At 71.6% G+C, this 56,888-nt stretch carries 52 protein-coding genes (1 of these 52 running past the window's edge); 5 read left to right on the top strand and 47 right to left on the bottom strand.

Going from position 1 to position 56,888, the window contains the following annotated elements; all coding sequences use genetic code 11:
• The 5 genes from ACFWWU_RS31025 to fmt all read right to left on the bottom strand — a co-directional run.
• Positions 1 to 134, bottom strand: partial view of a ribonuclease domain-containing protein gene (locus tag ACFWWU_RS31025; RefSeq protein ID WP_384150351.1) — the beginning only. The gene continues 283 nt to the left of window position 1, outside the view; the window shows 134 of its 417 coding nt (coding positions 1–134); its start codon is at positions 132 to 134; its stop codon lies beyond the left edge, outside the window.
• Between the two features lie 56 nt (positions 135 to 190).
• Positions 191 to 1,240 carry a sugar-binding transcriptional regulator gene (locus ACFWWU_RS31020; RefSeq protein ID WP_384150348.1) on the bottom strand — a complete coding sequence of 350 codons (1,050 nt, stop codon included), beginning with the start codon at positions 1,238 to 1,240 and terminating at the stop codon, positions 191 to 193.
• A gap of 121 nt (positions 1,241 to 1,361) precedes the next feature.
• Positions 1,362 to 2,045, bottom strand: a complete 684-nt coding sequence (gene rpe / locus ACFWWU_RS31015; protein WP_384150345.1) for a ribulose-phosphate 3-epimerase — start codon at positions 2,043 to 2,045, stop codon at positions 1,362 to 1,364.
• Positions 2,046 to 2,205: 160 nt separating this feature from the next.
• The gene (locus ACFWWU_RS31010) at positions 2,206 to 3,618 is read right to left on the bottom strand and encodes an RsmB/NOP family class I SAM-dependent RNA methyltransferase (protein ID WP_384150343.1); all 1,413 of its coding nucleotides are present in this window, start codon (positions 3,616 to 3,618) and stop codon (positions 2,206 to 2,208) included.
• Between the two features lie 260 nt (positions 3,619 to 3,878).
• Positions 3,879 to 4,811: a methionyl-tRNA formyltransferase gene (gene fmt / locus ACFWWU_RS31005; RefSeq protein WP_384150340.1), complete on the bottom strand. Its 933-nt coding sequence runs from the start codon at positions 4,809 to 4,811 to the stop codon at positions 3,879 to 3,881.
• Between the two features lie 309 nt (positions 4,812 to 5,120).
• On the opposite strand from fmt, the gene ACFWWU_RS31000 reads away from it, so the two are divergent.
• Positions 5,121 to 5,642, top strand: coding sequence for a hypothetical protein (locus tag ACFWWU_RS31000; protein ID WP_384150337.1), 522 nt, complete (start codon positions 5,121 to 5,123; stop codon positions 5,640 to 5,642).
• 107 nt (positions 5,643 to 5,749) lie between these two features.
• Here the strand turns inward: ACFWWU_RS31000 and ACFWWU_RS30995 are convergent, their stop codons facing one another.
• The 14 genes from ACFWWU_RS30995 to pyrR all read right to left on the bottom strand — a co-directional run bounded on the left by ACFWWU_RS30995 (position 5,750) and on the right by pyrR (position 22,477).
• Positions 5,750 to 7,879, bottom strand: a complete 2,130-nt coding sequence (locus tag ACFWWU_RS30995; protein ID WP_384150334.1) for a primosomal protein N' — start codon at positions 7,877 to 7,879, stop codon at positions 5,750 to 5,752.
• Between the two features lie 127 nt (positions 7,880 to 8,006).
• Positions 8,007 to 9,230 (bottom strand): methionine adenosyltransferase, encoded by a 1,224-nt coding sequence (gene metK / locus ACFWWU_RS30990; protein ID WP_384150331.1) that lies wholly within the window; start codon positions 9,228 to 9,230, stop codon positions 8,007 to 8,009.
• 307 nt (positions 9,231 to 9,537) lie between these two features.
• Positions 9,538 to 10,749 (bottom strand): bifunctional phosphopantothenoylcysteine decarboxylase/phosphopantothenate--cysteine ligase CoaBC, encoded by a 1,212-nt coding sequence (gene coaBC / locus ACFWWU_RS30985; RefSeq protein WP_384150328.1) that lies wholly within the window; start codon positions 10,747 to 10,749, stop codon positions 9,538 to 9,540.
• A 111-nt stretch (positions 10,750 to 10,860) separates the two neighbouring features.
• Complete coding sequence (gene rpoZ, locus ACFWWU_RS30980; protein ID WP_017242218.1) at positions 10,861 to 11,133, bottom strand: DNA-directed RNA polymerase subunit omega; 273 nt, start codon at positions 11,131 to 11,133, stop codon at positions 10,861 to 10,863.
• Between the two features lie 64 nt (positions 11,134 to 11,197).
• Positions 11,198 to 11,785 (bottom strand): guanylate kinase, encoded by a 588-nt coding sequence (gmk, locus tag ACFWWU_RS30975; protein ID WP_317593769.1) that lies wholly within the window; start codon positions 11,783 to 11,785, stop codon positions 11,198 to 11,200.
• Between the two features lie 49 nt (positions 11,786 to 11,834).
• Positions 11,835 to 12,158, bottom strand: coding sequence for an integration host factor (locus ACFWWU_RS30970; RefSeq protein ID WP_030008746.1), 324 nt, complete (start codon positions 12,156 to 12,158; stop codon positions 11,835 to 11,837).
• Positions 12,159 to 12,511: 353 nt separating this feature from the next.
• Complete coding sequence (pyrF, locus tag ACFWWU_RS30965) at positions 12,512 to 13,348, bottom strand: orotidine-5'-phosphate decarboxylase (protein ID WP_384150323.1); 837 nt, start codon at positions 13,346 to 13,348, stop codon at positions 12,512 to 12,514.
• The gene (locus ACFWWU_RS30960; RefSeq protein WP_384150320.1) at positions 13,345 to 14,454 is read right to left on the bottom strand and encodes a quinone-dependent dihydroorotate dehydrogenase; all 1,110 of its coding nucleotides are present in this window, start codon (positions 14,452 to 14,454) and stop codon (positions 13,345 to 13,347) included. The genes pyrF and ACFWWU_RS30960 overlap by 4 nt, the downstream gene beginning before the upstream one ends.
• Before the next feature lie 75 nt (positions 14,455 to 14,529).
• Positions 14,530 to 17,838, bottom strand: a complete 3,309-nt coding sequence (gene carB, locus ACFWWU_RS30955) for a carbamoyl-phosphate synthase large subunit (protein WP_384150317.1) — start codon at positions 17,836 to 17,838, stop codon at positions 14,530 to 14,532.
• Positions 17,831 to 18,979, bottom strand: coding sequence for a glutamine-hydrolyzing carbamoyl-phosphate synthase small subunit (gene carA, locus ACFWWU_RS30950; RefSeq protein ID WP_384150315.1), 1,149 nt, complete (start codon positions 18,977 to 18,979; stop codon positions 17,831 to 17,833). The genes carB and carA overlap by 8 nt, the downstream gene beginning before the upstream one ends.
• Positions 18,976 to 19,554 carry a hypothetical protein gene (locus ACFWWU_RS30945; RefSeq protein ID WP_384150312.1) on the bottom strand — a complete coding sequence of 193 codons (579 nt, stop codon included), beginning with the start codon at positions 19,552 to 19,554 and terminating at the stop codon, positions 18,976 to 18,978. The genes carA and ACFWWU_RS30945 overlap by 4 nt, the downstream gene beginning before the upstream one ends.
• Positions 19,551 to 20,837 (bottom strand): dihydroorotase, encoded by a 1,287-nt coding sequence (locus ACFWWU_RS30940; RefSeq protein ID WP_384150309.1) that lies wholly within the window; start codon positions 20,835 to 20,837, stop codon positions 19,551 to 19,553. The genes ACFWWU_RS30945 and ACFWWU_RS30940 overlap by 4 nt, the downstream gene beginning before the upstream one ends.
• A gap of 2 nt (positions 20,838 to 20,839) precedes the next feature.
• Positions 20,840 to 21,829, bottom strand: a complete 990-nt coding sequence (locus ACFWWU_RS30935; protein WP_317593777.1) for an aspartate carbamoyltransferase catalytic subunit — start codon at positions 21,827 to 21,829, stop codon at positions 20,840 to 20,842.
• Positions 21,830 to 21,913: 84 nt separating this feature from the next.
• A complete protein-coding gene (gene pyrR, locus ACFWWU_RS30930; RefSeq protein ID WP_384150306.1) occupies positions 21,914 to 22,477 on the bottom strand; it encodes a bifunctional pyr operon transcriptional regulator/uracil phosphoribosyltransferase PyrR in 564 nt (187 codons plus the stop codon).
• A gap of 245 nt (positions 22,478 to 22,722) precedes the next feature.
• Between pyrR and bldD the strand changes: the two genes are divergently transcribed.
• Positions 22,723 to 23,223: a transcriptional regulator BldD gene (bldD, locus tag ACFWWU_RS30925; protein WP_015032294.1), complete on the top strand. Its 501-nt coding sequence runs from the start codon at positions 22,723 to 22,725 to the stop codon at positions 23,221 to 23,223.
• Positions 23,224 to 23,446: 223 nt separating this feature from the next.
• Here bldD and nusB read toward each other — a convergent pair whose 3' ends face one another.
• The 15 genes from nusB to ACFWWU_RS30850 all read right to left on the bottom strand — a co-directional run bounded on the left by nusB (position 23,447) and on the right by ACFWWU_RS30850 (position 37,282).
• Positions 23,447 to 23,884: a transcription antitermination factor NusB gene (gene nusB, locus ACFWWU_RS30920; RefSeq protein WP_384150303.1), complete on the bottom strand. Its 438-nt coding sequence runs from the start codon at positions 23,882 to 23,884 to the stop codon at positions 23,447 to 23,449.
• A gap of 2 nt (positions 23,885 to 23,886) precedes the next feature.
• Positions 23,887 to 24,453, bottom strand: coding sequence for an elongation factor P (gene efp, locus ACFWWU_RS30915; protein WP_384150300.1), 567 nt, complete (start codon positions 24,451 to 24,453; stop codon positions 23,887 to 23,889).
• A 49-nt stretch (positions 24,454 to 24,502) separates the two neighbouring features.
• Positions 24,503 to 25,615, bottom strand: a complete 1,113-nt coding sequence (locus ACFWWU_RS30910) for an aminopeptidase P family protein (RefSeq protein WP_317593781.1) — start codon at positions 25,613 to 25,615, stop codon at positions 24,503 to 24,505.
• Between the two features lie 76 nt (positions 25,616 to 25,691).
• A complete protein-coding gene (locus tag ACFWWU_RS30905) occupies positions 25,692 to 26,774 on the bottom strand; it encodes an AAA family ATPase (protein ID WP_384150296.1) in 1,083 nt (360 codons plus the stop codon).
• A gap of 136 nt (positions 26,775 to 26,910) precedes the next feature.
• Entirely contained in the window at positions 26,911 to 27,357 is a 447-nt protein-coding gene (gene aroQ / locus ACFWWU_RS30900; RefSeq protein WP_384150293.1) for a type II 3-dehydroquinate dehydratase, read from the bottom strand.
• The gene (aroB, locus tag ACFWWU_RS30895; protein ID WP_384150290.1) at positions 27,354 to 28,451 is read right to left on the bottom strand and encodes a 3-dehydroquinate synthase; all 1,098 of its coding nucleotides are present in this window, start codon (positions 28,449 to 28,451) and stop codon (positions 27,354 to 27,356) included. Before aroB ends, aroQ begins: the two co-directional genes overlap by 4 nt.
• Positions 28,448 to 28,969, bottom strand: a complete 522-nt coding sequence (locus ACFWWU_RS30890; protein WP_384150287.1) for a shikimate kinase — start codon at positions 28,967 to 28,969, stop codon at positions 28,448 to 28,450. Before ACFWWU_RS30890 ends, aroB begins: the two co-directional genes overlap by 4 nt.
• On the bottom strand, positions 28,966 to 30,150 hold the full coding sequence (aroC, locus tag ACFWWU_RS30885; RefSeq protein WP_384150284.1) for a chorismate synthase: 1,185 nt from the start codon (positions 30,148 to 30,150) through the stop codon (positions 28,966 to 28,968). Before aroC ends, ACFWWU_RS30890 begins: the two co-directional genes overlap by 4 nt.
• 114 nt (positions 30,151 to 30,264) lie before the next feature.
• Positions 30,265 to 30,537 (bottom strand): hypothetical protein, encoded by a 273-nt coding sequence (locus ACFWWU_RS30880; protein ID WP_384150281.1) that lies wholly within the window; start codon positions 30,535 to 30,537, stop codon positions 30,265 to 30,267.
• Positions 30,538 to 30,584: 47 nt separating this feature from the next.
• Complete coding sequence (locus ACFWWU_RS30875) at positions 30,585 to 31,412, bottom strand: shikimate dehydrogenase (RefSeq protein ID WP_384150278.1); 828 nt, start codon at positions 31,410 to 31,412, stop codon at positions 30,585 to 30,587.
• Positions 31,409 to 33,238: an endolytic transglycosylase MltG gene (gene mltG, locus ACFWWU_RS30870; protein ID WP_384150275.1), complete on the bottom strand. Its 1,830-nt coding sequence runs from the start codon at positions 33,236 to 33,238 to the stop codon at positions 31,409 to 31,411. Before mltG ends, ACFWWU_RS30875 begins: the two co-directional genes overlap by 4 nt.
• A gap of 101 nt (positions 33,239 to 33,339) precedes the next feature.
• The gene (gene ruvX / locus ACFWWU_RS30865) at positions 33,340 to 33,804 is read right to left on the bottom strand and encodes a Holliday junction resolvase RuvX (RefSeq protein WP_099054263.1); all 465 of its coding nucleotides are present in this window, start codon (positions 33,802 to 33,804) and stop codon (positions 33,340 to 33,342) included.
• A 2-nt stretch (positions 33,805 to 33,806) separates the two neighbouring features.
• The gene (gene alaS, locus ACFWWU_RS30860; protein ID WP_384150272.1) at positions 33,807 to 36,491 is read right to left on the bottom strand and encodes an alanine--tRNA ligase; all 2,685 of its coding nucleotides are present in this window, start codon (positions 36,489 to 36,491) and stop codon (positions 33,807 to 33,809) included.
• A complete protein-coding gene (locus ACFWWU_RS30855) occupies positions 36,491 to 36,838 on the bottom strand; it encodes a DUF6167 family protein (RefSeq protein WP_384150269.1) in 348 nt (115 codons plus the stop codon). Before ACFWWU_RS30855 ends, alaS begins: the two co-directional genes overlap by 1 nt.
• Before the next feature lie 6 nt (positions 36,839 to 36,844).
• Positions 36,845 to 37,282 carry a DUF948 domain-containing protein gene (locus ACFWWU_RS30850; protein ID WP_024758277.1) on the bottom strand — a complete coding sequence of 146 codons (438 nt, stop codon included), beginning with the start codon at positions 37,280 to 37,282 and terminating at the stop codon, positions 36,845 to 36,847.
• A 166-nt stretch (positions 37,283 to 37,448) separates the two neighbouring features.
• Between ACFWWU_RS30850 and ACFWWU_RS30845 the strand changes: the two genes are divergently transcribed.
• Entirely contained in the window at positions 37,449 to 39,707 is a 2,259-nt protein-coding gene (locus tag ACFWWU_RS30845; protein WP_384150266.1) for an ATP-binding protein, read from the top strand.
• A 49-nt stretch (positions 39,708 to 39,756) separates the two neighbouring features.
• Here the strand turns inward: ACFWWU_RS30845 and rpsD are convergent, their stop codons facing one another.
• The 5 genes from rpsD to ACFWWU_RS30820 form a co-directional block, all read right to left on the bottom strand.
• On the bottom strand, positions 39,757 to 40,371 hold the full coding sequence (gene rpsD, locus ACFWWU_RS30840; protein ID WP_024758279.1) for a 30S ribosomal protein S4: 615 nt from the start codon (positions 40,369 to 40,371) through the stop codon (positions 39,757 to 39,759).
• Between the two features lie 408 nt (positions 40,372 to 40,779).
• Positions 40,780 to 42,132, bottom strand: a complete 1,353-nt coding sequence (locus ACFWWU_RS30835; RefSeq protein WP_384150541.1) for a replication-associated recombination protein A — start codon at positions 42,130 to 42,132, stop codon at positions 40,780 to 40,782.
• Between the two features lie 42 nt (positions 42,133 to 42,174).
• Positions 42,175 to 42,801, bottom strand: coding sequence for a vitamin K epoxide reductase family protein (locus ACFWWU_RS30830; protein WP_384150263.1), 627 nt, complete (start codon positions 42,799 to 42,801; stop codon positions 42,175 to 42,177).
• Positions 42,802 to 42,966: 165 nt separating this feature from the next.
• Positions 42,967 to 44,229, bottom strand: coding sequence for a histidine--tRNA ligase (gene hisS, locus ACFWWU_RS30825; RefSeq protein WP_384150260.1), 1,263 nt, complete (start codon positions 44,227 to 44,229; stop codon positions 42,967 to 42,969).
• 11 nt (positions 44,230 to 44,240) lie between these two features.
• Positions 44,241 to 44,957 carry an MBL fold metallo-hydrolase gene (locus ACFWWU_RS30820; protein WP_384150257.1) on the bottom strand — a complete coding sequence of 239 codons (717 nt, stop codon included), beginning with the start codon at positions 44,955 to 44,957 and terminating at the stop codon, positions 44,241 to 44,243.
• 162 nt (positions 44,958 to 45,119) lie between these two features.
• Between ACFWWU_RS30820 and ACFWWU_RS30815 the strand changes: the two genes are divergently transcribed.
• Together ACFWWU_RS30815 and ACFWWU_RS30810 are read left to right on the top strand one after the other, a co-directional pair.
• Positions 45,120 to 45,914 (top strand): peptidylprolyl isomerase, encoded by a 795-nt coding sequence (locus ACFWWU_RS30815; RefSeq protein ID WP_384150254.1) that lies wholly within the window; start codon positions 45,120 to 45,122, stop codon positions 45,912 to 45,914.
• Between the two features lie 200 nt (positions 45,915 to 46,114).
• Positions 46,115 to 47,344, top strand: a complete 1,230-nt coding sequence (locus ACFWWU_RS30810; RefSeq protein ID WP_384150251.1) for a DUF349 domain-containing protein — start codon at positions 46,115 to 46,117, stop codon at positions 47,342 to 47,344.
• A gap of 69 nt (positions 47,345 to 47,413) precedes the next feature.
• Here ACFWWU_RS30810 and ACFWWU_RS30805 read toward each other — a convergent pair whose 3' ends face one another.
• The 8 genes from ACFWWU_RS30805 to ruvC all read right to left on the bottom strand — a co-directional run bounded on the left by ACFWWU_RS30805 (position 47,414) and on the right by ruvC (position 56,697).
• Positions 47,414 to 49,891 carry a RelA/SpoT family protein gene (locus tag ACFWWU_RS30805; protein WP_384150248.1) on the bottom strand — a complete coding sequence of 826 codons (2,478 nt, stop codon included), beginning with the start codon at positions 49,889 to 49,891 and terminating at the stop codon, positions 47,414 to 47,416.
• A gap of 230 nt (positions 49,892 to 50,121) precedes the next feature.
• Positions 50,122 to 50,676, bottom strand: coding sequence for an adenine phosphoribosyltransferase (locus ACFWWU_RS30800; protein WP_384150245.1), 555 nt, complete (start codon positions 50,674 to 50,676; stop codon positions 50,122 to 50,124).
• The gene (secF, locus tag ACFWWU_RS30795; RefSeq protein ID WP_384150242.1) at positions 50,673 to 51,743 is read right to left on the bottom strand and encodes a protein translocase subunit SecF; all 1,071 of its coding nucleotides are present in this window, start codon (positions 51,741 to 51,743) and stop codon (positions 50,673 to 50,675) included. The genes ACFWWU_RS30800 and secF overlap by 4 nt, the downstream gene beginning before the upstream one ends.
• Position 51,744: 1 nt before the next feature.
• Positions 51,745 to 53,520, bottom strand: coding sequence for a protein translocase subunit SecD (secD, locus tag ACFWWU_RS30790; protein ID WP_384150239.1), 1,776 nt, complete (start codon positions 53,518 to 53,520; stop codon positions 51,745 to 51,747).
• Positions 53,521 to 53,664: 144 nt separating this feature from the next.
• A complete protein-coding gene (gene yajC, locus ACFWWU_RS30785) occupies positions 53,665 to 54,153 on the bottom strand; it encodes a preprotein translocase subunit YajC (protein ID WP_384150236.1) in 489 nt (162 codons plus the stop codon).
• A 165-nt stretch (positions 54,154 to 54,318) separates the two neighbouring features.
• Positions 54,319 to 55,419 (bottom strand): Holliday junction branch migration DNA helicase RuvB, encoded by a 1,101-nt coding sequence (gene ruvB, locus ACFWWU_RS30780; protein WP_384150233.1) that lies wholly within the window; start codon positions 55,417 to 55,419, stop codon positions 54,319 to 54,321.
• 64 nt (positions 55,420 to 55,483) lie between these two features.
• On the bottom strand, positions 55,484 to 56,116 hold the full coding sequence (ruvA, locus tag ACFWWU_RS30775; RefSeq protein WP_384150229.1) for a Holliday junction branch migration protein RuvA: 633 nt from the start codon (positions 56,114 to 56,116) through the stop codon (positions 55,484 to 55,486).
• A complete protein-coding gene (gene ruvC / locus ACFWWU_RS30770) occupies positions 56,113 to 56,697 on the bottom strand; it encodes a crossover junction endodeoxyribonuclease RuvC (RefSeq protein ID WP_384150226.1) in 585 nt (194 codons plus the stop codon). Before ruvC ends, ruvA begins: the two co-directional genes overlap by 4 nt.
• Positions 56,698 to 56,888: the final 191 nt, after the last annotated feature.

The following is a 56,888-nucleotide window of genomic DNA, read 5'->3' as shown; positions in this document are numbered from 1 at the left end:
ACGCCGGCCGTCCCGGTGGCCGCGGGGGCCGACGTGCCCCTCGCCGTCGGGGCCGTGTCGCTCGCGGAGGAGCATCCGGCCAGGAAGACGCACAGGACGAGCCCGAGGAGCACACGAAGGGGCCGGAGCAACATGTCCCGAACATACCGTTACGGAATGTCGCCGGCCCCTCGGACCTCGCGGTGACGGCTCAGCTGCCGTCGGGGTCCGTCCGGTCGAGCGCCGGGTGCGTGCCCGGGCTGGACTCGGTCAGCAGGTAGTCCGCCGCGGCGCGGTCCGTCACCAGGCTGGTGACGAGTCCGGAGCGGAGGACCGCCCCGATCGCCGCCGCCTTGCGCTGCCCGCCGGCGATCGCCACGACCTCGGGGATGCGCCGCAGCCGGTCCGCCTCGACGGTGATGCACCGCTCGCCCAGGTCGCGGCCGACGCGGCGGCCCTCGGCGTCGAAGAGGTGCGCGGACATCTCGGCGGCGACGCCCAACGAGGCGTAGTGGGCGCGCTCCGCGTCGGAGAGCATGTCGTGGACGGTCGAGATGCCCGGCTCCCAGGAGCCGATGGACACGCAGGCGACCGTCACCTTGTCGAAGTACTCGAAGGCCCGCGCGATGCCGGTCTGGCCGCGCAGGGCCGCGGCGGTCGCCGGGTCCGGGAGCAGCATGGGCGCGTAGATCGGGTGCGCCTCGCCGCCGGAGACCTGGGCGGCACGCCGTACGGCCTCGACCGAGCCGCGCTCGGCGGTCCCGGCGTCGTACACGCCGGTGAGCTGCACGACCGTACAGGGCGGCAGCCGGTCGAGCGCCGCCGCCATGTGGATGGTGGAGCGGCCCCAGGCGAGGCCCAGGACGTCGCCCTCGGTGACCAGCTCGCCGAGCAGGTCGGCCGCGACCTCGCCGAGGTTCTCCGGGTCGGGCGACTCCTCCGCGGCCTCCGCCGGGGATTCGACGACGACGGCGTGGCGGAGTCCGTAGCGGGCGCGGAGCGCGTCGGAGCGCTCGGCGTCCAGCTCGGCCGGCACGCGGATCTCGATGCGCACGAGGTCGCGCTCCAGGGCGGTCTCCAGGACCCGCGCCACCTTGAAGCGGCTGACGCCGAACTCCTCGGCGATCTGGATCTTGGACTTGCCCTCGAGGTAGAAGCGGCGGGCCATGGCCGCCGCCTGCACCAGCTCCGCGGGGCCCATCCGCAGGGCTGCCCGTCCCGCCGACATACCGGCCACCGCGATCTCCTCACTGCTGTTCACGTACCGCTGTTCACATACGGCTGTCGTTCACACTCTGGACTCGCCGTTCATCCTGTCAGATCCGGCGGGCCTTGATCAGCCCTGGCGGCGGCCCGACGGGCCGCGTTCATCCGGCGGAGGCTCAGTGGCCACATGCCCACGCGGCGGAGGCCGTCGCGGTCTCGGCGCGGGCCCGCAGCGCGGCCACGGCGGCCGCCGGGTCCGCGGCGCCGTAGACCGCCGAGCCCGCGACGAACACGTCGGCGCCGGCCTCGGCGCACCGCTCGATCGTGGATTCGGCGACCCCGCCGTCGACCTGGAGCCACAGCTCCAGACCGTGCTTGGAGATCAGCTCACGGGTGCGGCGGATCTTGGGCAGCATGATGTCGAGGAAGGCCTGGCCGCCGAAGCCCGGCTCGACCGTCATGATCAGCAGCATGTCGAGCTCGGGGAGCAGGTCCTCGTACGGCTCGATCGGCGTGGCCGGCTTGAGCGCCATCGAGGCACGCGCGCCCTTGGCCCGGATCTCCCGCGCGAGCCGCACGGGGGCGGCCGCGGCCTCCACGTGGAAGGTCACCGACCCGGCGCCCGCCTCGACGTACTGGGGCGCCCAGCGGTCGGGGTCCTCGATCATGAGGTGGCAGTCGAGCGGCGTCCCCGTCGCCCGGGCGAGCGACTCGACGATCGGCACCCCCAGCGTCAGGTTGGGCACGAAGTGGTTGTCCATCACGTCGACGTGCAGCCAGTCGGCACCCTCGACGGCCTTCGCCTCCTCGGCGAGCCGGGCGAAGTCCGCGGACAGGATGCTGGGGTTGATCTGCGCCATGTGCCAAGCCTCCCACGTTCTCGGGTACTTCTTTGCCGCTGAGCCGTTTCGGATCCGGTCCAGACCAATTTCGGTACGAAGCGACGAGCCATGGATCGGGACGGACCGGGAGAATGCGGTCAGGTGATCGAAGGGGCGGTGCCCCTGAGGGTCCCGGCCGTCAGGCCGTGCGGCGCAGCAGCGCCAGGTACATGGCGTCCGTGCCGTGCAGATGCGGCCAGAGCTGGACGTCCGGGCCGTCACCGAGCGCCGGCACGCCGGGCAGCAGCGGACGGGCGTCGATCAGCTCGGCGCCGCCGACCTTCTTCAGGACGTCGTCGACGACCACGCGGGTCTCGGCCAGGTGCGGCGAGCAGGTCGCGTACCCGACGATCCCGCCGACGCGCACGGCCCGCAGGGCCTCCGTGAGCAGTCCGCGCTGGAGCGGGGCGAAACCGTCCAGGTCCTCGGGGCGACGGCGCCAGCGGGCCTCGGGGCGGCGGCGCAGGGCACCGAGACCCGAGCAGGGGACGTCCATCAGGACCCGGTCGAAGGAGCCGGGGCGCCACGGCGGGCGGGTCCCGTCGGCCGCGATGACCTGGTACGGGCCGGGGTTGCCGGCGAGGGCGCGCTCGACGAGCCGGGCGCGGTGCGGCTGCTTCTCGGAGGCGAGGAGCGCGGCGCCGCGCTCGGAGGCGAGGGCGGCGAGGAGGGCGGCCTTGCCGCCGGGTCCCGCGCAGCCGTCGAGCCAGCGGGCGTCGGCCCCTTCGAGCGGGGCGTTGGCGAGGGCGAGGGCGACGAGCTGGCTGCCCTCGTCCTGGACACCGGCGCTGCCGTCCTTGACCGCCTCGATGGCGCCGGGCTCGCCGCCCTCGGCCATCCGGAGGGCGTACGGGGACCAGCGGCCCGGCAGCGTCTCGGTGACCGCGGCGAGCTCCTCGGTGGTGGAGCGGCCGGGGCGGGCGACGAGGGTGACCTCGGGGCGCTCGTTGTCGGCCTCCAGGAGGTCCTCGATGCCTGCGCGGCCGCCGCCGAGGGCGTCCCAGAGCGCCGAGACGACCCAGCGGGGGTGCGAGTGGACGACGGCGAGATGGTCCTCGGCGTCCTTGTCGTACGGCGGGGCGACCTGCGCCACCCAGGCGTCCAGGTCCTGCTGCGAGATCTTCCGCAGCACGGCGTTCACGAATTTGGCCCGCCCGTCGCCGAGCACCACCCGGGCGAGCTCGACGCTGGCGGAGACGGCCGCGTGCGTGGGGATGCGGGTGCCGAGCAGCTGGTGGGCGCCGAGCGCGAGCACGTCGAGCACGGGCGGGTCGACCTCGCGCAGCGGCCGGTCGATGCAGGCGGAGATGATCGCGTCGTACGTGCCCTGGCGCCGCAGCGTCCCGTAGACGAGCTCGGTCGCGAGGGCCGCGTCGCGCCCGTCGAAGTCGCCCTTCTCCCGGGCCTTCTTGAGGAGCGGCGGCAGCACCAGGTTGGCGTAGGCGTCGCGCTCGTCCACCGCCCTCAGCGCCTCGAAGGCGAGCATCCGGACGGGGTCCTTCTGGGGCCTCCGGTAGGGCTTGTGGGGACGGCGACTTGCCTGCTCGCTCAAAGGTGCTCCGCGTGACGAAATGAAGAGGTCGAACCCCCCAAGACTACGTCCGCCGCGCCCCCACCCGCGCCCGGGGCGATCCTGCCGCCCGCCAGGGGCTAGGGCCTGTCGTTTGGATCATGCCGGGCTCGCGGCGCCTGGCACCGCGCCTCGCCGCGTTGTCGTCACTCGCCGACGCTCCGCGTCGACTCCCTCCTCCGCCTTGCGATGCACGCCACCAGACCCCGCTCCCTGATCCGGCCTCATCCAAACGACAGACCCTAGACGCCCAGTCGCTCGCCCGGCGCGATGCGGACGCCGCGGGCCCAGTCGGCGGCCTTCATCGGCTTCTTGCCCTGGGGCTGGACCCAGAGGAGCTCGACGGCGTACGAGCCGGTGCCCGCGTACACGTTGTTCTTGCCGACCGAGAGCTCGGCCGGGGCCAGGTCGGTGCGGTCCGGGAGCGGGGTGACCTGGATCAGCTTGAGGCGCTCGCCGCGGAAGACGGTCCAGGCGCCGGGCGCCGGGGTGCAGCCGCGGACCACGCGATCGACCCGCAGGGCGGGGGCCGCGAAGTCGACGTGCGCGTCCTCGACCTGGATCTTCGGGGCGAGGGTGATGCCCTCGACGGGCTGCGGGACGGCCTTGAGGTTGCCGTCCTCGATGCCGTCCATGGTCGCTGCGAGCAGTCCGGCACCCGCGAAGGCGAGCCGGGTCAGCAGGTCGCCGCTGGTGTCGGTCGGACGGACGTCCTCGGTGACGACCCCGTAGACCGGGCCCGAGTCGAGGCCCTCCTCGATCAGGAACGTGGACGCGCCCGTCACCTGGTCGCCCGCCATCAGGGAGTGCTGGACCGGCGCCGCGCCGCGCCACGCGGGCAGCAGCGAGAAGTGGAGGTTGACCCAGCCCCGGGCGGGGATGTCGAGGGCGACCTTGGGAAGCAGCGCGCCGTAGGCGACGACCGGGCAGCAGTCCGGGGCGATCTCCCGGAGCCGGGCGAGGAAGTCCTCGTCGCGGGGCTTGACCGGCTTGAGGACCTCGATCCCGGCCTCCTCGGCCCGCTGGGCCACCGGACTGGCGACGAGCCGCCGGCCGCGCCCCGCCGGGGCGTCCGGGCGGGTGACGACGGCGGCCACCTCGTGCCGGCCGGAGGCGAGCAGGGCGTCCAGGGCGGGTACGGCGACCTCGGGGGTGCCTGCGAAGACGAGCTTCATGGGTGGCGGCTGCCTGTCTGTCCGGGAGCGTTGCGAGCGACGCACCAGTCTAGGACGGCAGGCGCCAGGGGGTGGCGTGGGGACCGGACCGCCCGCCATCCCCGGGGAGTGTCTTGTCGCGAGCCCGGCCCGATCGGCCAGGCACCCCCAGGGGCGTACGTGAGGGCGAGCGCCCCGCGCATATGCGTGTACGCCCCCGCAGCGTGACCCAACTCCCGGTGGCGCGTTGGTCAAGAGAGATTGACCGAATCGGGTCGCCGCTCCCCCTGCGACCCGCCCCTTTTACACGCCGGTTCGAGAGGCTTTCACATGGCCGACCACGCAACCCACGACGCCCAAGCCCGGGCGAGCCTGCACCTGTTGGTGCGGGACATCGAGCGGGTCCGGCGGCAGGTGGACGCACTGCGCACGCTCACGGCCCAGCTGGGCAATGTCTACCGTCCCCGCCGCTCCGGCCCGTCGACGGGCTTCGTCGTCTACGGGCGCGCGCCCGCCCCGACCGTACGCCTCGCCCAGGAGCTGCGGGACAGCGTCGAGACCCTGGTGACCGCGGCGGTCGACTTCGACCGCTCGCTCGGATTCTCGTGGGACGCGGTGGGTTCCGCGCTCGGTGTCACCAAGCAGGCCGTCCACCGCCGTTACGGTGCCCGGCGCGCGCCCCAGCCGGGCATCGTCGCGGAGCAGCAGGACCACGGTACGGAGCCGGGCGTGGCCCGCGCCCTGCCCTCGGTGCCCGCCGCCCGCTCGATGCCGCCGCAGCCCACCTCGGGCAGCGCCACCCTCCGCGAGGACCCGCGTCCGTCGGCCTTCCCGGGCCCGCGCAACGGCTGACCCGCCGAGCCTCCGACGGCCGCCGCCCCACCGGGGCCGGCGGCCGTCGCGCGTACCGGCCGACGCGCGTACCAGCGGACGCGCGTACCAGCCGACGCCGACCGGCCTCAGCCGATGTCCGGCGGGTCCACGCGGATCCGCACGGGTTCGCCTCCGCCGCGCGCGAGCCCGGCTGCCCTGGCCTGCTTGAGGGCCGCCGCCAGGGCAGCCCCGCTGCCCGGCGGCACCCGGACCAGGGCGCGGTCCCACTGCTCGCCGGGAGGCGGGTCACCGGGCCGGCGCGGCCCGCCGGGACGGACCACCGGCAGCGGCACCGGACCGAGGACCTCCGCGTCGCCCGGCAGCCCCGCCACCGCGAGGAACCCCTCGACGGCCTCCGGCGGACCGGACACCGCAGCCATCCGGGAGACCGGCGGGAAGCCCAGCTCGGCCCGCTCGGCCAGCTCCCGCTGGGCGTGCCCCACCGGGTCCCAGCGGACGAGCGCCTGGACCGGCCGCAGCGTCGGCTCGGCGACCACGACCACGGTGCCGCCCTCGGCCTGGCCCCGCACCAGCGAGGCCGCGTCGATCCAGCGGCGCAGGGCCTCCTCGCCCGCGCGCAGGTCGGGCCGGCCGAGCATGGCCCAGCCGTCGAGCAGCAGCGCGGCCGCGTAACCGCCCTCGGCGACGGGTTCGGCGCCGGGGGTGGAGACGACGAGCGCGGGCCGCCCGGGCACGGTGTCCAGGATGTGGTCACGCCCCGAGGTCCGGACGGGCACCGCGGGGAACGCCCGGCCCAGCTCCTCCGCCGTGCGCCGCGCGCCGACCACCTGGGCCCGCAGCCGGTTCGAGCCGCACGCCACGCAGTGCCAGTCGGGAGCGCCGCTCCCGCACCATCCGCAGCGCAGCTCCTGCTGCTCGGGGGCCTCCAGGGGCCCGGCGCAGTGGCGGCAGCGGGCGGGCGTCCGGCAGCGCTCGCACGCCAGCCGGGGGACGTATCCGCGCCGGGGGACCTGGACGAGCACCGGCCCGGTCTTCAGCCCCTCCCGTACGGCCTGCCAGGCCAGCGAGGGCAGCCGGGCGGCGCGCGCGGCCTCGTCGCGGGCCAGCTCGCCGTCGCCGACGGTCCGGATCAGCGGGGCGGCCCTGCGGACCTGCTCGCGTCCGGCGGTCAGCGCCTTGGCCCAGCCGGACTCGACGAGCTGGGCCGCCTCGACGGTGCAGCTGGTGCCACCGAGGAGGAAGGCGCACCGGTCGTGGGTGGCGCGCAGGATCAGTACGTCGCGCGCGTGGGGCTGCGGGGCGTGCGGCTCGCTGTGGCTGCCGTCGCCGTCGTCCCAGATGACGACGAGGCCGAGGTCCCGTACGGGGGCGAACATCGCGGCCCGGGTGCCGACGACGGCCCGCACCGCACCGCGCCGGACGGCGAGCCACTGCCCGTACCGCTTCTCGGGGCCCGCCTCGGCGGTGAGCAGCGCGTGCCGCCCCGGCCCCAGGACCTCGGTCAGCGCCGCGTCGACCCGCCCGGCCGCCCGGCCGTCCGGTACGACGACGAGCGCGCCCCGGCCGGAGGCCAGGGTCGCGGCGACGGCCCGGGCGATCTCCTCGGCCCAGTACGGTCCCGGCAGCGCGTTCCACACGGCCCGGGGCGCGCCGCCGCGCGCGAGGGAGTCCAGGAAGGCCGCCCCCTGCTCGTACCGCGTCCAGCTCCCGGGCTCCGGGGGCTGCGGCGGCGGGAGGGGCTCCGGAGAGGTCCGGCCTTCGGCGCGGGCGCTGCGCGGCGGCACGGCGAGCTGGAGTACGTCGGCGAGGCTGCCCGCGTACCGGTCGGCGACGGCCCGGGCGAGGCCGAGCAGCTCGGGGCCGAGGACGGGCTCGGGCGAGACGACGTCGGCGAGGGCGGCGAGGGGCCCGGAGTAGTCGGAGGTGGCCCGCCGCTCGACGAGGAAGCCGTCGATCAGCCGACCGCCCTCGCGGCGCCCGTTCCGCACCTGGTGCGCGCCCGCCCCGAACCGCACGCGGACACGGACCCCGGGCCGGGCGGAGTCGTCCAGTTCCTCGGGGACCGCGTAGTCGAAGAACTGGTCGAGGTGGAGCGCCCCCTTGTTCACGACCACCCGGGCGACGGGCAGCTCCTTGGCCAGCGCGGCCCCTCGCCAGGTCCGCGGCTTGGCCTTCGGCACGTTCGCCTTCCGCACGGTCTCCCGAATGAGCGCGAGCTGCTCGGGCCCGTCGGGATTCTCCTTCTCGCTGCTCACAGCCCCATACCTACCAGACGGCACCGACAGTCGGGCAGACGGAAGCCCGGCACCCCCAAGGGGTACCGGGCTTCCGTGACGTGCAGCCGGGAGTTCCGGGAGCTCTCACACTCCGGGACTCCGGGAATTACAGGCCGGCGGCCTTCCTCAGTGCATCCACGCGGTCCGTGCGCTCCCAGGTGAAGTCCGGCAGCTCGCGGCCGAAGTGGCCGTAGGCGGCGGTCTGGGAGTAGATCGGGCGGAGGAGGTCGAGGTCGCGGATGATCGCGGCCGGGCGGAGGTCGAAAACCTCGCCGATGGCGTTCTCGATCTTCTCGGTGTCGACGGTGTTCGTGCCGAAGGTCTCGACGAAGAGGCCGACGGGCTCGGCCTTGCCGATCGCGTAGGCGACCTGGACCTCGCAGCGCGAGGCGAGGCCCGCGGCGACGACGTTCTTCGCGACCCAGCGCATCGCGTACGCGGCCGACCGGTCGACCTTCGACGGGTCCTTGCCGGAGAAGGCGCCGCCGCCGTGCCGGGCCATGCCGCCGTACGTGTCGATGATGATCTTGCGGCCGGTGAGGCCGGCGTCACCCATCGGGCCACCGATCTCGAAACGCCCGGTCGGGTTCACCAGGAGGCGGTAGCCGTCGGTGTCGAGCTTGATGCCGTCCTCGACGAGCTGCGCGAGCACGTGCTCCACGACGAACTCGCGGATGTCGGGGGCGAGCAGCGACTCGAGGTCGATGTCGGAGGCGTGCTGCGAGGAGACGACGACCGTGTCGAGGCGGATGGCCTTGTCGCCGTCGTACTCGATGGTGACCTGGGTCTTGCCGTCGGGACGCAGGTACGGGATGGTCCCGTTCTTGCGGACCTCGGTGAGGCGGCGCGAGAGGCGGTGCGCGAGGTGGATCGGCAGCGGCATCAGCTCGGGCGTCTCGTCCGAGGCGTAGCCGAACATCAGGCCCTGGTCGCCGGCGCCCTGCTTGTCGAGCTCGTCTTCCTCGTCCCTCTGGGAGGCACCCTCGACCCGCTTCTCGTACGCGGTGTCCACACCCTGCGCGATGTCCGGGGACTGCGACCCGATGGACACCGACACGCCACAGGAGGCGCCGTCGAAGCCCTTCTTCGAGGAGTCGTAACCGATCTCGAGGATCTTGTTCCGGACGAGGGTGGGGATGTCCGCCCACGCCTTGGTGGTCACCTCACCGGCGACGTGCACCAGGCCGGTGGTGATCAGCGTCTCGACGGCGACGCGCGAGGTGGGGTCCTCTCGCAGCAGTGCGTCGAGGATGGTGTCGCTGATCTGGTCAGCGATCTTGTCGGGGTGACCCTCGGTGACGGACTCCGAGGTGAACAGACGACGGGACACAACGCTCCCTGGGGTTGCAGCGGCTGCTGGCTACTCGTGACGGACCGGCAGGGGGCTGCGCCCCGCGACGTTCCACGAACAGTCTATCGGTCGTGGTCGGGCAATGGACCAGGTGTCTCGCCTGGCGAATGGTCGGCGGTGACCGGAACCGGCCTCCGGCCCGGCGGGGGCGCCCCTTCCGGTGGGGCGTAAATCACTCGGGAATCACTCGCGGGTCGGCGTTTTCCACCCCGCGGAGCGCCTCCGCAGGGTGACATCGCGCCAAGATCGCGCCCGCCTTCAGCCGGGCGAGGCGGGGCGGGATCCGTCAGGTCGTGGGGCGCAGAAGCGGCAGGACCAGGTCCCAGACCGTCTCGGCGAGCGCCTCCTTCGGCCCGTACGGGACGGGGGTCTCGGCGCCGTCCGCCGCGAGCACGACGGCTTCGTTCTCCTCGGAGCCGAAGGTCTTGCGCTCCCCCACCTCGTTGACGACGAGCAGGTCACAGCCCTTGCGGCGGAGCTTCGCACGTCCGTTGGCGAGGACGTCGTCGGTCTCGGCCGCAAAGCCGACGACGACCTGCCCCGGCAGGGCGCGGTCGGCGGAGAGCTCGGCGAGGATGTCGGGGTTGCGGACGAGTTCGACGGTCGGCGCTCCCCCGTCGTCCTTCTTCTTGATCTTCCCCGAGGCGTAGACGGCCGGGCGGAAATCGGCCACCGCCGCGGCCATCACCACGGCGTCGGCGTCCCCCGCGGCCTTGAGGACGGCCTCACGGAGCTGGAGCGCGGTGCCGACGTGGACCACGTCGACCCCGGCGGGGTCGGGGATGCCGGTATTGGCCTCGACGAGCGTGACCCGGGCCCCGCGTGCGGCGGCCGCCCTGGCGAGCGCGTACCCCTGCTTGCCGGAGGAGCGGTTGCCCAGGTAGCGGACGGGGTCGAGGGGCTCACGGGTGCCGCCCGCGCTGACCACGACGTGGCGGCCGGCGAGGTCGGGGGTGGTGACGCCGCGCGCGACGATCCGCCGGCAGACCTCGAAGATCTCGGCGGGGTCCGGCAGCCGTCCCTTGCCGGTGTCGACGCCGGTCAGGCGGCCGACGGCGGGCTCGATGACGACGGCGCCGCGGCGGCGCAGCGTGGCCACGTTCTCCTGGGTGGCCGGGTGCTCCCACATCTCGGTGTGCATCGCCGGGGCGAAGACGACCGGACAGCGAGCGGTGAGCAGTGTGTTGGTGAGGAGGTCGTCGGCGAGGCCGTGGGCGGCCTTGGCGAGCATGTCGGCGGTGGCGGGGGCGACGACGACGAGGTCGGCGCCCTGGCCGATCCGTACGTGCGGCACCTCGTGGACCGACTCCCACACCTCGGTCGATACGGGGTGCCCGGAGAGCGCGGACCAGGTCGCCGCGCCGACGAAGTGGAGGGCGGAGTCGGTGGGCACGACGCGCACGTCGTGGCCCGACTCGGTGAGCCGGCGCAGCAGCTCGCACGCCTTGTAGGCGGCGATGCCGCCGCTGACGCCCAGAACGACCTTCGGCTTCGTCACCACTGCCACTCCCCGCACTCGGACACTCCCCGCACTCGGATCTACGACTCCATGAGACACCAAAGGCCCGGCGGTTGTTCCGCCGGGCCTTCGGTGACAGACGTTACGTGCTTACTGCGCCGGGCCCTCGATGGCCTCGGACGTCAGCAGACCCGCGTTGATCTCCCGCAGGGCGATCGAGAGCGGCTTCTCGTGGACGTGGGTGTCGACGAGCGGACCCACGTACTCCAGCAGGCCCTCGCCGAGCTGGGAGTAGTACGCGTTGATCTGACGCGCGCGCTTGGCCGCGTAGATCACGAGGCTGTACTTCGAGTCGGTTGCCTCGAGCAGCTCGTCGATCGGCGGGTTGATAATGCCCTCGGGCGCAGTCATCGAAGAGGACACGCTCTACCTTCCGAAGATGGAAAAAAGATCAGACAAACACTGTGGGGCCTGGGGGCCTGTGGCGTCAGCCACTGATGTCCGGGTCCCCAGAAGACAGCAGCATCAACGTTAGCAGCTCGCGGGCGACGTCCTCGACCGAGGTGTTGACGAGCGTGGTGTCGAACTCCGATTCGGCGGCCAGTTCGACCTTCGCGGCCGCCAGCCGGCGCTCGATGACCTCGGGCGACTCGGTGCCGCGGCCGGTGAGCCGGCGGACCAGCTCCTCCCAGCTCGGCGGGGCCAGGAAGACCAGCTGGGACTCGGGCATCGAGTCCTTGACCTGACGGGCGCCCTGGAGGTCGATCTCGAGGAGTACGGGCTCCCCCGAGTCGAGGCGGTCGAGGACCGCGCCTCGCGGGGTGCCGTAGCGGTTGCCCGCGAACTCGGCCCATTCGAGGAGTTCACCGTTGGCGATCAGCTTGTCGAACTCGTCGTCCGTGACGAAGAAATAGTGGACGCCGTGCTTCTCACCGGGGCGGGGCTTTCGTGTCGTGGCCGACACCGAGAGCCAGACCTCGGGGTGGACCTTGCGCATATGAGCGACGACCGTGCTCTTACCGACCCCTGAGGGGCCGGAGAGCACGGTCAACCGCGGACGTACCTCTGCTGCCATGCAGCGATTATTCCAGCTTTACCGGTGTGCCCGGGACGCGTGTCCCGGATCAGGCGCCGGTGCTGCCGAACTCGCGCTCCAGGGAGGCGATCTGGTTGGAGCCGAGACCACGGACTCGGCGGCTCTCGGAGATGCCGAGGCGCTCCATGATCTGCTTGGCGCGGACCTTGCCCACGCCGGGCAGGGACTCGAGCAGAGCGGAGACCTTCATCTTGCCGATGACGTCGTTCTCCTGCCCGGTCTTGATGACCTCTTGGAGCGAGGCGCCGGAGTGCTTGAGTCGATTCTTGACCTCGGCCCGCTCCCGGCGAGCCGCGGCGGCCTTTTCGAGCGCGGCTGCGCGCTGTTCAGGGGTAAGGGGCGGAAGAGCCACGCCTACGTCACCTCGGATGTCGATCTGTCGGATACGGACCGGTGAGGAACCCAGCGCCCCACACCAGTGGAGCAACGCGCAACGGAGTGGCCGTTGAACGCCTGCTCTGCCCCGGAGACTAGCGGCCGAGGCCGCTCCAGTCAGCGAGAACAGCGGAAAAGTCCTGGTCAGCATCGACCGACCAGGACTTTTCCGGCATAACGACCCGGTTTTGAGCCAAGTTTTCGTCAAGTAGCGAGACGGCTGGAGAGACGGTTCCTCTCGCCGGACCGATTCACGGCCGGTTCACGGCCGATCCTCCGGGCCGATCCGCTCCGACCTGCGGATTGACCGCGAGCCCGGCGGAAACGCCCTCACGCGCCGACGGCCGCGCGGATCTCGTCCGCGTACCGGTCCGCCGAGGCCCGCAGGGCGGACACGTCCGGACCGTGACGGAGAACACCCCGACTGACGTTCGGGACGACGTTGCGGACGGCCGCGCCGAAGACGGCGGGGAGGTCGGCCGGGGTCGCGCCCTGGGCGCCGATGCCGGGCGCGAGGAGCGGGCCGTTGATGTCCAGGTCGAACGAGGACAGGTCGCCGAGCGTGGCACCGACGACCGCGCCGAAGGAGCCCATGGGGGTCTCCCCCGCGTTCTCCTCGGCGAGGTGCGCCAGCATGGTCGCGCCGATGGTGCGCCCGTCCTCGCGGACGGCCCGCTGGACCTCCGAACCCTCCGGGTTCGAGGTGAGCGCCAGGACGAAGAGACCGGCGCCGGACTCCCGGGCCAGGTCGACGGCCGGCTTCAGGGAGCCGTAGCCGAGGTACGGGGAGACCGTGAGCGCGTCGGAGAAGAGCGGGGAGTCCTTGCGCAGGAACGCCTCCGCGTACGCGGCCATCGTGGAGCCGATGTCGCCGCGCTTGGCGTCCATGACGACCAGGCCGCCCGCGGCGCGCAGGTCGGCGACGGCGCGCTCCAGGACGGCGATGCCGCGCGAGCCGAAGCGCTCGAAGAAGGCGGCCTGCGGCTTGAAGACGGCGACGGTGCCGGCGAGCGCCTCGACGACCGTGAAGGTGAAGCGCTCCAGGCCGGCGATGTCGTCGTTCAGGCCCCAGGAGTCGAGCAGGGCGGCGTGCGGGTCGATGCCGACGCAGAGCGGGCCGCGCTCGTCCATGGCGGAGCGCAGGCGGGTACCGAAGGAGAGGGTCACTTGGCGGCCTTTCGGGAGTCGGCGCCGACGGCTTCGGCGAGGGTGGCGTACGGAGAGGCGGCGAGGCGCGCGGCGAGGCCCTTGTGGATCGCGCGGGCGTAGAACGGGCCCTCGTAGATGAAGGCGCTGTAGCCCTGGATCAGGGTCGCTCCGGCGAGGATGCGCTGCCAGGCGTCCTCGGCGTTCTCGATGCCGCCGACGCCCACCAGGACGATCCGGTCCCCCACGCGCGCGTGGAGGCGGCGCAGGACGGCCAGGGAGCGCTCCTTGACGGGCGCGCCGGACAGGCCGCCGGTCTCCTTGACCAGAGCCGGGTCGGACGTCAGGCCGAGGCCCTCGCGGGCGATGGTGGTGTTGGTGGCGATGATGCCGTCGAGACCGAGCTCCAGGGCGAGGTCGGCGACGGCGTCGACGTCCTCGTCGGCGAGGTCGGGGGCGATCTTGACGAGGAGCGGGACCCGGCGGTCGGTGACCGCGCGGTCCGCCGCTTCGCGTACCGCCGTGAGCAGCGGGCGCAGCGACTCGGTGGCCTGGAGGTTGCGCAGCCCGGGGGTGTTCGGCGAGGAGACGTTCACGACCAGGTAGTCGGCGTGCGCGGCGAGGCGCTCGGTGGACTTCACGTAGTCGGCGGCGGCCTCGGCCTCCGGGACGACCTTGGTCTTGCCGATGTTGACGCCCACGACGGTCCTGAAGACCGGCACGCGCGCGTGGAGGCGGTCGGCGACGGCGGCGGAGCCCTCGTTGTTGAAGCCCATGCGGTTGATCAGGGCGCGGTCAGGGACCAGCCGGAAGAGGCGCTTCTTGGGGTTGCCGGGCTGGGCCTCGCCGGTGACCGTGCCGATCTCGACGTGGTCGAAGCCGAGCATCGCCATGCCGTCGATGGCGACGGCGTTCTTGTCGAAGCCGGCGGCGAGACCGAAGGGGCCGTGCATGCGAAGCCCCAAAGCCTCGGTCCGCAACGCCGTGTGGCGGGGGGCGAGGACCGCGGCGATAAGAGTCCGAAGCACCGGGACGCGGGCGGCGAGGCGGATCCAGCGGAAGGCCAGGTAGTGGGCCTCCTCGGGGTCCATGCGCTTGAAGACCAGGTGGAAGAAGAACTTGTACATGCGGGAGATCCAGGTGTGCTCATGAAGAGGGGGACACCGCGGTGTTTCCGGTGTCCCCCTGCTTCGTACGGGCTGCTAGTCGCGGGCCGCGGTCAGATGCTCCGCGTGTTCCTGGAGCGAGCGGACGCCGACGTCGCCGTGGTTGAGCGCGTCGATGCCCTGGACGGCCGCGGCGAGCGCCTGGACCGTGGTGAGGCACGGGACGCCGCGCGCCACCGCGGCCGTACGGATCTCGTAGCCGTCGAGGCGGCCGCCGGTGCCGTACGGGGTGTTGACGATCAGGTCGACCTGGCCGTCGTGGATCAGTTGGACGACGGTCTTCTCGCCGTTCGGGCCCTCGCCCTCGCTGAGCTTGCGCACGATCGTGGCATTGATGCCGTTGCGCTTGAGGACCTCGGCGGTGCCGGAGGTGGCGAGCAGCTCGAAGCCGTGGGCGACGAGTTCGCGCGCCGGGAAGATCATCGAGCGCTTGTCGCGGTTGGCCACGGAGATGAACGCGCGGCCCTTGGTGGGCAGCGGGCCGTAGGCGCCGGCCTGCGACTTGGCGTACGCCGTGCCGAAGACCGCGTCGATGCCCATGACCTCGCCGGTCGAGCGCATCTCCGGGCCGAGGACGGTGTCGACGCCGCGGCCGTGGATGTCGCGGAAGCGCGACCACGGCATGACGGCCTCCTTGACGGAGATCGGCGCGTCGATCGGCAGGGTGCCGCCGTCGCCGTTCTTCGGCAGCAGGCCCTCGGCGCGCAGCTCGGCGATGGTGGCGCCCAGCGAGATGCGGGCGGCGGCCTTCGCGAGCGGCACGGCGGTCGCCTTCGAGGTGAAGGGGACGGTCCGGGAGGCGCGGGGGTTCGCCTCCAGGACGTAGAGGATGTCGCCGGCCATGGCGAACTGGATGTTGATCAGGCCGCGGACGCCGACGCCCTTGGCGATCGCCTCGGTGGAGATGCGCAGGCGCTTGATGTCGAAGCCGCCGAGGGTGATCGGGGGCAGGGCGCAGGCCGAGTCGCCGGAGTGGATGCCGGCCTCCTCGATGTGCTCCATGACGCCGCCGAGGTAGAGCTCCTCGCCGTCGTAGAGCGCGTCGACGTCGATCTCGATGGCGTCGTCGAGGAAGCGGTCGACCAGGACCGGCCGGGTGGGGCTGATCTCGGTGGACTCGGCGATGTACGACTCCAGCCGGGTCTCGTCGTACACGATCTCCATGCCGCGGCCGCCGAGTACGTACGACGGGCGTACGAGGACGGGGTAGCCGATCTCGTCGGCGATGGCCTTGGCGCCGGCGAAGGTGGTCGCGGTGCCGTGCTTCGGGGCGGGGAGGCCGGCCTCGGCGAGGACCCGGCCGAAGGCGCCGCGGTCCTCGGCGGCGTGGATGGCCTCCGGCGGGGTGCCGACGACCGGCACGCCGTTGTCCTTGAGCGCCTGCGACAGGCCCAGCGGGGTCTGGCCGCCGAGCTGGACGACGACACCGGCGACGGGGCCGGCGAGGGTCTCGGCGTGGACGATCTCCAGCACGTCCTCGAGCGTGAGCGGCTCGAAGTACAGGCGGTCGGAGGTGTCGTAGTCCGTCGAGACGGTCTCCGGGTTGCAGTTGACCATCACGGTCTCGTAGCCGGCGTCGCTCAGGGCGAAGGAGGCGTGGACGCAGGAGTAGTCGAACTCGATGCCCTGGCCGATGCGGTTCGGGCCGGAGCCCAGGATGATCACGGCGGGCTTGGTGCGCGGCGCGACCTCGCTCTCCTCGTCGTACGAGGAGTAGAAGTACGGGGTCTTGGCGGCGAACTCGGCGGCGCAGGTGTCGACCGTCTTGTAGACCGGGCGGACGCCGAGGGCGTGCCGGACCTCGCGGACGACGTCCTCGCGCAGGCCGCGGATCTCGGCGATCTGGGCGTCGGAGAAGCCGTGGCGCTTGGCCTCGGCGAGGATCTCGGGGTCGAGCTTCTCGGCCGCGGTCAGCTCGTCGGCGATCTCCTTGATCAGGAAGAGCTGGTCGACGAACCACGGGTCGATCTTCGTGGCGTCGAAGACCTCCTGCGGGGTGGCGCCGGCGCGGATGGCCTGCATCACGGTGTTGATGCGGCCGTCGGTCGGGCGGACCGACGCGCTCAGGAGCTCGTCCTTGTCGCCGGGCTCGCCGACGAAGGTGAACTGCGAGCCCTTCTTCTCCAGGGAGCGCAGCGCCTTCTGGAGCGCCTCGGTGAAGTTGCGGCCGATCGCCATGGCCTCGCCGACCGACTTCATGGTCGTGGTCAGCGTGGAGTCGGCGGAGGGGAACTTCTCGAAGGCGAAGCGCGGGGCCTTGACGACGACGTAGTCGAGCGAGGGCTCGAAGGACGCCGGGGTCTTCTCCGTGATGTCGTTCGGGATCTCGTCCAGCGTGTAGCCGACGGCGAGGCGGGCCGCGATCTTGGCGATCGGGAAGCCGGTCGCCTTGGAGGCGAGCGCCGAGGAGCGGGAGACGCGGGGGTTCATCTCGATGACGATGATCCGGCCGTCGACCGGGTCGATCGCGAACTGGATGTTGCAGCCGCCGGTGTCGACGCCGACCTCGCGGATGATCGCGATGCCGATGTCGCGCAGCCGCTGGTACTCGCGGTCGGTGAGCGTCATCGCCGGGGCGACGGTGATCGAGTCACCGGTGTGGACGCCCATCGGGTCGAAGTTCTCGATGGAGCAGACCACCACGACGTTGTCGTTCTTGTCGCGCATCAGCTCCAGCTCGTACTCCTTCCAGCCGAGGATGGACTCCTCCAGGAGCACCTCGGTGGTCGGGGAGAGCGTGAGGCCCTGGCCGGCGATGCGGCGGAGCTCCTCCTCGTCGTGCGCGAAGCCGGAGCCGGCGCCGCCCATGGTGAAGGAGGGGCGGACGACGACGGGGTAGCCGCCGAGCGTCTCGACGCCCTGGATCACGTCGTCCATGGTGTGGCAGATGACCGAGCGGGCGGACTCGCCGTAGCCGATCTTGGCCTTGACGGCCTCGACGACGCCCTTGAAGAGGTCGCGGTCCTCGCCCTTGTTGATGGCCTCCACGTTGGCGCCGATGAGCTCGACGCCGTACTTCTCCAGGACGCCCTGCTCGTGCATGGAGATCGCGGTGTTGAGCGCGGTCTGGCCGCCGAGGGTGGGCAGGAGGGCGTCGGGGCGCTCCTTGGCGATGATCTTCTCGACGAACTCGGGGGTGATCGGCTCGACGTACGTGGCGTCGGCGATCTCCGGGTCGGTCATGATCGTGGCCGGGTTGGAGTTGACCAGGATGACCCGCAGGCCCTCGGCCTTGAGGATGCGGCAGGCCTGGGTGCCGGAGTAGTCGAACTCGGCGGCCTGTCCGATGACGATCGGGCCGGAGCCGATGACCAGGACGGACTGGATATCGGTGCGCTTAGGCACGCTCGGCCTCCATCAGGGATACGAAACGGTCGAAGAGGTACGCGGCGTCGTGCGGGCCCGCGGCCGCCTCGGGGTGGTACTGGACGGAGAAGGCCGGCTGGTCGAGCAGCCGAAGGCCTTCCACGACCTGGTCGTTCAGGCACACGTGGGAGACCTCGGCGCGCCCGTAGGGGGTGTCGGAGACCTTGTCGAGGGGCGCGTCGACGGCGAAGCCGTGGTTGTGCGCGGTGACCTCGACCTTGCCCGTGGTGCGGTCCTGGACCGGCTGGTTGATGCCGCGGTGGCCGTACTTCAGCTTGTAGGTGCCGAAGCCGAGGGCGCGACCGAGGATCTGGTTGCCGAAGCAGATGCCGAAGAGCGGGGTCCTGCGCTCCAGGACGGCGCGCATGACGGCGACGGGGCCGTCGGCGGTGGCCGGGTCGCCCGGGCCGTTGGAGAAGAAGACGCCGTCCGGGTTCACCGCGTAGATGTCCTCGGCGGTGGCGGTGGCGGGCAGCACGTGGACCTCGATGCCGCGCTCGGCCATCCGGTGCGGGGTCATGCCCTTGATGCCGAGGTCGACGGCGGCGACGGTGAACTTCTTCGTGCCGATCGCGGGGACGACGTACGTCTCCTTGGTGGCGACCTCGGCGGAGAGGTTCGCGCCCTTCATCTGGGGCTGCTCCTGGACCTTCGCGAGGAGGGCCTCGTCGCGGATGCCGGTCCAGGCCTCGCCGGAGAAGATGCCGACGCGCATGGCGCCGCGCTCGCGCAGGTGGCGGGTGAGGGCGCGGGTGTCGATGCCGGAGATGCCGACGACGCCCTGGCGCTCCAGCTCCTCGTCCAGCGAGCGCTGGGCGCGCCAGTTGGAGGAGACGCGGGCGGGGTCGCGGACGACGTAGCCGGAGACCCAGATGCGGCCGGACTCGGGGTCCTCGTCGTTGACGCCGGTGTTGCCGACGTGCGGGGCGGTCATGACGACCACCTGCCGGTGGTACGACGGGTCGGTGAGGGTCTCCTGGTAGCCGGTCATGCCGGTGGAGAACACGGCCTCGCCGAAGGTCTCCCCCACGGCCCCGTAGGCGCGGCCGCGGAAGATGCGGCCGTCCTCCAGGACGAGTACGGCGGGAGCCTTGGCGGCTCCCCTGGTGGAGGTCGTCATCGTGCGATGCCTTCCGTCGTGGTGGTGTGGTGCAGGGAGTCGAGGGCCTCGACCCAGGCGGTGTGCTCGGCCGCCCGGTCGGAGCGGAAGCCGGAGTCGAGCAGCTTTTCGCCGTGGGCCCAGGTGACGATCAGCAGGCCGCCCTCGGCGAGGACCTTGCCGGCGATGCCCTTGTCGAGGCGGGCCTCGCGCAGGGCGTCCGTCGGGATGAAGAAGTCGTTCGCCCCGGGGCGTACGACCGCGATTCCGGCGTCGGTGAGCGTGAGCTCGACGCGGCTGCGGGTGCCGAGGCCGTGGGCGACGATCCGGTCGAGCCACTGCCCGGCGGTCGTGGACCCGTGGTAGCGCCCGCTGAGGGTCAGTTTCGCCGCTCCGGGAGCCTCCGGCGCGGTGGGGAGTTCGGGCAGGTCCGACTGGAGGCTGCCGCGCCACTTCCAGCCCTGGCGCATCAGCCAGTAGACGAGGACGACGAAGAGCAGCAGTCCGGCGACCCAGCCGATCCGTCCGGCCCAGTCGGTCACTTCCGCCGACTTCTGATCCGCTGCCTCTGCGGCGATTGCGATGAGTGGTGTCACGCCAGCTTCCCGTCCACGACCGTTGCCCGGCCCCGCAGGATGGTGTGGGTGACGCGTCCCGGCAGCTCGCGACCCTCGTAGGGGGTGTTGCGGCTGCGGGAGGCGAAGTCCGCGGGGTCCACGACACCACGGTAAGCCGGATCGACCAGCGTCAGGTTCGCGGGCTCACCAGCCGAGACGGGTCGTCCATGGCCCTTGGCCTGGCCGATGCGGGCCGGGGCGAAGGACATGCGGTCGGCGACGCCGGCCCAGTCGAGGAGGCCGGTCTCGACCATCGTCTGCTGGACGACGGAGAGGGCGGTCTCCAGGCCGACCATGCCCATGGCGGCGGCGGCCCACTCGCAGTCCTTGTCCTCGTGCGGGTGCGGGGCGTGGTCGGTGGCGACGATGTCGATCGTGCCGTCGGCCAGCGCCTCGCGCAGCGCGAGGACGTCCTTCTCGGTGCGCAGCGGCGGGTTGACCTTGTAGACGGGGTTGTACGAGCGGACCAGCTCGTCCGTGAGGAGGAGGTGGTGCGGGGTGACCTCGGCGGTGACGTCGATGCCGCGGGACTTGGCCCAGCGGACGATCTCGACGGAGCCGGCCGTGGAGAGGTGGCAGATGTGGACGCGGGAGGCGACGTGCTCGGCGAGGAGGACGTCACGCGCGATGATCGACTCCTCGGCGACGGCCGGCCAGCCGCCGAGACCGAGCTCTGCCGAGACGATGCCCTCGTTCATCTGGGCGCCCTCGGTGAGGCGGGGCTCCTGGGCGTGCTGGGCGACGACGCCGCCGAAGGCCTTCACGTACTCCAGGGCGCGGCGCATGATCACGGCGTCGTCGACGCACTTGCCGTCGTCGGAGAAGACGGTGACGCCGGCGGCGGAGTCGTGCATGGCGCCGAGCTCGGCGAGCTTCTTGCCCTCCAGGCCGACGGTGACGGCGCCGATGGGCTGGACGTCGCAGTAGCCGGACTCCTTGCCGAGTCGGTAGACCTGCTCGACGACGCCGGCGGTGTCGGCGACCGGGTGCGTGTTGGCCATGGCGAAGACGGCGGTGTAGCCACCGGAGGCGGCGGCGCGGGTGCCGGTGAGGACGGTCTCGGAGTCCTCGCGGCCGGGCTCGCGCAGGTGGGTGTGGAGGTCGACCAGGCCGGGCAGCAGGATCTGCCCCTCGGCCTCGATGACCGTCGCGCCCTCGGCCGACAGGCCGGTGCCGACCTCTGCGATGGTCTCGCCGTCGATCAGGACGTCCTGGGCCTCGCCGCCGAGCACCTGCGCACCACGGATAAGGATCTTGCTCATGATTACTTGCTCTCCTCGGTGCGGGTGGTGCTGGGGGCGGTGGCGGCGGAGTCGTTGCCGCCGAGCAGCAGGTAGAGGACGGCCATCCGGATCGAGACGCCGTTGGCGACCTGCTCGATCACCGTGCAGCGGTCGGAGTCGGCGACCTCGGCGGTGATCTCCATGCCGCGGACCATAGGTCCGGGGTGCATGACGATGGCGTGCTCGGGCATCTTCGCCATCCGGTCGCCGTCGAGCCCGTACCGGCGCGAGTACTCGCGCTCGGTGGGGAAGAAGGCCGCGTTCATCCGCTCTCGCTGCACACGCAGCATCATCACCGCGTCGGACTTCGGCAGCACCCTGTCGAGGTCGTACGAGATCTCGCAGGGCCAGGTCTCGACGCCGACGGGGACGAGGGTCGGCGGGGCCACCAGGGTGACCTCGGCGCCGAGGGTGTGCAGCAGGTCGACGTTGGAGCGGGCGACCCGGCTGTGCAGGATGTCGCCGACGATCGTGATGCGCCGGCCGGCCAGGTCCTTGCCGAGGCCCGCGTCACGGCCGACGAGCCGGCGGCGCATGGTGAAGGCGTCCAGGAGGGCCTGGGTGGGGTGCTGGTGGGTGCCGTCGCCGGCGTTGACGACGGGGGCGTCGATCCAGCCGGAGGTGGCGAGGCGGTACGGGGCGCCGGAGGCGCCGTGCCGGATGACGACCGCGTCGACGCCCATGGCCTCCAGGGTCTGCGCGGTGTCCTTGAGGGACTCGCCCTTGGAGACGCTGGAGCCCTTGGCCGCGAAGTTGATCACGTCGGCGGAGAGGCGCTTCTCGGCGGCCTCGAAGGAGATCCGGGTCCGGGTGGAGTCCTCGAAGAACAGGTTGCAGATGGTCCGGCCGCGCAGGGCGGGCAGCTTCTTGATGGGCCGGTCGGCCACCCGGGCCATCTCCTCGGCGGTGTCGAGGATCAGGACGGCGTCGTCGCGGGTGAGGTCGGCGGCCGAGATGAGGTGACGCATCATCGGGGTTTCTCTCCGTGGTGGGGAGGTGCGAGGGCATGCGGGGGCGCAGGGATGTGCCCCTGCCCCGCGGGGAAGCCGGTCCGGCTAGGAGGAGGTCTTGGAACCGAGCAGGACGGTGTCGCGACCGTCCTCCTCGGCGAGCTGGACCTTGACCGTCTCCCGCAGCGACGTGGGGAGGTTCTTGCCGACGTAGTCGGCGCGGATCGGAAGTTCGCGGTGGCCGCGGTCGACGAGGACCGCGAGCTGGACGGCGCGCGGGCGGCCGATGTCGCCGAGGGCGTCGAGGGCGGCGCGGATGGTGCGGCCGGAGAAGAGCACGTCGTCGACGAGGACGACGAGGCGGCCGTCGATGCCGTCAGCGGGGATGTCGGTGCGGCCGAGGGCGCGGGCCGGCTTCAGCCGCAGGTCGTCCCGGTACATCGTGATGTCGAGGGATCCGACCGGGATCTTGGTGCCGGTGATCGATTCGAGCTTCTCGGCCAGCCGGCGGGCGAGGAAGACACCGCGGGTGGGGATACCGAGGAGCACCACGTCGTCGGCGCCCTTGGCGCGTTCGACGATCTCGTGGGCGATGCGGGTCAGGACCCGCGCGATGTCGGGGGCCTCGAGCACGGGCCGGGCGTCATCGCTGTACTGCTGAGCGTCCATGGGAAACGGACCTCCTTCTCCGCCTCACGGGACGGCTCTTAAAGGACGTCGGATTTACGCGGCCCACACTACCAGGGGCGAGCCGTCGCGCCTCCGTCGCCCCCGCCGCCACCCCGGCGACGTCCCCCGGGAGGGGGCGGTACGGACCTTTCGGCTTGACGGGCGAGCGTAACGCTGCGTAACCTTCACAGTGAGTTACCAGCCGCGCGGCGCAGCCGCATGTCGTCACAGCGTCCGGGAGCGTTATGTCCAGCGAATACGCAAAGCAGCTCGGGGCCAAACTCCGTGCCATCCGCACCCAGCAGGGTCTTTCCCTCCACGGGGTGGAGGAGAAGTCCCAGGGCCGCTGGAAGGCCGTGGTGGTCGGCTCGTACGAGCGTGGTGACCGCGCGGTGACCGTGCAGCGTCTCGCCGAGCTGGCCGACTTCTACGGGGTGCCGGTGCAGGAGCTCCTGCCGGGCACGACCCCGGGCGGGGCCGCCGAGCCGCCGCCGAAGCTGGTCCTGGACTTGGAGCGCCTCGCGCACGTCCCCCAGGAGAAGGCCGGCCCGCTCCAGCGCTACGCGGCGACGATCCAGTCGCAGCGCGGCGACTACAACGGCAAGGTGCTGTCGATCCGCCAGGACGACCTGCGCACCCTGGCCGTCATCTACGACCAGTCCCCCTCGGTCCTCACCGAGCAGCTGATCAGCTGGGGCGTCCTCGACGCGGACGCGCGCCGCGCGGTCGCCCACGAGGAGAACTGACCCTTCCGCTGCCCTTCCGAGGCAACAGCAGAAACGTACCGCCGGGCCCGTGGACGTCATCCGACGTCCACGGGCCCGGTGCTTTCTCCGGCCTGCACGGGCCGCTCAGGGCTTCCGGAGCGCTCCGCCGTCCCGGAAAGGCCCGGACGGGCCCGGACACGTCGAAGGGGCCCGCAGCGCGAGCGCTGCGGGCCCCTTCGACGGCCGGTGACGGGCTACGGACTCAGACGTCCGCGTCCCGGCGGAGGCGCGGCTTCAAGTCCTTGAAGCGCGCCAGCAGGCCGTTGACGAAGTTCGGGGACTCGTCGGTGGAGAACTCCTTGGCGAGCTGGACCGCTTCGTCGATCGCGACCGCGTCCGGCGTCCCGTCCTCCCAGATCAGCTCGTACGCGCCGAGGCGCACGATGTTCCGGTCGGCGACCGGCATCCGGTCGAGGTCCCAGTCCACCGCGTAGGTGGCGATGAGCTCGTCGATGCGGTGGACGTGCGCCGCGTACCCCTCGACCAGCTGCATGGTGAAGTCGGTGACCGGCGGCTGACGGTCGTCCGACCGCGCGAGCCGGACCTGGTCCGCGAGGACCTCCTGGACGGAGGCGTCGCGCTGGTCGGCCTCGAAGAGGATCTGGAAGGCGCGCTTGCGGGCCTTGCTCCGAGCGGCCACGGTTAGTCGTTCACCCGGCCGAGGTAGTCGCTGGTGCGGGTGTCGACCTTGACCTTCTCACCGGTGGTGATGAAGAGCGGGACCTGGATCTCGTGGCCGGTCACCAGCTTGGCGGGCTTGGTGCCACCGGTGGAGCGGTCGCCCTGGACGCCCGGGTCGGTGTGCTCGATCGTGAGCACGACGGCGGCGGGGAGCTCGACGTAGAGCACCGAGCCCTCGTGCTGCGCGACCGAGGCGGTGAAGCCCTCGATGAGGAAGTTCGCGGCGTCGCCCACCGACTTGCGGTCGACGTGCAGCTGGTCGTAGGTCTCCATGTCCATGAAGACGAAGTAGTCGCCGTCCATGTAGGAGAACTGCATGTCGCGGCGGTCGATGGTGGCCGTCTCGACCTTCACACCGGCGTTGAAGGTCTTGTCGACGACCTTGCCGGACAGCACGTTCTTGAGCTTGGTGCGCACGAAGGCCGGGCCCTTGCCGGGCTTGACGTGCTGGAACTCGACGACGGACCAGAGCTGGCCGCCTTCGAGCTTGAGCACCATGCCGTTCTTGAGGTCGTTCGTGGAAGCCACGGTTGCGGAATCTCCTGGACTGACGTGGGACCGTGGAGGCGTACGCGCCTTACAGCGCGAGCAGCTCCTTGGTCGTGATGGTGAGTAGCTCGGGTCCGCCGTCCGCCTCCTGGCGTACGACGAGCGTGTCATCGATCCGGACCCCGCCCCGGCCCGGGAGGTGAACCCCCGGTTCGACGGTGACCGGCACACAAGCGTCCAGTTTACCCATGGCCGAGGGTGAGAGCTGCGGGTCCTCGTCGATTTCGAGCCCCACCCCGTGCCCGGTGAGCGGCACGGCGGCCTCCGCGTGGCCTCCGGCGTCCAGGATCTGGCGGGCCGCGCGGTCCACGTCGCGGTACTCGGCGCCCGGTGCGAGGGACTCGCGTCCGGCCCGCTGAGCGGCGAAGACGAGCTCGTACAGCTCGATCTGCCAGTCGGCGGGCGTCGTGCCGATGACGAACGTGCGACCGATCTCGCACCGGTAGCCGCGGTAGTCGGCGCCGAGGCAGACGGAGAGGAAATCACCCTCCTCGACCCGGCGGTCGGTGGGCCGGTGCCGTCGGCGCCCGGAGTGCGGGCCGGTCGCCACCGACGTCGCGAAGGCCGCTCCGTCGGCGCCGTGGTCGACGAGCCGCCGCTCCAGTTCCAGGGCGAGGTGGCGCTCGGTCCGCCCCACCAGGATCGACTCCAGGAGCTCGCCGAGGGCCTGGTCGGCGATCTCGGCGGCGATCCGCAGGCAGGCGATCTCGTCCTCGTCCTTGACGATCCTGAGCTGTTCCACGGCGCAGGCGAGGTCGGCGAGGTGGAGCCCTGGCGCGACGGAGCCCATCGCGCGGTGTCGGGCCACGGTCAGGTCGTGTTCCTCGACGGCGAGCGCGTCGGCGCCCGCCCGGCGGGCGAGGTCGACGGCGGCGACCGCCGGATCACCCCCGCCGGCGGGCAGGACCTGTTGCCGGAGCAGCTCGTCGAGCCGTCCGTCGGCCGGCTCGCCGCCGGGCGCGACGGGGCAGAGCAGGACGTCCGCGGCCGGCTCGGGGCCGATGAGCAGGACGGCTCCCGCGGGCGAACCGCCCGCGAGATAGCGGACGTTGGCGGGGCGGGAGACCAGGGCCGCCGGGCTGCCCGCGGCCGCGCACCGATCGCGCAGCCGTACACGGCGGTCCGCATACACCTCTGACATGCCCCGAGCCTACGAGGAGCTCGGCGCGATGGCCTGTTCTGCGCGGCCGACCGTGCGGGACCGGGCCCGCGTCGGGTCACCAGGAGGGCGGGCTGGCTATCGCACGGGCGAGGACGTCGTCGAGGACGCGCGCGGTGGTCTCGACGTCGTACGTGGAGTTGTCGATGATCGGCAGGCCGGAGCCGTACCAGCCGGCCATCCGGCCGTGGATGGCGGCGACCTCCTCGTCCGAGAGGCGCCGGTTGCCGCTGCGCTCGGCGTTGCGCTCCAGGACGATCTCCAGGCCCGGCAGGAGCACGACGGGCAGCAGGCCGGGGCCGACGTGCCGCTTCCAGCCGCCGAGGCCGACGACGGGCCGGTCGGGGAAGACCGCGTCGTCGACGATGCAGGAGATGCCGTTGGCCAGGAAGTTGCGGGCGGCGAAGCCGCAGGTGCGGCGGGCGAGCCGGTACTGCGCCTCGGAGTGCTCGTTCCAGCCGGACTGCGGGTCGGCGAAGCCGGAGCAGACCCACTCGCGCACGTCGTCGAGGCTGATGTGGGCGGTGGGTACGTGCCGCCGCTGGGCCCAGTGGCGGGCGACGGTCGTCTTGCCCGCACCCGCGGGGCCGATGAGCAGGACGGCGAGGGTCGCGGCGCCGGTCCCCCCGCCGTGCTCCACAAGCGGCGCGACGGGCGCGGCCACGGGAGGCAGCGGGACGTGGCCGGTGAGGTCCGCCCGGAGCGGCGCCTGGGCCGAGTGCTGCGGGGCAGCCGGATGCTGAGGGGCCGCCGAGTGCTGCGGTACGGCTCCGGGGGCGCCCCAGCCCGTTCCTCCGGGGCCCGGGGCGGGCGGTGCGGAGTGCGGGGGCGGAGCGGGGTGCGGGGGCCGGGGAGCGCCCGCCTGAAGGACGGGGTGCACGCCGAGCCGGGACCCGGCGGACGGTACGGAGTACGGGGCGGGCTGCGGGGGCGCGGGCGGAACGGGCGGGTGTACGCCCCGCGCGCCGGCCCCCGGCCCGGATGCGGGCCCCGCGACGGGCCCGGGACCCGATCCGGGAACCGGTCCCGAGATCGGCCCCACCACTGGCCCTGGCGCGGCGCCTGCCACGGGTCCGGTGCCGGGCGCCTGGCCCGGCGACTGCTCGGGCGGTGGCAGCGGGCCCCCCACTGCGTGCTGCATCCGGTGCCACTCCGTCTCGTACGACTGAATGATGTATCAGGGACGCCGGAACGTTACCGCCCCTTGCCCCCACAGGGGGAACGGCCGGGGGCGGCGCGTAGTGCCCTGCCCGCCCCCGGCCCTGTCCACTCCCGTGTCAGCCGGCCAGTTCCTCGGCCAGCGCCCGCAGGGCCAGCCGGTAGGAGCCGATCCCGAAGCCGGCCACCGTCCCGGTCGCCACGGCCGCGACGACCGAGGTGTGCCGGAACTCCTCACGGGTGTACGGGTTCGAGATGTGCACCTCGATCAGCGGCGCCGTCCGCTGCGCGGCCGCGTCCCGCATCCCGTACGAGTAGTGCGTGAACGCCCCCGGATTGAGCACCACCGGGACCGAGTCGTCCGCCGCCTCGTGGAGCCAGCGGATCATCTCGCCCTCGTCGTTGGTCTCCCGGACCTCGACGTCGAAGCCGAGCTCCGCGCCGAGGGCCCGGCAGGACTCGACGAGCCCCTTGTACGAGGTGGCGCCGTAGATGTCGGGCTCGCGGGAACCGAGCCGCCCGAGGTTCGGGCCGTTCAGCACCAGCACGGGTCGGGGATCGGTCACACCGCCACCTCGCCGTACGCCGCGAACAGCACGGCCGGGTCGGGGCCTTCCAGGACGGCCGGCTTGCCGAGTCCGTCGAGCACGATGAAGCGCAGCAGGTCGCCGCGGGACTTCTTGTCCACCTTCATCGTCTCCAGGAGCTTGGGCCACTGGTCGCCGCGGTACGTGAGCGGCAGGCCGACGGACTCCAGGACCGCGCGGTGCCGGTCGGCGGTGGCGTCGTCGAGCCGCCCGGCGAGCCGGCCGAGCTCGGCGGCGAACACCATGCCGACGGAGACGGCGGCGCCGTGCCGCCACTTGTACCGCTCGTTCTTCTCGATGGCGTGGGCCAGCGTGTGGCCGTAGTTGAGGATCTCGCGGCGGCCGGACTCCTTGAGGTCGCCGGAGACGACGTCGGCCTTGACCCGGATCGACCGCACGATCAGCTCGGCGGTGTGCGGGCCGGCGGGCGTACGCGCGGCCTCCGGGTCCTCCTCGACGAGGTCGAGGATCGCGGGGTCGGCGATGAAACCGGCCTTGATGATCTCGGCGAGCCCGCTGACGTAGTCGTTCACGGGCAGCGAGTCGAGCGCGGCGAGGTCGCAGATGACGCCCGCCGGCGGGTGGAAGGCGCCGACGAGGTTCTTGCCCTCGGCGGTGTTGATGCCCGTCTTGCCGCCGACGGCCGCGTCGACCATGGCCAGGACCGTGGTCGGTACGGCGATCCAGCGCACGCCCCGCAGCCAGGTCGCGGCCACGAAGCCCGCCAGGTCGGTGGTCGCGCCGCCGCCGACGCCGACGATGACGTCGGTCCGGGTGAAGCCGGTCTGGCCCAGCGCCTTCCAGCAGTAGGCGGCGACCTCGGCGGTCTTCGCCTCCTCCGCGTTCGGCACCTGGATGGCGACGGCCTCGAAGCCCTGGTCGGCGAGGTCCGCGCGGAGCGCCTCGCCGGTGCCGGCGAGCGCCTCCGGGTGGATCACGGCGACGCGCTTGGCCCGGGAGCCGATCAGGGCGGGGAGCTCGCCGAGCAGCTGTCGGCCGACCAGCACCTCGTACGGCTCCGTGCCCGCGCTGCCCGCGACCTGGATACGGGTCACTTCCTGGTCCGTCGTCATGCGTCCTTCTTCAGATCCAGTGCCGAGAGGACCGCGTCCGCGACCTCTTCGGGGGTGCGGTCGTCGGTGGTGACGACCGCCCGTGCGACTTCGGTGTAGAGATGGCGGCGCGCGTCCATCAGCTCGCGCCACTGGCGGCGCGGGTTGACGGCGAGCAACGGCCGCGCGGTGTTGAGGCCGACGCGGCGGACCGCCTCCTCGACGTCCATCGAGAGGTACGCGACGGGCAGTCCGGCGAGCAGGGCGCGGGTGTCGGCGTCGAGGATCGCGCCGCCGCCGAGGGCGAGGACGCCCTCGTGTGCGGCGACGGCCTCGCGGACGGCGGCCCGCTCCAGGGCGCGGAAGTGCTCCTCGCCGTCCTCGACGAAGATGTCGGAGATCTCCCGGCCCTCGGCGGCGACGATGTCGGCGTCGGTGTCCCGGTAGGGCGCGCCGAGCCGTTCGGCCAGGAGCGCGCCCACCGTGGACTTGCCGGATCCCATGGGTCCGACGAGGACGACCAGCGGTCCGGCGGTCACCGGATGTGCAGGTTGTCGAGGTACGACCGCACGTTGCGGCGGGTCTCCGGGACGCTGTCGCCGCCGAACTTCTCGACGACGGCGTCCGCGAGGACGAGCGCGACCATGGCCTCGGCGACGATGCCGGCGGCGGGGACGGCGCACACGTCGGAGCGCTGGTGGTGGGCGGCCGTGGCCTCGCCGGTGACGACGTCGATCGTGGCGAGGGCGCGCGGGACGGTCGCGATCGGCTTCATCGCGGCGCGGACGCGCAGCAGCTCACCGGTGGTCAGACCGCCCTCGGTGCCGCCGGAACGGCCGGAGGTGCGCTTGATGCCGTCCTCGGTGCGGACGATCTCGTCGTGGGCCTTCGAGCCGGGCACGCGGGCGAGCTCGAAGCCGTCGCCGACCTCGACGCCCTTGATGGCCTGGATCCCCATGAGGGCGGCGGCGAGCCGGGCGTCGAGGCGCCGGTCCCAGTGGACGTGCGAGCCGAGGCCGACGGGCACGCCGTAGGCGAGGACCTCGACGACTCCGCCGAGGGTGTCGCCGTCCTTGTGGGCCTGGTCGATCTCGGCGACCATCGCCTTCGACGCGTCGGCGTCGAGGCAGCGGACCGGGTCGGCGTCGAGCCGCTCGACGTCGGCGGGGGTCGGGTAGACGCCGTACGGGGCCTTGGCGGCCGCCAGTTCGACGACGTGCGACACGATCTCGATGCCCGCGGTCTCCTTGATGAAGGAGCGGGCGATGGCGCCGAGGGCGACACGAGCGGCGGTCTCCCGGGCGCTGGCGCGCTCCAGGATCGGGCGGGCCTCGTCGAAGCCGTACTTCTGCATGCCGGCGAGGTCGGCGTGGCCGGGCCGGGGCCGGGTCAGGGGCGCGTTGCGACCCGTCTCCTTCAGCTCCGCCGGGTCGACCGGGTCGGCCGACATGACCTTCTCCCACTTGGGCCACTCGGTGTTGCCGACCATGACGGCGATCGGGGAACCGAGGGAGAGCCCGTGGCGGACACCGCCGAGGAAGGTGATCTCGTCCTGCTCGAACTTCATCCGGGCGCCGCGCCCATAGCCGAGTCGCCGCCGCGCGAGGTGGTCCGCCACCAGCTCGGTGGTGACGGGGACGCCGGCGGGAAGACCCTCCAGCGTCGCGACCAGCGCGGGTCCGTGGGATTCCCCAGCGGTCAGCCAACGCAACCTGCTCAACGATGCTCCTCATGCTCGCGCCTGGGTACTGCGACGGCGCGGCCGGGTGCGCGGCCCGGGCCCGCCGTATCCGATCCTCCCACGTCCGGGCCGGTCGCCCGGTCCCCGGTCCAGCTATCGGACGCGGGTCTCAACTTCCTGGACGGTCTCCACGGCCTCCGGAGCGGTCTCCGAAGCGGTCTCCGATACCTCCGCCTCGGCCTCCGAGGCAGAGGCGGAACGATTCCGCAGCCAGGAGACGAAGCCGTACACCAGGGTCGCGCCGAACAGCGCGAGCACGGTGCACCGCGCCCACAGGGGCAGCGAGCTGAAGAACCCCACCCACACGAAGCGCAGCACGTCGAAGCCGATGTCCCACTTGGACGCCAGTACCAGTTCCTCGCCCATGTCCCCCGTACTCCCCTTGTACGCCGATCGGTCCGGCGCAGGCGAGCCTACCTGGCGGCCAGCGCCCGCTCCCCCGCAGCGCGCATCGCCGCGAGCGGGGCGGGCGTCCGGCCCGTCATCTGCTCGACCTGGAGGACGGCCTGGTGGACGAGGAGGTCGAGGCCGCCGACGACCTTGCCGCCGCGGTCGGACCAGGCCGCGGCGAGCGCGGTCGGCCACGGGTCGTACAGGACGTCGAAGAGCGTGCCGACCGCCTCGGGGACGGCGGTGGCGAGGGCGTTGGTGGTGCCGGCCGGGGTGGTCGCGATGACCAGCGGCGCGGCGAAGGCCTCGGCCGCGCGCTCCCAGTCGGCGGTACGGACGTCCACCCCGAGCCGCTCGCCCCAGCCCCGCATCTCCTCGGCGCGCGCCTCACTGCGGACGTACGCGGTGACGGGGCCCGCGCAGACCCGGGCGAGTGCGGCCAGCGCGGAGGAGGCGGTGGCGCCGGCGCCGAGGATCGCCGCCGACTCCACCTTCTCGACGCCCCGCTCACGCAGGGCGGCGATCATGCCGGGGATGTCGGTGTTGTCGCCGACGCGCCGCCCGTCCTCGCGGAGGACGACGGTGTTGACGGCCTCCACGGACGCGGCCGTGTCACTGATCTCGTCGAGCAGCGGGATGATCGCCCGCTTGAGCGGCATGGTCAGCGACAGACCGGCCCAGCTGTCGTCCAGCTCGCCGACGAAGCCGGGCAGTCCGGCCTCGTCGACCTCGAACCGGTCGTACGACCAGTCGTCGAGGCCCAGCTCGGCGTAGGCCGCCCGGTGCAGGACCGGGGAGAGCGAGTGGGCGATCGGCGAACCGAGGACGGCCGCGCGGTGCTGCTTGCTCACTGGCCCTGTTCCCGTTCCTTCTCGTACTCCGCGACGTTCTGGTTGTGCTCCTTGAGGGTCACGGAGAAGACGGTCTTGTTCTCGTTGATCGACACGAAGTAGTACCAGGGCCCGTCGGCCGGGCTCATCGCCGAGTTCAGCGCCTCGATGCCGGGATTGCTGATGGGACCGGGAGTGAGGCCGTTCACGTCGTACGCGTACGTGTTGTACGGGTCCTTGATCTTGCGCATCTTCTCGACCGAGCCGACGTCGAGCGTGCTCGTGCCCCTGAAGTAGTTCACCGTCGAGTCGAACTCCAGACGGCCCACGGTCTCCACGTTGTTCGGCTTGAGCCGGTTGTAGACGACCCGCGCGACCTTGTCGAAGTCGTGCTTGTACTTGCCTTCGACCTGTACGAGGCTCGCGACCGTCAGCAGCTCCCACGGCCCTTCCAGGCCGTGCTCCTTCGCCTTCGCCTCCATGTCGAGCTTGGTGTACTCCGCGTTCGCGCGGGACACCATCTTGCGGAGCACCTCCTCGGGCTTGGCCGTCTTGGAGACCGGGTAGCTGGCCGGGAAGAGGAAGCCCTCCAGGGGGTCCTTGACGTCCTCGTGGTTCTTGGCCCAGTCGGGCAGCCCGAGGGAGTCTGCCTTCGCGCGGGCGATGCCCTTGGTGGTGCCCGCCTTGAGGTCGAGGCGCTTGTCGAGCTGGTCGTACACCCAGGTGTTGCGCTTGCCCTCGGGAATGACGAAGTTGGCCTGGCTCGCCGGGTTGAGCATGAGGGCGACCGCGCTCTCGGCCGACATCTCCTTCTTCAGCGTGTAGACGCCCGCCTGGATCGAGAGACCCTTCGCGTTCCGCCCCTGCGCCGAGACGAAGGCGTCGACGCTCTTCACCACGCCGGCCTTCTTGAGGATGTTGCCGATCTGGTAGCCGCCGGAGTCCTTCGGGATCTCGACCTGGACCTCGCCGGAGCCGTTGCCCGCGTAGTCCTCGGCCGCGCCGAACTCGCCCTGCCAGAACTGGTAGCCGAAGTAGCCGACGCCGCCGACACCGCCCACCAGGACGGCCGCCACGACCAGGCAGGCCACGCCGTTCTTGCCCTTGCGCTTCTTCGACTTGCTCCGGCGTTCGCGGTCGCCGCCGCGGGAGCCGCGTCCCGGTGTCGGCTCCTCGTCGTACTCGTCGTCGTCCGAGTCGTCGGCGCCCGTGAAGAAGGGGTGCTGCGCTTCCTCGGGTTCCGGACGCGCCTCTTCCTCCGGCGCCCAGTCGATCACCGGCTCCGGCGGGTTCTGCCGGTGGCCGGGAGGCTGGGGCGGCGGGTACGCCTCGGGGGTGCCGTAGAAGTCGGGGTTCTGGCCGCCGTACGGATCGGCCGGGGGCGCGCCGTACGCCATCGCCGCCTGACCCGACTCCCAGCTGCCGTCGTACTGCTGTCCGAGGTCCCCGGGCGTGTCGTAACCGCCCGGGTACCCCGTCCCGTACTGCTGCTGCTGATGTTGCTGCGGGTGCTGCTGGTACTGCTGCGGCTGCATCTGCTGCTGGTACTGCGGATCCGCGTAGCCCTGGGACTGCTGTGAGTCCTGGTACTGCTGCGGGTCCTGGTACTGCTGCCCTTGGTACTGCTGCTGCTCCTGGTACTGGGGCTGCTGGTACTGCTGCTGATGCTGCTGCTGCTGGTATGAGGCGTCCTCGTACCCCTGACCGCCGCCCTGGCCGTACTGGCTCGCCTGCTCCGGCTGCTGCGGGTGCTGGTACTGCTGCTGACCTTCCCACCCCTGGTCCCCGTACAACGGGTCCGTGGGGTGCCACGGTTCGGAGCCGGGGCCCCGTCCATACTCAGTCATCGATCCCCAAACAGCCGCGAGGCTTCCGGACGATCCGCCTCTACGTAGTGCGGCAATTGTTCGAACACCGCCGCATCGCGCGGAACGTTACCGTATCGCGATCAGATGACCACTTCGACGCCCTCACCGGGCGGATTACCTGATACCCGTTCGGACTCAAGAGCGGCTTGCAGGATGATCACAGCGGCGGCCTGATCGATGACGGACCGCCCCTTCTTCGCCTTCACTCCCGAGGCCCGCAGCCCCTGGGTCGCGGTGACGGTCGTCATCCGCTCGTCGACCAGCCGGACCGGCACGGGCGCGATGCCCTTGGCCATCTCGCGGGCGAAGGCGCGGACCTTGGTCGCGGCCGGGCCCTCCCGCCCGCTGAGCGAGCGGGGCAGGCCCACGACGACCTCGATGGGCTCGTACTCCTCGACGATCTGGCGGAGCCGCCGGTGGGCGGCCGGGACGTCACGTCCCGGCACGGTCTCCACCGGCGTGGCGAGGACCCCGTCGGGGTCGCACGAGGCGACCCCGATCCGGGCGTCCCCGACGTCGACCGCGATACGGCGGCCGCGACGCATCGTCACGCCGTCTCCGTCACGAGACGCTCGACGGCGGCGATGGCCTCGCCGACGGCCTCCGGGTTCGTACCGCCGCCCTGGGCGACGTCCGGCTTGCCGCCGCCACCGCCGCCGAGGGTCTTGGCGGCCGTGCGGACCAGCTCGCCGGCCTTGAGGCCGCGCTCGCGGGCCGCCTCGTTGGTGGCGATGACCGTGAGCGGCTTGCCGTTGGCCGTGGTGAACAGGGCCACGACGGCCGGACGGTCGACGGCCCCCGACAATTGCTGCAGCCGGCTCCGCACGTCGAGGACCAGCTTGCGCAGGTCGTCGGCGGTCGTGCCGTCCGGGACCTGACCGGTCACGAGGGCGACGCCGCGGACGTCCTTGGCGGAGTCGACGAGACCGGCGGCGGCCTGGAGGACCTTCTCCGCGCGGAACTTCTCGATCTCCTTCTCGGCGTCCTTCAGCTTGCCGAGCATGGCGGAGATCTTCTCCGGCAGCTCCTCCGGACGGCCCTTGACCAGCTCCTGGAGCTGGGCGACGACCGTGTGCTCCTTGGCGAGGAAGTTGTACGCGTCGACGCCGACGAGGGCCTCGATGCGGCGCACGCCGGAGCCGATCGACGACTCGCCGAGCAGCTTCACCAGACCCAGCTGGGCGGTGTTGCGGACGTGCGTACCGCCGCACAGCTCCTTGGAGAAGTCGCCGATGGTGACGACGCGGACCTGCTCGCCGTACTTCTCGCCGAACTCGGCGATGGCACCCTGGCGCTTGGCCTCGTCGATCGCCATGACCTCGGCGTGGACCTCCAGCTCGCGCGAGAGGATCTCGTTGATCTTCTGCTCGACATCGACGAGGACCGTGCCGGGGACGGCGTTCGGCGAACCGAAGTCGAAGCGGAAACGGCCGGGCTGGTTCTCGGAACCGGCCTGGGCGGCCGTCGGGCCGAGGGCGTCGCGCAGCGCCTGGTGGGTGAGGTGGGTGGCCGAGTGGGCGCGGGCGATGGCCGTCCGGCGCCGGACGTCGATGGTGGCGTAGGCGGTGGCGCCGACGGTCACCTCGCCGACCTGGACGGAGCCCTTGTGCACGGAGACGCCCGGGACCGGCTGCTGGACGTCGCGGATGTCGATGACCGCGCCGCTGTGCAGCTTGATCCGGCCCTGGTCGGCGATCTGGCCGCCGCCCTCGGCGTAGAACGGGGTGCGGTCGAGGACGACCTCGACCTCGTCGCCCTCGGAGGCCGCCGGCGAGGAGACGCCGTTGACGAGGAGGCCGACGACCGTGGTCTCGCCCTCGGTGTTGGTGTAGCCGGTGAACTGGGTGGCGCCGTTGCCGTCGGCGATCTCCCGGTACGCCGTCATGTCGGCGTGACCGGTCTTCTTGGCCTTGGCGTCGGCCTTGGCGCGCTCCCGCTGCTCCTTCATCAGGCGGCGGAAGCCGTCCTCGTCCACGGAGAGGCCCTGCTCGGAGGCCATCTCCAGGGTGAGGTCGATCGGGAAGCCCCAGGTGTCGTGGAGCAGGAACGCCTTGTCGCCGGAGATGATCGTGCCGCCGGCGGCCTTGGTCTCGGTGACGGCGGTGTCGAGGATGTTCGTGCCGCCCTTGAGGGCCTTCAGGAAGGCGGCCTCTTCGGCGAGGGCGACCGTCTCGATGCGCTTGCGGTCGGTGACCAGCTCCGGGTACTGCTCGCCCATCGTGTTGATGACGGTGTCCACGAGCTCCTGGACGACCGGGCCGGAGGCGCCGAGCAGGCGCATGTTGCGGACGGCGCGGCGCATGATGCGGCGCAGCACGTAGCCGCGGCCCTCGTTGCCGGGGGTGACGCCGTCGCCGATGAGCATGACGGACGTGCGCATGTGGTCGGCGACGACGCGCAGCGAGACGTCGCTGTCGTGGGACTTGCCGTAGGCGACGCCGGTGAGTTCGGTGGCCTTGTTGATGACGACCTGGAGGGTGTCCGTCTCGTACATGTTCTGGACGCCCTGGAGGATCATCGCCAGGCGCTCCAGGCCGAGGCCCGTGTCGATGTTCTTCGACGGCAGCTCGCCGAGGATCGGGAAGTCGTCCTTGCCGGAGCCCTCGCCGCGCTCGTACTGCATGAAGACCAGGTTCCAGATCTCCACGTACCGCTCGTCGTTGACGGCCGGGCCGCCCTCGACGCCGAACTCGGGACCCCGGTCGTAGTTGATCTCGGAGCAGGGGCCACAGGGTCCGGGGACGCCCATCGACCAGTAGTTGTCCTTCTTGCCGAGGCGCTGGATGCGCTCGGCGGGGACGCCGACGACGTCACGCCAGATCTGCTCGGCCTCGTCGTCCTCCTGGTAGACGGTGATCCAGAGCTTCTCCGGGTCCAGCCCGTAGCCGCCGTGCTCCACCGAGGTGGTCAGCAGCTCCCAGGCGAGCTTGATGGCGCCTTCCTTGAAGTAGTCGCCGAAGGAGAAGTTGCCGCACATCTGGAAGAACGTGCCGTGGCGAGTGGTCTTGCCGACTTCCTCGATGTCGGGCGTCCGCACGCACTTCTGCACGCTGGAGGCGCGCGAGAAGGGCGGCTTGACCTCACCCAGGAAGTAGGGCTTGAAGGGCACCATGCCGGCGGGGACGAGCAGCAGAGTCGGGTCGTCCGCGATGAGCGACGCCGAAGGGACGACGGTGTGCCCGCGCTCCTCGAAGAAGCTCAGCCAGCGGCGGCGGATTTCAGCCGACTCCATCAGTGGTCCTCATTCCGGTTGTACGAGATCGTGGGGATTGAATACGTCGTGGTCGGGCGCGCGGTGGGATCGAGCGCCGCCCCGCGGCGCGGCGGCGGAAGCTCGCGGTCCTGGTCCGCTGGTGCGTCCAGGCCGAGTGCCTCGCCCAGTTGGGCCTCCCGCTGGACCATGCCCGCCCTCACGTCGAGGGCGAAGTCCTTGAGCCGGTGACCGGTCTCGACGGCCTTGTTCGCCGCCTGGGCGGCGAGGCTCTCGGGCGTCAGCTGCTTCAGCTTCCGGTTGACCTTGGCGGTGGCCCACACGCCGGCGGCTGCGCCGGCCGTGAACCAGAACGTACGGCGGAACATGGTGGCTCAGCCCTTCTGCTTCCGGCGCCGTGCGGACGGCACCGTACGGCCGACGATCACAGTACGTCGCGCGGTCGCCCGCGGCACGTCCTCGCCGTCCCGGCCGCGGCCGAGCGCCTTGCGCACGCCGTAGCCGAACGCGGCCACCTTGACGAGCGGGCCGCCGAAGGTGGAGGCGACGGTGGAGGAGAGCGCGGACGCGTTGGAGGTGACCTCCTGGACGTCCGAGGCGATGGCGTCGACCCGGTCGAGCTGGGTCTGCGCGGAGCGCACGGTCGCGGAGGCGTCGGCGAGCAGGGGAACGGCCTGCTCGGTCACGTCCGCCACCAGCTTGGTGGTCGCCCTGAGCGTCTGCGCCAGCCTCACCAGCACCACGGCGAGGAAGGAGACCAGGATCGCCCAGAAGACGGCCACCAGGATCCCGGCAACCTCTCCACCGGTCACTCTGCACCGCTCTCTGCTGTCGTTCGCCCTTGGGGCCCTTGCCAAAAGTAGTCACCCGACCCTATCGCGCCCGGGCTGTCCCGCCGTACCGCATTACCGCTCGTGGGAAGGGAGTTGCGGAATCCGATTGTACGGAGCGCGTGCGGATGGGTACGCTCCGTGTCCCATGCGACGGAGCAATCTCCCGGCGGAGCCGAACCGGTTCGTCGGACGGGCCGCCGAGCAGGCCGAACTGACGCGACTCCTTGAGGAGTCGCGTCTCGTCACGGTCGTCGGGGTGGGTGGGGTCGGCAAGACGAGGCTCGCGCTGCGTGCCGCCTCGGAGGCGCAGAAACGCTACGGCGACGAGGTGCGGCTCGCCGGGCTCGCGCCGCTCCGTGATCCGGACCTGTTGGATCACGCGCTGGTCGAGGCGCTCGGGCTGACCGACCACACGCTGCGGGGCCCGCGCGAGGTGCTGGTCGAGCACCTCGCGGAGCGGCGGCTCCTGCTGGTGCTCGACGGCTTCGAGCACCTGGTGGAGAGCTGTGCGCCGCTGGTGGGGGAACTGCTCGCGCACGCCCCCGGGCTCACGGTGCTCGCGGTGGGCCGCCGCCCGCTGCGCGTGGCGGGCGAGGCCGTGTTCCGGCTGGCACCGATGGGCGAGGCGGACGCGGTGGCGCTGCTCGCCGAGCGGGCGGCGGAGGCGGGCGCGCCCGTCCTGCACGAGCCCGCGTCCGTACGCGGCCCCGTGACCGGCCCCGCACGGGACTCCCGCGTCCTCGCGTACGACTCCCCCGCCCTCACCCACGACTCCGCGTCCGACCCCGTCCGCGAGCTCTGCCGTCGACTCGACGGGATCCCGCTCGCTCTCGAACTGGCGGCCGGTCGTCTGCCCCTCCTCTCCGTCGAGCAGATGCTGTGCCGTCTCGACGACCGCTTCCGGCTGCTCACGGGCGGCGCGCGCGGGGCGCTCCCCCGCCACCAGACGCTGCGCACGGCGATCGGCTGGAGCCACGAGCTGTGCACCCCGGAGGAGCGTCTGCTGTGGGCGCGGCTCTCCGTCTTCGCCGGCACCTTCGACCTGGAGGCGGTGGAGTACGTGTGCGGCGGCGCCGAGCTGCCGCCGGAAGAGATCCTGGACCTGCTCGGTGGGCTGCTCGCGCAGTCGCTGGTGGTGCGGGAGGACACGCCGGCCGGTCCGGGCTACCGGATCCTGGACACGGTCGCCGCGTACGGGGCGGAGTGGCTGGCCGCGCTCGGCGACACGGAGCGGCTGCGCCGCAGGCACCGCGACTGGTACATGGGTCTGGCGACCTGGTGCGAGCTGGAGTGGTTCAGCCCGCGCCAGGCGGAGGTCGCGGCCCGGACGGACGCGGCGCTGCCGAATCTGCGGGCGGCCCTCGACCTGTGTCTCGAACTCCCTGAGGACGCGCATCTCGCGCAGCACCTGGCGGGCACGCTCTGGTTCGCCTGGGTTGGGTGCGGGCGCCTCTCGGAGGGCAGGCACTGGCTGGAGCGGGCGCTCGCGCTGGAGTCCGGGCACGAGGAGGCCCGGCTGAAGGCGCTGTGGGTGCTCGGCTACGTGACGATCCTCCAGGGGGACGGTACGGCTGCGGTGGCGGCGCTCCACGAGTGCGGGGAGCGGGCCCGGGCCTCCCGGAACGCGCTGGCGGAGGCGTACGCGACGCACCGGATGGGCTGCCTCGCGCTGCTCTCGGACGACATGCCGCGGGCGGAGGAGCTGATCGGGCGGGCCCTGGAGGGGTACCGGGAACTCGGCGAGCTGAACAGCAACGTGCTGATGGGACAGGTCGAGCTGGCGATGGCGCGGGCCTTCGCGGGCGATCTGGAGGGGGCGGTCGCGATCTGCCGCGAGGTGCGGGAGGTCTGCGAGGAGCGCGGGGAGCGCTGGACCCGGGCGTACGCCCTCTACGTGCTCGCGTTCTCGGCGTGGACCCGGGGCGCGTTCGGGGAGGCGCGGGAACTGCTCGCCGAGTGCGTGACGATCAACCACGCGTTCCGTGACCAGGTGGGGCTCGTCCTCGCGATCGAGCTGCTCGCGCTGGTGACGGTGAGCGAGGGCGATCCGGTGGAGGCGGCGGTGTTGCAGGGCGCGACGGTGCCCGTCTGGGACACCGTGGGGATCCGGCTCTTCGGTTCCGCCTCGTTCAACGGGCCGAGGGCGCTGTGCGAGGAGCACGCGGGCGCGGCGTTGGGGGCGGAGGCGTACGCCGCCGCGTTCCGCGAGGGGCGGGGGCTCTCCTTGGACGCGACGGTGGAGCGGGCGCTCGCGCACCGTCGCGATCCGGCCATCGGCGGAACGGCGGGGGCGGCCGGGCCGGCGGCCCCGCGTCCCTTCCGTACGGCCCGGTCGGCGACGGTCCCGGGAACGCGGAAGCCCGCCGGCTCCCCCACCGGAAAGGCTGGGGAAGCGGCGGGCTGAACACCGCGAGGGTGGTACTACGTCCCCCGGCTGTCGCCGGGGGCCCGGATCAGCGGGCGTAGTACTCGACGACCAGCTGCTCGTCGCAGATGACCGGGATTTCCTTGCGGTTCGGGTCGCGGTCGAGGCGGAAGGCCAGGGCCTTCAGGTTGACCTGCAGGTAGCGCGGGGTCTCACCGTCGGCGGCGAAGCCACCCTCACGGGCGACCTCGAACAGCGGCTTGGTGCGGCTGCGCTCGCGGACCATCACGACGTCGTCGGGACGGACGCGGAACGACGGCTTGTCGACCTTGCCACCGTTGACCTGGATGTGGCCGTGGACGACCATCTGACGGGCCTGGTAGATGGTGCGGGCGATGCCCGAACGCAGGACCAGGGCGTCGAGGCGACGCTCGAGCTCGACGACCAGCGCCTCGCCCGTCTTGCCCTCGGCCTTCTTGGCGCGGTCGTACGCGCGGGCCATCTGGCGCTCGGAGATGTCGTACTGAGCGCGCAGACGCTGCTTCTCGAGCAGACGGACCTTGTAGTCCGAGTTCTGCTTGCGACCACGGCCGTGCTCGCCCGGCGGGTAGGGGCGGGCCTCGAAGTACTTGACAGCCTTCGGGGTCAGCGCGATACCGAGCGCACGCGACTTCTTGACCTTGGGACGGGACTGGTTCGGCATGAACCAACCTCTCTACTGTGTACGAAACGGCTTCACCAGGGTTAGGGGAGGTCGCATCCGCAGCCGGGAAACCCGCCGGGTCCGTACAGGACGGACCTGCCGGGCAGCCGCTCCCAGGTCTGGGCACATACGTGCAGCACGCGAACGGCCCACCGCCGCTCCCGGGATCCGGGTGGTGGTGGGTTGCCCGCGACACCTTCGAAGGTGCGCGACGCTCCTGGAAACCCCGCCCGAGGGCAGGGTCTCCGGCTGACTGTCCCGTTCTGGTGGTGCCGACCGGAGCCGGACACGGGACGCAGCGATCCCGACCAGTGTACCGGGTCCGCCGGGGCGCCCTCGCCCGGGGGGGGCGGACGGCCTCGGCAGGTGTCCGGGAACGTCTGCCCGTTCTCCCCCAGGCCGCCGGTGCTACTCGTCGCCCTTCAGGCGGGCCCGCACCCGCTCCACCACGTCCGCGTAGCGCGCCTCCGCGCCGTAGCGCGTGGGCTCGTAGTACCGGCTGCCGTGGATGGTGTCCGGCGCGTACTGCTGGGCCGCGATGCCGCCCGGCACGTCGTGCGGGTACACGTACCCCTGGGCGTGGCCGAGCTTCGCCGCGCCCTTGTAGTGGCCGTCGCGCAGGTGCGTCGGGACCGGGCCCGCGAGGCCGTTCCGTACGTCCGCCAGGGCGGCGGAGATCGCGGTCGTCGCCGCGTTCGACTTCGGGGCCAGGGCCAGGGCGATGGTGGCGTGGCTCAGGGTGAGCGCGGCCTCCGGGAAGCCGATCATGGCGACGGCCTGCGCGGCGGCGACGGCGATCGGCAGCGCGTTCGGATCGGCGAGCCCGATGTCCTCGCTCGCGGAGATCATCAGCCGCCGGGCGATGAACCGCGGGTCCTCCCCCGCCTCGATCATCCGTGCCAGGTAGTGCAGGGCCGCGTCCACGTCCGAACCGCGGATCGACTTGATGAGCGCGCTGGCCACGTCGTAGTGCTGGTCGCCGTCCTTGTCGTACTTCACGGCCGCGCGGTCGACGGTCTCCTCGACCGTCTGGAGCGTGATCTCCGGCTCGCGCTTGGCGAGGGCGGCGCCGGCCGCCGCCTCCAGGGCGGTCAGGGCGCGCCGGGCGTCGCCGCCGGCGACCCGGAGAAGGTGGGCCTCGGCGTCCTCCGGCAGGGACACGGCCCCGGCGAGTCCCCGCTCGTCGGTGAGCGCGCGGGCGAGCAGGCCGCGCAGGTCCTCGTCGGTGAGCGGCTCCAGGGTGAGGAGCAGCGAGCGGGAGAGGAGGGGGGAGATGATCGAGAAGTAGGGGTTCTCGGTGGTGGCGGCGATCAGCGTCACCCAGCGGTTCTCGACGGCGGGCAGCAGCGAGTCCTGCTGGGCCTTGGAGAAGCGGTGGATCTCGTCGAGGAAGAGGACGGTCTCCTTGCCGTAGCCGCCGACCGCGCGCCGGGCGCCGTCGATGACGGCCCGGACCTCCTTGACGCCCGCGGTGATCGCGGACAGCTCCACGAACCGCTTGTCGGTCGCCTTCGAGACGACGTACGCGAGGGTGGTCTTCCCGATGCCGGGCGGGCCCCAGAGGATCACCGAGGAGGCGCCGGCGGGGCCGCCGTCGCCGTCCCCCACGAGTCGGCGCAGCGGTGAGCCGGGCTTGAGCAGGTGCTGCTGGCCCACCACCTCGTCGAGGGTGCGGGGGCGCATCCGGACGGCCAGCGGGCTGCTGGACGGGTCCTTCTCCTGGCGGTCTTCGGCGGCTGCGGTAAAGAGGTCGGGCTCCACAGTCATGAAGCCTAGGTCACGCCACTGACAGCGCCGCCGCCGTCAGCTGGTCCAGAAGTCCCACCAGCGGGTCAGGATCAGCATCCCGATGATCCCGATGTGCAGGACGGGCAGGAGCCAGGTGAACTCGTCGAAGAAGGTCTTCAGGCCGCCGGGGGCGGGGATGACACCGCGCCGGACGTTGTGCGAGGTCACGTACCAGAACATGACGATGGTGGCGACCCAGGCCAGGCAGCACCACAGGCAGAGCGAGTTGATCTCGTACAGCGACTGGTACATGAGCCAGGTGCAGAAGCCGACGCCGAACAGCGTGCCGGCGTTGAGGCCGAGCCAGTACCAGCGGCGGTAGCGGGCGCCCGCGAGCAGGCCGACGCCGATCGCGATGACCATGGCGTACGTGACGAGGCCGAGCATCGGGTTGGGGAAACCGAAGACCGCCGCCTGCTCGCTCTTCATGATGTTGCCGCAGGAGACGATCGGGTTGAGGCTGCAGCCCGGCGTGAAGTTCGGGTCCTCAAGGAGCTTGATCTTGTCGATCGTGATCACCCAGGAGGCGAGCAGACCGGCCGCTCCGGTGATCACGAGCAGCCAGGCGAGCGCCTTGCTCGCACCGATCGTGCCGCCGTCGTTCCGGCTGGACGCGGCTTCGTCCACCGCTGCCTTCGTCATGTCGCCGATTCCCTCGCTCGCGGACCGTCTGGGCACGGTCATTCTGCCGTACGGGAGACCTCGTCCACCGTTCGCGGGGGATAAGCGAGGTCGGCATAGCGGCAACGCGCAGGGGCCCGGACCAGCGCGTGTGCGTGGTCCGGGCCCCTGCGTCCGTACGGTCCGTCAGGCCAGCTTGGCGCGTACCGCGTCCAGCAGGGCGTCCACGGCGACGGCCTGCTGCTCGCCGGACTCCATGTCCTTGAGCTGGACGACGCCCTCGGCGAGGTCGCGCTCACCGGCGACGACGGCGAGTCGGGCGCCCGAGCGGTTGGCGTCCTTCATGGCGCCCTTGAGGCCCTTGCCGCCGAAGGAGAAGTCCGCGGCGATGCCCTCCCGGCGCAGCTCGGTGACCTTGCCGAAGAGGATCCGGCGGGCCTCCTCGCCGAGGGCGACGGCGAAGACGCTGGTGGCGGCCGGGATGTCCAGCTCGACACCCTCCGCCTCCAGGGCGAGGACCGTCCGGTCCACGCCGAGCGCCCAGCCCACGGACGGCAGCGCGGGCCCGCCGATCATCTCGGAGAGGCCGTCGTAGCGGCCGCCGCCGCCGACCGCCGACTGCGAGCCGAGACCGTCGTGGACGAACTCGAACGTGGTGCGGGTGTAGTAGTCGAGGCCGCGCACCAGCTTGGCGTCGTCCTCGAAGACCACGCCCGCCGCCGTGATGAGGGCGCGCACCTCCTCGTGGTACGCCTTGCAGGCGTCGCACAGGTAGTCGCGCAGCAGCGGCGCGCCGACCAGCTGCTTCTGCACGGAATCGCGCTTGTCGTCGAGGACGCGCAGCGGGTTGATCTCGGCGCGGCGCAGGGTCTCCTCGTCGAGGTCGAGGCCGCGCAGGAAGGTCTGGAGCGCCTCGCGGTAGACGGGACGGCACTCCTTGTCGCCCAGCGAGTTCAGCAGGATGCGGAAGTTCCGCAGACCGAGCGAGCGGTATGCCTGGTCGGCGAGGATGATCAGCTCGGCGTCGAGCGCCGGGTCCTCGGCTCCGATCGCCTCGGCGCCGACCTGCGAGAAGTGGCGGTAGCGGCCCGCCTGGGCCCGCTCGTAGCGGTAGTACGAGCCGGAGTACCAGAGCTTGACCGGCAGGTTGCCGAGCTTGTGCAGGTTGCCCTGGAGTGCCGCGCGCAGGACGGACGCGGTGCCCTCCGGCCGCAGGGCCAGCTCGTCGCCGCCCTTGGTCGTGAGGGTGTACATCTCCTTGGACACGATGTCGGTGGACTCGCCGACGCCGCGGGAGAACAGCTTCACGTCCTCGAAGCCGGGGGTCTCGACGTAGCCGTAGCCGGAGTTCCGCAGCGGCGTGGAGATCGCCTCGCGCACCGCGAGGAACGTCGCGGAGCGGGGCGGCAACAGGTCGTAGGTGCCCTTGGGGGCCTTGAAGGTGCTCACGTGGATCTTCGTCACATTCCTCGTCGGGGAGCCTTCGTGCTGCTGCTCCCTTGGCGGCTCGCGGCCACGTCCCGCAGATAGGGGTTCGTGGCGCGTTCCTGGCCGATGGTCGTCTGGGGACCGTGTCCCGAAAGCACCACGGTCGAGTTGTCGAGGGGCAGGCACACGCGGGCCAGCGACTCGAGCATCTCGTCCATGTCACCGCCGGGCAGGTCGGTGCGTCCGATGGAGCCGGCGAAAAGCAGATCCCCCGAGAAGAACACGGTTGGAACGTCCGCGCTCTGGGGCATCCGGAAGGTCACCGACCCCTTGGTATGACCGGGCGCGTGGGCGACGGAGAAGTCCAGACCGGCGAGCTTCAGCTCCGCGCCGTCGGTGAGCTCCCGTACGTCGTCGGGCTCCCCCACGGTCAGCTCGCCCATGAGGGGCATCCCGATGGAGCGGCCGAGGGCCTTCTCCGGGTCGCTCATCATGTACCGGTCGGACGGGTGGATCCACGCGGGGACGTCATGGGCGCCGCACACCGGAACGACGGAGGCGACGTGGTCGATGTGTCCATGGGTGAGGACGACGGCGACGGGCTTGAGCCGATGCTTCTTGAGCGTCTCCTCGACTCCCTGGGCGGCCTGGTGGCCCGGGTCGATGATCACGCACTCCTCGCCTGCGGCGGGGGCGACCAGATAGCAATTGGTCCCCCAGGCCCCGGCGGGGAACCCGGCAATCAGCACGTTCGTCCTTAGATGTCGTCCGTCACGAGGAGCGGAAATCCCGGAAATCACGGGATTCAGCAGATCAGAGCCTACCGGCGCTGCCGGTTCCACAGCCAACCCGTATACGGTACGGGCACATCCGGCCAGGACAGGAACAGACGAGCGACGGGAGCGGAACCGGTGGTCACGAGCGATCAGCGGCGGCGGCAGCTTGCCAGGGAGAAGTACGTGCGGCAGCAGGAGCGCCGGGAGGAGAGGCGCAAGGCGAAGCGGCGCAATACCGTCATCGCGGCCTCCTTGGCCGTGGTGCTGGCGGCCGGCGGCGCCGTGTACGCCTCGGTGGCGCTGACGGGCGACTCGAAGGGCTCGGACGCCGCCGCGGGCGACTCGCCCACCACTCCGACCCCGGAGCCCACACAGAGCGAGTCGAAGGCCCCCGAGCCGAAGATGGCCGTGGACGCCAAGGGCACGTACACCATGTCCCTCAAGACCAACGAGGGCGACATCGCGATCGCGATGGACGCGGCGAAGACCCCGCGCACGGTGAACTCCTTCCACCACCTCGCCGCGAAGAAGTACTTCGACGGGAGCAAGTGCCACCGCCTGACGACCGACGGCATCTACGTGCTCCAGTGCGGCGACCCGACGGGCGAGGGCACCGGCGGCCCGGGCTACAACATCCCGGACGAGAACCTGGACGCCCTGGGCAAGGCGGGCGCGGACGGCAAGGTGACCTACCCGGCCGGCACCGTCGCCATGGCCAACACCGGACAGCCCGGCACGGGCGGTTCGCAGTTCTTCCTCGTCTACAAGGACAGCAAGCTGCCGCCGCAGTACACCCCCTTCGGGAAGATGGACGCGGCCGGTCTCAAGGCGGTCAAGGACGTGGCCGCGGCCGGTGGCGTGGGCGGTGCCTCGGACGGCGCCCCGAAGAAGCCCGTCACCATCGAGAAGGCCGCCGTCGCGAAGAAGTGAGCCGGGCGTCCGCACAGGTGCGTGACCGTGGAATCTCGGTCGCGCTGAGTGCGGACAGCCGGGCCGCCGTTCGCCTAGATTGGCGTTGTGCAGCGTGGGCCTGTCGGCCGCGCCGCGGAAGGCGGGCGAGGCCCGCCGGGAAACTGTGGACGATGCCCGGGGGGTACCACCCCGCGACGGCATCATGGTGAGGAGGCGCTGTGAGCAGCGACCCGTGGGGCCGCGTCGACGAGACGGGCACCGTGTACGTGCGGACGGCCGAGGGCGAGAAGGTCGTCGGATCGTGGCAGGCCGGCACCCCTGAGGAGGCCCTGGCCTACTTCGAGCGCAAGTACGAGGGCTTGGTGGTCGAGATCGGCCTTCTCGAGAAGCGTGTGAGGACCACCGACCTCTCGGCGAAGGACGCCACCACGGCGATCGAGCACATCCGCGGGCAGATCGACGAGCACCACGCCGTCGGCGACCTGGCGGCGCTCGGCGTCCGGCTGGACAAGCTCGTCGCGTCGGTCGACTCGCGCCGCGAGGAGCGCAAGGCCCAGAAGGCCAAGCAGACCGACGAGGCGCGGGTCGCCAAGGAGGCGCTCGTCACCGAGGCCGAGGAGCTGGCCCAGAGCGAGCAGTGGCGCTCCGCGGGCGAGCGGCTCCGGGCGCTCGTGGACACCTGGAAGGGTCTTCCCCGGCTGGACCGCAAGTCCGACGACGAGCTGTGGCACCGCTTCTCGCACGCCCGCTCGGCGTTCTCGAAGCGCCGCAAGGCCCACTTCGCCTCGCTGGACGCCCAGCGCGAGGACGCGCGCAAGGCGAAGGAGCGTCTGGTCGCCGAGGCGGAGTCGCTGTCGAGCTCCACGGACTGGGCGAACACGGCGGCCCGCTACCGCGATCTGATGACGGAGTGGAAGGCCGCCGGCCGGGCGCAGCGCGAGCACGAGGACGACCTCTGGAACCGCTTCCGCGGTGCCCAGGACGTCTTCTTCGCGGCGCGCGGCGAGGTCTTCGCCGAGCGGGACGCGGAGCAGACCGAGAACCTCAAGCTCAAGGAGGAGCTCGCGACCGAGGCCGAGAAGCTGCTGCCGGTGACGGACCTGAAGGCGGCTCGTGCGGCCTTCCGCTCCCTCAACGAACGCTGGGAGGCCATCGGCCACGTACCGCGTGACGCCCGCCCGAAGGTCGAGGGCCGGATGCACACGGTGGAGCGGGCGATCCAGGAGTCCGAGGAGGCCGAGTGGCGCCGGACGAACCCGGAGGCACGCGCGCGTGCCGCGGGTCTGACCGGTCAGCTCCAGGACGCGGTCGAGAAGCTGCGCAAGCAGATCGACGCGGCCCGCGCCGCCGGGAACGACGCCAAGGCGAACAAGCTCGCCCGTGAGCTGGAGGGCCGTCAGGCCCTGCTCGACCAGGCCATGAAGGGCCTGGAGGAATTCGGCGGCTGACGCGGAAGCCGTGACCGTACGAGGAAGGCCCCCCGGCAGCGAGCCGGGGGGCCTTCCTCGTGGGCGTCTCTACGGCCGGCGGGCCGACGTGACGCGGTAGACGTCGTAGACGCCCTCCACGCCCCGGACCGCCTTCAGGACGTGGCCCAGGTGCTTGGGGTCGCCCATCTCGAAGGTGAAGCGCGAGGTGGCCACCCGGTCGCGGGACGTCTGGACGGCCGCCGAGAGGATGTTGACGTGCTGGTCCGAGAGGACCCGGGTGACGTCCGAGAGGAGCCGGGACCGGTCCAGGGCCTCGACCTGGATGGCGACCAGGAAGACCGAGGACTGGGTGGGCGCCCACTCGACCTCGAGGATGCGCTCCGGCTCGCGGGAGAGCGACTCCACGTTCACGCAGTCGCTGCGGTGAACCGATACGCCACTGCCCCGGGTGACGAACCCGATGATCGGGTCGCCGGGGACCGGCGTACAGCAGCGCGCCAGCTTCACCCAGACGTCCTCGACGCCCTTGACGACGACGCCCGGGTCGGTGCTGGAGCGGCGCTTGGAGCGGCCGCGGGTCGGCGGGGCGGCCTCGTCGATGTCCTCGGTGGCCGCCTCTTCGCCACCGAGCGCCTGGACCAGCTTCTGGACGATCGACTGGGCGGTGACGTGGCCCTCGCCGATCGCCGCGTACAGCGAGGAGATGTCGCTGTAGCGCATCTCGTGGGCGAGGGTGACGAGCGAGTCGCCGGTGAGGATCCGCTGGATCGGCAGGTTCTGCTTGCGCATGGCCCGCGCGATGGCGTCCTTGCCCTGCTCGATGGCCTCGTCGCGGCGCTCCTTGGAGAACCAGGCGCGGATCTTGTTGCGGGCGCGCGGGGACTTGACGAAGCCGAGCCAGTCGCGGGAGGGTCCGGCGCCGGCGGCCTTGGACGTGAAGACCTCGACCAGGTCGCCGTTGTCGAGGGTCGATTCGAGCGGGACGAGCCGGCCGTTGACCCGTGCTCCTATCGTGCGGTGGCCGACCTCCGTGTGGACCGCGTAGGAGAAGTCGACGGGGGTGGCCCCGGCGGGCAGCGCGATGACGTCGCCCTTGGGCGTGAAGACGAAGACCTCGTTGCGCGACAGGTCGAAGCGCAGGGACTCCAGGAACTCGCTGGGGTCCTCGGTCTCCTTCTGCCAGTCGAGCAGCTGGCGCAGCCACGCCATGTCGTTGAGGTGGTCGTCCTTGCCGGTCTTCTTCGGCACGTCGGTGCGCACCTTGGAGGCGCCGGCGGAGGGGTCCTGCTTGTACTTCCAGTGCGCGGCGATGCCGTACTCGGCGCGCCGGTGCATGTCGAAGGTGCGGATCTGGAGCTCGACGGGCTTGCCGTTGGGTCCGATGACCGTCGTGTGCAGCGACTGGTACATGTTGAACTTCGGCATCGCGATGTAGTCCTTGAACCGGCCGGGGACCGGGTTCCATCGCGCGTGGACGGTGCCGAGCGCCGCGTAGCAGTCGCGGACGGTGTCCACGAGGACGCGGATGCCGACCAGGTCGTAGATCTCCGCGAAGTCACGGCCGCGGACGATCATCTTCTGGTAGACGCTGTAGTAGTGCTTGGGGCGGCCGGTGACGGTGGCCTTGATGCGGGCGGCGCGCAGGTCGGTCTGGACCTCGTCGGTCACTATGGCGAGGTACTCGTCCCGCTTGGGCGCGCGCTCGGCGACGAGCCGGACGATCTCGTCGTACATCTTGGGGTAGAGGATCGCGAAGGCGAGGTCCTCAAGTTCCCACTTGATGGTGTTCATGCCGAGGCGGTGGGCCAGGGGCGCGTAGATCTCGAGGGTCTCGCGGGCCTTCTTCTCCTGCTTCTCCCGCTTGAGGTAGCGCATGGTGCGCATGTTGTGCAGGCGGTCGGCGAGCTTGATGACCAGGACGCGCGGGTCCTTGGCCATGGCGACGACCATCTTGCGGACCGTCTCGGCCTGCGCGGCCTCGCCGAACTTGACCTTGTCGAGCTTGGTGACGCCGTCGACGAGCAGGGCGACCTGGTCGCCGAAGTCGCGGCGAAGCGTGTCGAGGCCGTACTCGGTGTCCTCGACGGTGTCGTGCAGGAGACCGGCCATCAGCGTCGCCGGGTCCATGCCGAGCTCGGCGAGGATCGTCGTGACGGCGAGCGGGTGCGTGATGTACGGGTCGCCGCTCTTGCGCTTCTGGCCGCGGTGCCAGCGCTCGGCGACCTGGTAGGCGCGCTCGATCTGGCGGAGGGTCGCCGTCTCGATCTTGGGGTCGTTGGAGCGGACGATCCGCAGCAGCGGTTCGAGGACCGGGTTGTACGGGGAGGAGCGCTGGACGCCGAGGCGGGCGAGGCGGGCACGGACGCGGTTGGACGAGCCGCCCGAGCGGGCGGGCGCGGCCGGGGCGGGCCGGGCGGCGGGAGCCGGAGTGGGCGCCGGGGCGGGCGTCTCGGGCGCGGGCCCGGTCTCCGCGGGCTTGTCCTGGGGCGTGCCGGTCCCCGGCGCGGCCTTTTCGGCCTTCGGGTCGGGCTGCGCGGCGGAGAGTGACTGGGCCTCGTCTGGCAAGAGCGCTCCTCGTGCGGTTCCGGGTCCCCCGGTCAGGCCCGGAAAGGCCATGGTATCGAGCCACGACCCGCCCTGCTCACGCGCCCGGGGCGCGGACGGCACAGGCACCGGGGAAGCACGCCGGTCGGGCCCCGTACGGGGACATATCGGGAAAACAGCAGGGGCGCCCCGGGGATTCCCCGGAGCGCCCCTGTGGGCCTTGCTGTGGGCCTTGTTGTCGGGCCCTGGGTTCAGACCGTGATCAGCGCCGTGAGCGGGGCGCCGTTCAGGACCGGTTCCAGACGGGCGCGGCCCGGGAGGAAGCCGAGCTCCATGAGGACCGCGACGCCCGCGACCTCGGCGCCGGCACGGCGGACGAGCTCGATCGAGGCCTCGGCCGTTCCGCCGGTGGCGAGGACGTCGTCGATGACCATGACGCGGTCGCCCGCGGCGAGGTCCTCGGCGTGCACCTCGATCTCGGCGGTGCCGTACTCCAGCTCGTAGGCCTGGCGGAGCGTGGCCCCGGGGAGCTTGCCGGCCTTGCGGACCGGGATGAAGCCCAGGCCCGCGCGGATGGCCACCGGGGCGGCCAGGATGAAGCCGCGGGCCTCCAGGCCGGCGATCTTCGTCGCGCCGTGCGCGGTGCACAGTGCGGCGAGGGCGTCGGTGAGGGCCGTGAAGGCCTCCGGGTCGGCGAGCAGCGGCGTGATGTCCTTGAACAGCACGCCCGGCTTCGGATAGTCGGGGACGTCGCGGATGCGGCTGAGCAGCAGCTCGGTGACGTCCTGCGTTCCTGTGGTCGTCATCCGCGGTGCTCCTGAGCGCCGTGGCGGCTCGCGCGCGGGCCCACGACGGCAGCCTCGCCGGACAGGTCGTCCGCGGCATCCAGCGGCTCGCCCTTGGCGGCGGCGGCGGCCCGCTTGACCCCGATGCGCTTCTTGAGCGCCTTGATCGCCGGCTCGCGCTCCTTGAGGTCGGCGACGAGCGGGGTGGCGATGAAGATCGAGGAGTACGCACCGGCGGCGAGACCCACGAACAGCGACAGCGAGATGTCGTTCAGCATGCCCGCGCCGAGGACGCCGCCGCCGATGAAGAGCAGGCCGGCGACCGGCAGCAGCGCGACCACGGTGGTGTTGATCGAACGGACCAGGGTGCCGTTGATGGAGCGGTTGGCCAGCTCGCTGTAGGTGAAGCGGGTCTGCTTCGTGATGTCCTTCGTCTGTTCCTTGAGGGAGTCGAAGACGACGACTGTGTCGTACAGCGAGTAGCCGAGGATCGTCAGCAGACCGATGACCGTACCGACGGTGACCTCGAAGCCGACCAGTGAGTAGATGCCCACGGTGATCGTGAGGTCGTGGATGAGGGCGATGAGTGCCGCGACCGCCATTCTCCACTCGAAGGCGATCGCCAGATAGATCACCACGAGGATCATGAAGATCCCCAGACCCGTCCAGGCCTTGGTGGCGATCTGTTCACCCCAGCTGGGGCCGACGAGCTCCGCCGCGATCTTGTCCTCGGGGACGTTCAGGTCCTTGGCGAGCTCCTCGCGGACCTGGTCGGACTGGGCCGTGTCGAGGCCGCCGACCTGGATGCGGAGGGAGCCGTTGCCGAGCTGCTGGACGATCGCGTCGTGGCCCGAGGCCTCTTCCGCGTACTCCTGGGCCTGGCTGACGGAGACGTCGCTCTTCGGGGTGGTGAAGACGGCGCCGCCCTGGAACTCGATGCCCATGTTGAGGCCGCGGACGGCCAGGGCGACGATGGCGGTGATGGTGATCAGGATGGACAGGCCATACCAGATCTTGCGGTTGCCGATGAAGTCGTAACCGACCTCACCGCGGTGGAGCCGGGCGCCGAGATCGCCGAGCTTCGACATCTCACGCCTCCTTCGGGTCGGCAGCGGCAGGGGCAGTGGCACGGCGAGTACGGCGCAGCGGCGGCTTGGCGCCGAGACGCTTCGGGTCGAGACCCGACCACGGGTGACCGTTGCCGAAGAACTTGGTCTTCGCGAGCATCGTCATGATCGGCTTGGTGAAGAGGAACACCACGACGACGTCGAGCAGGGTGGTGAGGCCGAGCGTGAACGCGAAGCCCTGGACCTTGCCGACGGTGACGATGAAGAGCACGGCCGCGGCCAGGAACGACACGAAGTCGGAGACCAGGATCGTGCGGCGGGCACGCGGCCAGGCGCGCTCGACGGCCGGGCGGAGTGTGCGGCCCTCGCGGAGTTCGTCGCGGATGCGCTCGAAGTAGACGATGAACGAGTCCGCGGTGATGCCGATGGCGACGATGGCACCGCAGACGGCCGGCAGGTTCAGCGCGAAGCCGATGGCCGGGCCGAGCAGGGACATGATCACGTAGGTGAGGAGCGCCGAGACGCCGAGGCTGAGGATGGCGATCAGCGACAGGCCGCGGTAGTAGGCGACCAGGTAGATGATGACCAGGCCGAGGCCGATGGCACCGGCGATGAGGCCGGCTTCCAGCTGGTCACCGCCGAGGGCGGCGGTGACGGTGTCGACGCTCTGGGTCTCGAAGGTGAGCGGCAGGGCGCCGTAGGACAGGATGTTGCCGAGGTCCTGGGCGGACTGCTGGTTGAAGTTGCCGGAGATCTCCGCGCTGGCGCTGAGCGTCTGGCGCACCGAGGGCGCCGAGACGACCTGGCCGTCCAGGACGATCGCGAACCGGTTCTGCGGGTCGGCCTGCTGCGAGAGCTTGCCGGTGATCGACTGGAACTTCTTCGAGCCCTCGCTCGTGAAGTCCATGGTGACGATCCACATACCGCGCTGCTGGTCGAACTGGCCCTTGGCGTCGTCGACGTCACGGCCCCCGACCTCGGCCGGGCCGAGGAGGTACTTCGCCCACACGCCCGGGGCGTCCTCGCCGCAGGCCACGGTGGGCTCGGTCGGCTTGACGCCCTGGCCGGCGGCGGAGCGCTGCTTGGGGTCGAGGCAGTTCAGGGTGGCGAACTTCTGCTGCAGCGCCGCGGTGGCGGCGTCGGCCGAAGGGGTCGCCTGCGGGGTCCCGGTGGCCTGCGGCTTCGCCGAGGTCGAGGAGCTCGCGGTGGGCGTCGGGCTCGGGGCCTTGAGGGCCTCGCTGACCGCTCGGCCCTGCGTGGTGGCGGTGGCCGTCGGGGTGGCCGACTTCTCGCCGGCGCTCGCGCCGGAGGCGGAGGCGGACGGCTTCGCCGAGGGAGTTCCCGAGGCGGAGCCCGAGGGCGTGGCGCTCGGCGCCGCCGGGGGTGCGCCGTCGGCGACGGTGAGAACGGGCCGGAAGTAGAGCTGGGCGGTGGTGCCGACCTGCTTGCGGGCCTGCTTCTCGTCCGTCCCCCGGGGGATGTTGACGATGATGTTCTCGCGGCCCTGGGTCTGGACCTCGGCCTCGGAGACACCCAGACCGTTCACACGGCGCTCGATGATGCCGACCGCCGTGTTCATGTTGGTCTCGTTGACCGCCGACTCCTGGCCGGGCTCGGCCTTCGCCTTGAGCGTGATCGACGTTCCGCCGGCGAGGTCGATGCCGAGGCGCGGGGTGGTGTGCCCCGACCAGAACATTCCGCCGGTGAGCGCGACCATGGCGATCAGGATGAATGCCAGGGCGCGGCCCGGACGGCTCTGTCCCCCCGCCGCCCCTCGGCCCTTCTTCGGTGCTGCCACCTGTCGTATCTCCCTGTCCAACCGTCTCGCGCCGGGTATGCGTGAGACGGCCACGAAGTGTGTGTGGGGACCTGCCCCCGCAGACGTGCAACCGTTCCGGAGACCGCGCACGCCTGTGGGCGTGCGCGGGGTCCCCGGCCGCGACTACTTCGCGTCGGTCTCGCCGTCGGTCTTGCCGTCCTTCTGCCCCTCGGTGCCGGCCTCGGCCGCGTCCGCCTTCTTCGTCAGGTCGGCCTTCGGCGCCGCGTCCTCGGACTCGGCGGTCTCCGCGTCCTTCTCCGTGGCCTCGGCGGTCTCGGTGAGGGAGGAGGCGTCGTCGGGGACGACGGTGTCGGTGTCCGACTCCGGGTCGTCGCCGTGGACGATGCGGTTGTACTCGGAGTCCTGGAGGACCGCGCCGATCGAGTTCTTGGCGTAGACGGCGTGGACGCCGGGCGCGACCTCGAGGAGGACGGTCTCGTCGCCGATCTCCTTGACGGTGGCGTACATCCCCCCGATCGTCCGCACGCCGGTGCCGGGCTGCATCTCGTCGCGCATCTGCGCGGCCGCCTGCTGCTTCTTCTTCGCAGAGCGGGTCATCAGGAACATGGCCCCGATGAGGACGATGAAGGGGAGGAGGGTCACGATGCTCACGGGACGGGTTTCCTTCGCACGGTCGCGGAGAACCCGCGGCCTGATCTTCGGGGGTGGGCGCGCCGACCAGAAAGGGCGGCATCGGCGGAGTCTAGGCGAGTCCGCATCGATGGAACAACGTCCAGCATCGCACCCTGGTTCCGGTCCGGGCGAGTGTCGACACCGTCACGCCCCGAAGAACCCCTGTTGTCCCATTCCCGCGCCGTTCCCGGCGCTCCCCGGGCCCGCTGCCTGCGGCGGAACGAGTCCGAGGTGGGCCCATGCCGCGGGAGTGGCGACCCGACCACGGGGCGTGCGGGCCAGCAGGCCTTCGCGTACGAGGAAGGGTTCGGCGACCTCCTCGACGGTCTCGCGCTCCTCCCCCACGGCGACCGCCAGGGTGGACAGGCCCACCGGTCCGCCGCCGAACAGCTTGAGCAGCGCCTCCAGGACGGCGCGGTCGAGCCGGTCGAGGCCCCGGCTGTCCACCTCGTACACCCTGAGGGCGGCCTCGGAGATGTCGCGGTTGATCACTCCGTCCGCCCTGACCTGCGCATAGTCGCGGACCCGGCGCAGGAGGCGGTTGGCGATGCGGGGGGTGCCGCGGGAGCGGCCGGCGATCTCGGCGGCGCCGGCGGGGTCGATCTCGACGTCGAGGAGGCCGGCGGAGCGGTGGATCACGCGCTGGAGCTCGCCCGGGTCGTAGAACTCCATGTGGGCCGTGAAGCCGAAGCGGTCGCGCAGCGGGGGCGGCAGGAGTCCGGCCCGGGTGGTGGCGCCGACGAGCGTGAAGGGCGGGAGTTCCAGCGGGATGGCGGTGGCGCCGGGGCCCTTGCCGACGATGACGTCGACGCGGAAGTCCTCCATCGCCATGTACAGCATCTCCTCGGCGGGCCGGGACATCCGGTGGATCTCGTCGAGGAAGAGGATCTCGCCCTCCTGGAGGGAGGAGAGGATCGCGGCGAGGTCGCCGGCGTGCTGGATGGCGGGGCCGGAGGTGATGCGGATCGGCGCGTTCATCTCGGCGGCGATGATCATCGAGAGGGTGGTCTTGCCGAGGCCGGGGGCGCCGGAGAGCAGCACGTGGTCGGCGGTGGCGCCGCGCTGGCGGGCGGCCTTGAGGACCAGGTCGAGCTGCTGGCGGACCTTCTCCTGGCCGACGAACTCGCTGAGGTCCTTCGGGCGCAGGGCGGCCTCGACGGCCTGGTCGTCCCCCTCGGCGGCGGCGTCGACGATCCGCGCCTCGGCCTCGGCTGCCTCGGCGGTGATGTCGTCGTCCCAGTTCACGGTGGATGCCTTCTCGTTCGTACGGTCGGGGGTGGGCGCCCGGCCCGCCGGGGCCGGGGCGAGGTCAGCGGGCGCGGTTGAGGGTCTGCAGGGCGGCGCGGAGCAGCTGCGGTACGGGCGCGGTGCCGGTCTCGGCGAGGGCGGCCTCGGCCTGCGGCGTGACGGCGCTGACGGCCTCCTCTGCCTCGCGGCTCGCGTAGCCGAGCCCGATCAGCGCGGCGGACAGCTGCTCGGTCCAGGGCGCGGGCCCGGAGGCCGCGGCGCGCTGAGCGCCGACCAGACCGCTGCTGCCCAGCGGGGCGCCGAGCTTGTCCTTCAGTTCGAGGAGGAGCTTCTGCGCGCCCTTCTTGCCGATGCCGGGGACGGCGGTGAGCGCCTTCTCGTCGCCGGTGGAGACCGCGATGCGCAGCGCGTCGGGGCTGTGCACGCCGAGCATCGCCTGCGCGAGGCGGGGGCCGACGCCGCTGGCGGTCTGGAGCAGCTCGAAGACCTGTCGCTCGTCGTCGTCGGCGAAGCCGTACAGGGTGAGCGAGTCCTCGCGCACGACCAGGGACGTGGCGAGCCGGGCTTCCTGACCGATCCTCAGGGCGGAGAGGGTGTTCGGCGTGCACTGGACGGCCATGCCCACGCCGCCGACCTCGATCACGGCGGTGGTGGGGGCGAGCGCGGCGACCGGGCCGCTGACGAAGGCGATCATCGGGTTCGGCCTTTCACGGCGGATGTCTGGTGCGGAGCGGTTGCCTGGTGCTTGGCGACCGCCTGCTGGAGGCGGTTCTGGGCGACGGCCTGCTGGAGCCGGTTCTGGGCGGGGGCCCGCCAGATGTGGCAGATGGCGAGCGCGAGGGCGTCGGCGGCGTCGGCCGGCTTGGGCGGTGCGGAGAGCCGCAGGAGCCGGGTCACCATGGCCCCGACCTGGGCCTTGTCGGCCCGCCCGCTGCCGGTGACGGCGGCCTTGACCTCGCTCGGGGTGTGCAGGGCGACGGGGATGCCGCGGCGCGAGGCGCACAGCATGGCGACGGCGCTGGCCTGGGCCGTGCCCATCACCGTACGCACGTTGTGCTGGCTGAACACCCGCTCCACGGCGACCAGTTCGGGCGAGAAGCGGTCGAGCCACTCCTCGATGCCGCGCTCGATGCCGACCAGGCGCACGCCGATGTCGTCGTCGGCCGCCGTCCGGACCACGCCCACCCCGAGCATGGTCAGGGGCCGGCCGGCTACGCCCTCGACGACGCCGACGCCGCACCGGGTCAGCCCGGGGTCCACCCCGAGAACGCGCACTGTGCCCCTCCCTGGACCGCTGTCGCTCAACTGTTTGTGCAGGCTATCGGCTGGCACTGACAACGCAGCGGGGGGGCGGGGGGGGGGGGGCGGGGGGCCCCGGGGGGGCCGCCCGGGTGAGGGGGGGGCCCTATACCAGAACACCAAGCGGTCCTCGTAATAAGTTTATTATAAAAAAAAGAAGCAGGCGC

This window comes from Streptomyces sp. NPDC058650, from assembly GCF_042717315.1.
In the GTDB taxonomy this organism is placed as follows: domain Bacteria; phylum Actinomycetota; class Actinomycetes; order Streptomycetales; family Streptomycetaceae; genus Streptomyces.
Note: the sequence above shows the minus strand (reverse complement) of the source record. Positions and strands in the feature narration are given on the sequence as shown.

Excerpts from the sequence above, each read along its gene's own strand:
- ACFWWU_RS30910 (WP_317593781.1), bottom strand. The coding sequence starts at position 25,615 with ATGTCAGAGGTGTATGCGGACCGCCGTGTACGGCTGCGCGATCGGTGC.
- ruvX (WP_099054263.1), bottom strand. The coding sequence starts at position 33,804 with ATGCGTCGCGGCCGCCGTATCGCGGTCGACGTCGGGGACGCCCGGATC.
- fmt (WP_384150340.1), bottom strand. The coding sequence starts at position 4,811 with ATGAAGCTCGTCTTCGCAGGCACCCCCGAGGTCGCCGTACCCGCCCTG.
- ACFWWU_RS30800 (WP_384150245.1), bottom strand. The coding sequence starts at position 50,676 with ATGACGACCACAGGAACGCAGGACGTCACCGAGCTGCTGCTCAGCCGC.
- ACFWWU_RS30845 (WP_384150266.1), top strand. The coding sequence starts at position 37,449 with ATGCGACGGAGCAATCTCCCGGCGGAGCCGAACCGGTTCGTCGGACGG.
- ruvA (WP_384150229.1), bottom strand. The coding sequence starts at position 56,116 with ATGATCGCCTTCGTCAGCGGCCCGGTCGCCGCGCTCGCCCCCACCACC.
- ACFWWU_RS30935 (WP_317593777.1), bottom strand. The coding sequence starts at position 21,829 with ATGATGCGTCACCTCATCTCGGCCGCCGACCTCACCCGCGACGACGCC.
- ACFWWU_RS30960 (WP_384150320.1), bottom strand. The coding sequence starts at position 14,454 with ATGTACAAGTTCTTCTTCCACCTGGTCTTCAAGCGCATGGACCCCGAG.
- gmk (WP_317593769.1), bottom strand. The coding sequence starts at position 11,785 with ATGGCAGCAGAGGTACGTCCGCGGTTGACCGTGCTCTCCGGCCCCTCA.
- pyrR (WP_384150306.1), bottom strand. The coding sequence starts at position 22,477 with ATGGACGCTCAGCAGTACAGCGATGACGCCCGGCCCGTGCTCGAGGCC.
- secF (WP_384150242.1), bottom strand. The coding sequence starts at position 51,743 with ATGTCGAAGCTCGGCGATCTCGGCGCCCGGCTCCACCGCGGTGAGGTC.
- ACFWWU_RS30830 (WP_384150263.1), bottom strand. The coding sequence starts at position 42,801 with ATGACGAAGGCAGCGGTGGACGAAGCCGCGTCCAGCCGGAACGACGGC.
- carA (WP_384150315.1), bottom strand. The coding sequence starts at position 18,979 with ATGACGACCTCCACCAGGGGAGCCGCCAAGGCTCCCGCCGTACTCGTC.
- mltG (WP_384150275.1), bottom strand. The coding sequence starts at position 33,238 with ATGACTGAGTATGGACGGGGCCCCGGCTCCGAACCGTGGCACCCCACG.
- ACFWWU_RS30855 (WP_384150269.1), bottom strand. The coding sequence starts at position 36,838 with ATGTTCCGCCGTACGTTCTGGTTCACGGCCGGCGCAGCCGCCGGCGTG.
- rpsD (WP_024758279.1), bottom strand. The coding sequence starts at position 40,371 with ATGCCGAACCAGTCCCGTCCCAAGGTCAAGAAGTCGCGTGCGCTCGGT.
- ACFWWU_RS31000 (WP_384150337.1), top strand. The coding sequence starts at position 5,121 with ATGGCCGACCACGCAACCCACGACGCCCAAGCCCGGGCGAGCCTGCAC.
- ACFWWU_RS30905 (WP_384150296.1), bottom strand. The coding sequence starts at position 26,774 with ATGCAGCACGCAGTGGGGGGCCCGCTGCCACCGCCCGAGCAGTCGCCG.
- ACFWWU_RS30880 (WP_384150281.1), bottom strand. The coding sequence starts at position 30,537 with ATGGGCGAGGAACTGGTACTGGCGTCCAAGTGGGACATCGGCTTCGAC.
- aroB (WP_384150290.1), bottom strand. The coding sequence starts at position 28,451 with ATGACGACGGACCAGGAAGTGACCCGTATCCAGGTCGCGGGCAGCGCG.
- ACFWWU_RS30940 (WP_384150309.1), bottom strand. The coding sequence starts at position 20,837 with ATGAGCAAGATCCTTATCCGTGGTGCGCAGGTGCTCGGCGGCGAGGCC.
- alaS (WP_384150272.1), bottom strand. The coding sequence starts at position 36,491 with ATGGAGTCGGCTGAAATCCGCCGCCGCTGGCTGAGCTTCTTCGAGGAG.
- bldD (WP_015032294.1), top strand. The coding sequence starts at position 22,723 with ATGTCCAGCGAATACGCAAAGCAGCTCGGGGCCAAACTCCGTGCCATC.
- rpe (WP_384150345.1), bottom strand. The coding sequence starts at position 2,045 with ATGGCGCAGATCAACCCCAGCATCCTGTCCGCGGACTTCGCCCGGCTC.